We start from the raw sequence: 57,260 nt of genomic DNA on the forward strand, positions 1-57,260 counted from the left end.
AAACAAAAAAACTCATACCATAAAAATAAAAAAGCACCTGAAATTCAGATGCTTTTAAATGAGCCCCTTGCCGGGATCGCCCCGATAGCTATCGGGGCAGCGACCTTCTACTTTTTATTTATATTTCGTCAATAGTTTCTCAGCGATTTCTGGATACTTCCTAAGGTTTTCAATAAAACGTCTAGACTTAGCTTTTTTTATATGAGATTCAATTTTCAATGCCTGGGATCTGCTTTTGCAAGGAAGCAGAATAAAAGTAATCCAATCCCTTGCCACTTTTGTTGAAGAGTTTTTGAAAAAACCAGAATTATGCTCAGATAATCTCCTCTTATAATCCTCAGTCTGCCCAACATAAAATCGGTCTTTACTTGGAGAATAAATTATGTAAACAAAAAAACTCATACCATAAAAATAAAAAAGCACCTGAAATTCAGATGCTTTTAAATGAGCCCCTTGCCGGGATCGAACCAGCGACCTACTGATTACAAGTCAGTTGCTCTACCAGCTGAGCTAAAGAGGCTTTCTTTAAGGTGGTGCAAATATATACTTTCATGTTTTTCGCTCCAAGTACAGCAGAAGGATTTTTTTTTACCTTTTGCTATCTCGCTAATACTGAGGAGAAAAAATTTTAAAATTCTCTAAGTATTGAAAGCTTCTTCTTTAGTTTCTCAATCTCTTCTTCTGCTTTTTGGATTTTAGCATCAAATTGATTCTTCAATTTATCAGCCGTTTTGGATGCAGCGAAGAATTCTAAGTTATTTTTCCAGAGTGTAATATTATTCTCTAGATCTGAAATTTGCTTTCTGATACCGTGCTCTTTCTTGTTGAAGGTCTTGTTGGCATTCGGATCCCCCTGAATTCTGTCCAAGTTCAATCGGAACAAGAAATCATCACGATCAAAGTCCTGCTCCATATGCTCTAGATAGCTATCTACAGCAGCTTTAAACTCAGCCTGGATTTCTTTCATGTTCTTTCGAGGAACAAAGCCCAAATCGTTGAACTCTTTTACAAATTCAGTGATTTGCTCCTCAGTTGGATTGGACTTAGCTGCCTCCAAAATTTTAGCACATATTTCCTTTTTCTTTTTGAGGTTTTCCTCGTACTCGGAATTAGCTTGTTTATTAGCATTTCGTCGCTGATCGAAGAAGAAGTCACAAGCACTTTTAAAACGCTTGTACAGGCCGTCTCTGTTCTTCTCAGGCATCGGTCCGAGCTTCTTCCAGTCCTGTTGAAGCTTGATCATTTCATTTGCCGTAGCCTGCCAATCGGTAGATTCTTTTATGGCATCTGCTTTTTGAATCAATTCCTCAGCCTTTGCCGCATTTGTAGCGCGCACTTCATCCAGTTCTTTAAAGAATTGGTTTTTATGGCTAAAGAACTGCTTAAACGATCCCCAGAAAGCACGATTAATTTCACGAGCAGCTTCGCGAGGCACCTGTCCTATTTTCTCCCATTGCTTTTGGATATCTAGGATTTCTTTGGTTTTCGCATTCCACTCCTTGATTCGATCAGCTTTGAAATCCAAAAAGTCCTTTAGCTTTTCTACTAATTGTTCTTTTTCTTCCTGATTCTTTTTGAATACTTCCTTCTGGCTTTCGTAGAAGGCCTTTCGTCTGTCGTAGACCGCGTCAGAAGCCGCCTTGAATCGCTGCCAAAGGGGCTCTTGTTCCTCTCTTGGCACAGGTCCGATATGCTTAAACTCCTCATGCAATTCATTCAACTCCTTAATAGCCTCTTGAAGGTTTGCATGATCTTTCAAGGCTTCTGCCTTGTCACAAAGCTCAAGCTTTGCCTCTAAATTCTTCTTACGATCTAATTCCTTTAGCTCAAAATAAATGCTTCGATTATCATAGAATCGATCCATCAGCGCATTATAGCTTGCCCAAAGACTTCTATTTTGCGAGGAAGGAACTGGGCCAATAGACTTCCATTCCTCTTGAATGGCTTTTATAGCATTGATGCTTAAAGTCGTTTCTTCACCATCCACTAGCTCACGAAGCCTATCAAGAATTTGATTTTTAGATTCTAGATTCTTCTCTTTCTGGCGTTCTGCTTCTTTTCGGATTGCGTTTACTTTTGCTCTAAATTCAAAAAATACCCGATTGAATTCTTTCTCCTCATCAGAAGGTCTAAAGTCAAAGTCATCTTCCGCACCACCATCGCTTTTGAATTTTTCAAACGCTTCCTCGCGCTCCTTAGATGTATATTCATCAAAAGCGGATTTGATATTGGTGACCAGTTTTTCAATTTTGGAAGGATTCGGCGCATCGCTCGTTTTCTCCTTGAGTAACTTGATCAAAGCTACTTTGCTCAGTCCTTCTAAATCGATCTCTTCTTCATGCTCCTCCTCTTCAGAATCTTCCTCAGATTCATCATCTGAAGAAGCACTTTCAGCCTCGTCTTTAGAATCAACCTCAGTTTCTGACTTTTCTTCCTGATTCTCTTCTTTAGATTCAGCGTTTGCCTCTGCAGTCTGAGTCTCGCCTGAGGAAACCTCTTCAGTAGATGTTTTCTCAGCAACCTCTTCCACCGTATCGGAAACTTCGTCCTCTACTTTTTCAGGAGTCACATGTTCCGCTGGCTTGATCTCTTCAGAAGCTTCAGCAACATTTTCAATTTCTTCATTTTTACCCTTTGCTGGTGAAGTTTCTCCAGCTTGAGTCACCTTGTCCTTTTCGGACGAATCCTTGCTATGATCAGTCATAAAATCGTTACTATTTCAATACTATATGGGCAAATGTATGGATTTTGGCTAATTTAATCTTGGGTCCGGTGGATAATTTGCAATAACCTTGAATTCGCCTCCCATATTTTTCAAAAGACTTCTCCAAAGCTCCTCAGGAGTATTGGCAAGCGTGTCAGGATTAATTTCGGATTGACAGATAATCCAGACATTTTCACTCAACTCTTCCTGCAATTGATCCGGAGCCCAACCGGAATAACCTAAAAAGAACCGAATGGTTTCGACTTGAATAAGACCAAGGCGTAATGCCTCGACTAACTCCTGAAAATCACCTCCCCACCAAAGCTGTTCCCCGATTTTAATGCTTCCTTCTATTTTCTTCTCTCCTACATATACAAAGTGTAGGGTGTTCTGCTCCACAGGCCCACCTACATACACCTCAGCGTCCAAAAAATCCATTCCATCTACGATTTCATTAAGCCTTAGTATGGAAGGTTTGTTCAGCACCAACCCAAAACTTCCTTCTTCATTATGCTCACAAAGAAGTACTACAGATCTAGAAAAATTCTCATCCTGCAAAAAGGGCTCAGAAATCAAAAGATCTCCGGCTTGCGGATTTTGAGTAATTTGGTTTTTCATTCCATTGATTTTTTCAGATTAATGAAAGGAAAAATATAGGTCGAAATTTTATAAATGCAATAGCGATCGTACTTTTATTGATAAATTTAATAGGAGATTAATCAAGTATGGATATTTCATCAATTCGTAAAGACTACACACTCAAATCGCTGGATATCAGCGATGTAAATGATAGCCCATTTGAGCAATTTCACCAATGGCTACGAGAGGCGATAAGTGCTGAAGTACTGGAAGTCAATGCGATGACTCTCTCTACCCTGCATGCAGATGGGTATCCAAATGGACGGGTAGTTCTTTTAAAAGAGTTGGACTATGGTTTCGTGTTTTTCAGTAATTACAAAAGCGAGAAAGGTCAAGAATTAGAAAATCACCCAAAAGCTTCTTTGACCTTCTTTTGGCCTGAGCTAGAAAGACAAGTCAGAGTCATGGGAACTGTAGAAAAAATCAGTGAAAGTCAATCCGATGAGTATTTCCTAAGTCGTCCTAGAGGTTCTCAAATTGGCGCTTGGGCCTCTCCACAAAGCCATAAAATCAATTCTCGAGAAGTGCTAGAAGAGCGACTCAAAGAGATGAACCTACGATTTGAGGATGAGAAATTAGTTCGACCCCCACACTGGGGCGGATACCGTGTACTGCCTCACAAGATTGAATTTTGGCAAGGAAGACCCAGTCGTCTTCATGATCGTATTTTGTACGAAAAAAATGAAGCAGGCGCTTGGACTATCAACAGACTTGCTCCTTGATTATTTCAAATCAAAAAGGTCATTTATCCCAATCATTCGCTCTACGGTGAATCCCTCTCCGTACTTAGCCATAATTTTATGACCCATTTCCCTATTGCGTGCCTCTATAAATGGTAAAAATTCAGGATCAGAAATAAAGCTTTCGGGCTCTTTACTTTTTGGATCATAAAATTGAGATTGATAGGCCAAAATACTGGCTACTTTGGTGTCCCAGTATTCGGTGATGTCTACGACAAAATCCGGCTCGATATAATTATTTTGAATAAAGTGGTAAACAAATTTCGGCCTCCAAGCTTTTTGCTTTTGTCCATCCACTTCTGTTTCAATTTTGCGCAAGCCACTCATGAAACAAGCATTTGTGGCTAAAGAGGAGCCTTTACCATGATCAGGGTGTCTGTCTGTAAAAGCATTTGCCAATACGATGTCTGGCTGATATTTCCGAATCACCTTAATCAACTCAAGCTGGTGGGCAGTATCATCCTGAAAGTAGACATCCTTGAAGCCCATATTTTCTCGGGCAGCTAATCCTAAAATTTTTGAAGCTTTATCGGCCTCTTCCAACCGAAGCTCAGGAGTGCCTCTAGTACCCATTTCACCCTTGGTGAGATCAACGATACCAACTTTATGACCTTTAGCTACATGGGCTGCAATTGTTCCAGAACAACCCAATTCTGCATCATCAGGATGCGCAGCGATCACCAATATATCTAGCTTCAACATTTTATCTTATTCTCAAGTTTTGACCAATTCGCAAAATACTCCGTGTCGATATTCCATTCATTCTAGCAATACTGCTTACTGAAACGCCGTATCGCCTGGCTATGACTCCTAGATTTTCACCACTCCTGACACGGTGATAGACACGCTGTCGGGCTTTCGCGATGTGAGAAAAAGTGGCTGGGGATATAAAAAGTTCCTGACTTAAAATTTTTGGTGCGCTGAAGTCATAGACGATTTCCGGATCAAAAGCTAAGCCTCTATAGCGAAGCTCATAGTGAAGGTGTGAACCTGTACTTCTTCCAGTATTTCCACCTTTAGCAATAATATCCCCTGCTTTGACTTCTTGCCCTATATCAACAAGGAACTTAGAAAGATGCCCATAAAGAGTCTCTAGGCCATTTTTATGTCTTATTACAAGATGGTAGCCGTACCCATATCGATCGTAAGATTTTACCCGCACTATTCCATCAAAGGCTGCATAAACCGGATCACCTGTAATCAAATCTAAATCAGTCCCATAATGCCATCTACGCCATCTATATCCAAACCGGGAAGTAACAGGTGTTTCATCAAGGGGTAGCTTCCAATCGTATCCAAAAAATGTGTCGTACAACCTTACTTTTACGGTGTCCTGAAATTGGTCAACATCGAAGTTGTAGATGTCTACCTTTTTGGAATCCCAAGTTGAAAAGTATTCATAAGCGGTTACCCAAATACTATCAATCAAAATTTGCTCTGATACCTTTGCCAATCGGTTAGTGGGAGCCCAAATCATATAATCCTGATCTTCGGAAACAATAGATCTAACCTTTCCCAAATTGACATTCTTTTGAAAAAGGATAGAATCTGTGATCGATGAGAGGGTTCGTAAATATGACTCTTGGTCAAATCCTCTCAATTCGATATTTGGACGCTCCTTTGCTTCAAATTGGGTTTCTGATTTATCTTTTTTTATGATCTTAGGAAAAATTTGAGCATTGGAATGTTCTATTCCAATGCTCAGTATTGTTCCTAGAATCAGTATCAACCGAAGATACTTCATGCATTTAATTAATGGGTTTCTGACTCTGCCAGATAGCGTTCAGCATCCAAAGCAGCCATACATCCTGTACCAGCTGCTGTGACAGCTTGTCGGTACACATTGTCTTGGGCATCTCCACAGGCAAATACCCCTTCCACGTTTGTTTTTGTCGTCCCTGGAATGGTTTTAATATAGCCTGCTTCATCCATATGGATGAAATCTTTGAATACTTCTGTGTTTGGCTGATGACCAATAGCAACAAAGAAGCCAGAAATTTTCAATTCCCGTTTTTCTCCTGTTATATTATTTAAAACACACACGCCAGTCACCTCATCCTCTCCTAAGATCTCATCCGTTTCGGTATTCCAGAGAACCTCAATTTTTGGATTATTCAAGACACGCTTTTGCATGATTTGAGAAGCACGCATTTCGTCTCTTCTCACCAGCATGTAAACCTTATTGGTGATATTGGCCAAATAGGAAGCTTCTTCGCAGGCTGTATCCCCTGCCCCAACAATTGCCACATCCTGACCTCGGAAGAAAAACCCATCACAAACGGCACAGGCTGAGACACCCTTACCATTCAATCGAGTCTCACTGTCAAGACCGAGCCATTTAGCAGAGGCACCTGTAGAAATGATCACTGTGTCTGCTTGTAGCTGAATTTGATCATCTACAGTAACCACATGTGGTTTTTGGGAGAAATCCACAGCCGTTACAAGTCCATAGCGAACTTTGGTTCCAAAGCGCTCAGCTTGCTTTCGAAAATCTTCCATCATTTCAGGCCCCATGATTCCATCTGGATAGCCGGGGTAATTTTCTACATCTGTAGTAATGGTCAATTGTCCGCCAGGCTGACCACCTGTATAAAGAACAGGGTTCAAACCTGCTCGCGCAGCATAAATAGCTGCTGTGTATCCAGCAGGCCCTGATCCTACGATCAATACTTTAACTTTTTCTATTTCTTGATTCATCTAATTTGAAATTAAATAAGGCAAATTTTTGTAAATCTGTTTGTGTCACAAATATAGAACATGTTAAAGTTCCCAAATGTGACCCAAATCATTTAAGAAAATTGGAAAAAGGCAAAAAAGAAAGGGGCCGAAACCCCTTTTTATGTTAGCCTAAGTATGGTTTGAGCGTCTTACTTCTCGAGGTATGTCTGAGTCTTCGGATCGCTTTCTCCTTTATCTGTCTTACCCGCTCACGAGTAAGATTAAACTTCTCTCCTATCTCTTCAAGAGTCATGGCATGCTGACCATTCAAACCGAAATACAAGGTGATCACGTCTGCTTCACGCTGTGTAAGCGTAGAAAGTGCTCGCTGTACTTCTTTTCGAAGGGAATCAGTCATCAAGCCGTCATCTGGCTTCTCATCACCATCATTCTCCAATACATCCAAAAGGCTATTTTCTTCACCTTGAACGAAAGGAGCATCCATGGATACATGACGCCCGGAGATTTTCATCGTATCGACTACCTCGGAAGCTGTGACTTCCAAAACCTCCGCAAGTTCTTCTGGCGAAGGCTCACGTTCGAATTTCTGCTCCAACTCACTGAAAGTCTTTGAAATTTTATTCAAAGATCCCACCCGGTTTAGAGGAAGACGAACAATACGTGATTGCTCGGCAAGGGCCTGAAGAATGGACTGTCTAATCCACCAAACAGCATAAGAGATGAATTTAAAACCACGGGTTTCGTCAAATCGCTGTGCTGCTTTGATCAAACCAAGATTACCCTCATTGATCAAGTCACCTAAAGAAAGACCCTGATTTTGATATTGCTTGGCTACAGACACTACGAAACGTAGGTTTGCCTTGGTCAATTTCTCTAAAGCTAATTGATCTCCTTCTCGAATTCGCTTAGCAAGAACTACTTCCTCGTCTGCAGTCAAAAGATCCACTTTTCCGATCTCTTGAAGGTACTTATCGAGAGACTGACTCTCCCGATTGGTAATCTGCTTACTAATCTTCAGCTGCCTCATTCAGTATTGTATTGGTTGATTCTTATGAAGTTAATGATAATATTTTAAATCAGGTTTATGAAGGCTGATCTGATTTTGGCTTTTCAGGTTTTGGTAAAAGAGCCTTTCGGGACAACTTAAATTTACCTGTCTTCTTGTCAATATCAATCAACTTAACCATGATTTCCTCTCCTGGCTCAAGTACACCGTCCATGCTTTCTACACGCTCCCACTTGATTTCGGATATATGTAGTAAACCATCTTTACCTGGCATAAATTCCACGAATGCTCCAAAAGGCTGAATATTCTTCACCTTGCCAGTGTAAGTTTCGCCAATTTCGGGCTGAGCTACAATGGATTTTATTCTCGCCAAGGCCTGATTCAAGTTATCTTGGTTCGCAGAGAAAATATTTATTTTACCCTGATTATCAATCTCTTCAATCACAATCGTGGTAGCTGTATCCTTTTGGATTTCCTGAATGACTTTTCCACCAGGACCGATGACAGCACCGATCAATTCCTTAGGAATAAACATCACGTAAGAACGTGGAGTATGTGGCTTAAGATCAGCTTTTGGTGCAGCAAGAGTCTTGGTGATTTCATTCAGAATATGAAGACGACCTTCTTTTGCTTGATAAAGAGCTTCTTTCAATACACTGTAATCCAAGCCTTCTACTTTCAGATCCATTTGGCAAGCAGTGATACCTTTCTCTGTACCGGTAACCTTGAAGTCCATATCGCCAAGATGATCTTCATCTCCAAGAATATCGCTTAAGATGGAATAATTACCAGTCTTAGCATCTGAAATCATCCCCATCGCGATTCCTGTAACGGGAGCTTTGATTTGAATACCTGCATCCATCAAAGCCAATGATCCTGCACAAACTGTCGCCATGGAAGATGAACCATTAGATTCCAGAATATCAGATACGATTCGAATTGTGTATGGATTTTCATTCTCAGAAGGAAGTACTTTCTTCAAAGCCCTCATGGCCAAGTTACCATGACCTACTTCACGTCGACCAGGTCCTCTATTTGGCTTTACTTCTCCGGTAGAAAATCCAGGGAAATTGTAATGAAGGAAAAACTTATTGTATCCAGAAAGCACAGCTCCGTCTACCATTTGCTCATCCATTTTAGTTCCTAGCGTACAAGTGGTCACAGATTGTGTTTCTCCTCGTGTAAATACAGCCGAACCGTGCGCAGAAGGCAAATAATCAACAACAGACCAAATTGGTCTTACTTCATCTAGTTTTCTACCGTCAAGACGCTTCTTTTCATTCAAAGTCAAATTACGGGCAGCTTCCTTGTGAATCTTATGGAAGTATGGACCGATCAAACTTGCTTCAAATTCATGCTCTTCACCCAAGCTTTCGATAAACTCATCTTTGATAGCTTTGACTAATTCAGAGCGCTCGTTTTTATTTGCTATTTGCTTACTGACTACATTGTAGAGCTTGTCATAAAGCTCTTCCTTCATTTTGTCAAAAAGTGCAGGGTCGGTCTTCTCGTGGTTGTATTCACGTTTTTGTTCTTTTCCTACTGCTTTGGTAAGCTCTACTTGAACTTGACAGTGACGAACAATCTCCTCGTGAGCAAACTGAAGAGCTTCAACCATTTCATCTTCTGAAATTTCGTCAGCTTCTCCCTCTACCATTAGGATATAGTCAAGAGATCCTGCTACGATAAACTCTAAAGTGGCTTTTTCGAGATCAGAAGGACTAGGATTGATTACTAATTGGCCATCAATCTTAGCAACTCTGACTTCTGAAATTGGTCCATTGAAAGGAATATCTGAAACTGCCAAAGCCGCGGAAGCTGCTAAACCAGCTAGTGCATCCGGCAATACATCCTCGTCTGAGGACATCAATGTGATTGCTATTTGAGTATCAGCATGATAATCATCCGGAAAAATGGGTCGGATAGCTCTATCAACCAGTCGGCTGATCAAGATTTCATAATCTGAAAGTCTTCCTTCTCTTTTCAAAAATCCTCCAGGTATTTTTCCTGAAGCAGCAAATTTCTCTTGGTAATCTACCGACATCGGTAAAAAATCAACACCTTCTCCAGCCTCTTTTTTTGAAACGACCGTAGCAAGAAGCATTGCCTTTCCCATCCGCACAACAACCGAACCATCTGCCTGCTTGGCAAGGGCACCTGTCTCAATAGAGATCTCACGACCATCCTGTAGGGTGATAGTCTTTGTAATTAAATTTGGTAACATAAATTTTTTTTGATGAATTTTTCTTTGTCTTAAAAGTAAGCGCGTCCAGCTAAAAAAGAAAAAAGTAAGGTTCTCGATGTGGAGAACCTTACTTAGGATTATTTTCTGATTCCTAGCTCGGCGATAATACTTCTATATCGCTCGATGTCTTTCTTTGAAAGGTAGTCTAGCAAGCTTCTTCGCTTACCTACCAACTTCAAAAGACCTAATCTAGATGAGTGATCCTTTTTGTTGCTTTTCAAATGCTCAGTCAAATGCTTGATTCGATGAGTAAAGAGGGCAATCTGAGATTCAGGTGATCCTGTATCAGTTTCAGATTTTAACCGTCCATGATTCTTAAACAACTCTTGTTTTTTCTCTGATGTTAAATACATGTTTAGCTAAATTAATTAAAACAGTCACAAAGGTAAGGGGATTAATTTGAAAATAAAATATCCTTTTGGAATCAATCCTTGCTGATCCACTTAGCTTTTACCCCTTTCCACCATTGAATGTAGAAGTCTGGCTCGAATAGTCTTGCGTCTTTTCTTGCCTGCTTCAAAAAGAAAAGTCCAAAAGGCAATAGCATAACGCAGCTAAACCAAGTCCCGATAATCGGATCGGTTACTCCTTCCTTTGCCCATTTTTCCCCAGTAATGGTCAGCATGTAATAGACGATAAAGAAAATAATCGAGACCAAAACCGGCATTCCCAATCCTCCTTTCTTAATGATCGCACCTAATGGAGCACCTATCAGGAACATGACGAAACATGCAAAGGCTTGTGTATATTTTTGATGCCAGGCAATCTGAAAGCGACGGTACTCCCGCTCATAGTTTTCGATTTGACTTCGCTTGACATTAAAGTTATTTTTAAGGTTGCGTGCATTGTTTAATGCCATCGTCAGAGAATTAGATCGATAACCTCTTTTAAAAACGATCGAATCAATTTTGGATTTTTCCTCTTCAGTAAGTAGTTCTGTTCGGACCACTTTACCCTTTTTCTCTTCTACAATATCCTCTTGAGGATTTTCAACCAACTCTTCCTCATCAAGGACTTCTTGATTTTTAATTCGATTTGCTTTTTTCGCAGAAAAAATTGAATCACTTTTCGAAACAGACTTCACTGATTTAACAGATAGAATTGAGTCCCCTCCTCCTACTTTGATTCTGTTTTCAGGAGATTCAACCACTTTTTCGGTGCTGTCCCTCTTCAATAGGTTTTTCGCCTCAAGGATTGAATCCTGTTCTGCTCTTAACCTTCTTGCCTTCTCGGCCCTTAGCGTATCATCTTGTGCCTTGCGCTCTGCAATAGCAGGAAGAGGCTCCAAAGTCCGCTCTCTAGTAAAAAATGGATAAATACCCGAAGCCGTTTGATAATTTTGAAAGCGCTGATCATTCACAAGTGTATAAATTGAATCCAGGCCTACTTTGATCTGCGAAATATTTTTGATGGCTCGATTAGTAGACCACAGGTCTTCCGGTGTACGACTAAGCTGAAACTCATCCATATCGAAAATGATCACATTTTCATCGAAGGTACTTCTTCGGAATTCAACTGGCTTTTCACTGATACCTCGTGTGGCCCTTGCTTCCCGATAGTTGATACCATTATAAAGTGTAAGCCGCATGTAGTTTTCATTGAAAAACTTCTCCATCCTGCCCGAATCTGCGATAGTCACATCAAGATTGCCTAAAGCATCATTATGGTTGTAAATAATAATATCCCGTAGGTCGTTATCCCCTATTTTTTGATTGACTTTGATACTATATCCCGGAATACCTGCGTAAAAAATTCCTTCCCGAATGTCTAAAGCCGGAGATTTCATTCTGATATCATACAGAAGACTGAAGGTTTTAAGGTTGACCTTTGGAACTAGGAAGTTATTGGATAAAAATGCCAGAATCACCAAGAAAACAGTAAAAACTGCAATAGGTCTCAAGGCTCTCAAAAGGGAAATTCCACTACTTTTTATAGCGGTGAGTTCAAAGTGCTCACCAAGATTGCCAAAGGTCATCAAGCTTGACAGCAAAACTGCCAGCGGCAAAGCCATAGGAGAAATACTGACCACAAAATACCCGATCAACTCAGCATAAATCCAAAAGCTGAGTCCTTTACCAAAAATCTCATCGAAATACTTCAGCATGTTGACGATCAACAAAATGAAGTCAACCACGACAAAAGTCAATAAAAATGGGCCTATAAAAGACCCTATAATCAGTTTATCTAGTTTTTTCATGCCTGTCCTTACTCTTATTCCATAGAATTAGAGGAAAGCAAAATTAATTACGTGTCAAAATTGGTGAATTCCGACAAATTAACCACCAACAATTTCTTTTAGTTTCCCAACGAGCCCTTCCCAAATTGCCTCAAGCTCTTCGTCATCATAGCCATCAGAATAATCAATAACTTTTAGAAATAAAGTTTGAGTCAATTCATTTTCCTCAAGCTTAAACTCGATGTATGAATGGTCTTTTTCTTCTGGATTGTTGGGATCAAAAAACTCAAATTTTACATGAGAATTATTTCTGATAGATGCGATTTTGGCATGATGCTCATCATTATCAAAATCGAAAATAAAAACCTTGTCCTCATTGATCTTTACCTCATCGGCAAACCACTCCTCTAATCCACTAGCCGTGCTGATGTATTGGAAAAGAATTTTTTTGGAGGCATTGATTTGATAATCAGCAACAAATTTATTTTTAACCATGATTTCAGGCTTTTTAGGTCTATTTTTTTTACTTTTTTAAAGAACGTCAGCTTGCATTTAACATTGCAAGACCTCATATTTGCATTCCCATTTGACAGGGAGATCTTCTTGGTTGGAAAACACGTTTTCGACCTCAGTGTTTTAGAATCTGAAGTGCTTTAATATAGGCATTAATTTGAAATATAAACACTAAAAAAAGTTAAGTGATTCTGGCGAGGTATCCCGATAGTTATCGGGAGCAGGATTCAGTTCCGTTACGCCACGGCACAAACAGGCCTGCCTGGCGTTAGACAGGGTCATCTCCCTACATATTGAAATATTGAATTAAGGTAATTATGGCGAGGTATCCCGATAGTTATCGGGAGCAGGATTCATATCCGCCGCGGCGGACACAGGGTCAACTCACTATATATTGAAATATTGAATTAAGGTAATTATGGCGAGGTAGCTCAGTTGGTTAGAGCGCAGGATTCATAACCCTGAGGTCACGGGTTCAACTCCCGTCCTCGCTACAAAGGTCTCTGAATTTTCAGAGGCCTTTTTTTATTTTTAGGATATGGATGAATTCGTAGATACATACTTTACTCGCCCTCAACCGGCAAGACGTATACTGGAATGACTTCTGACCTGATTACACGGTTTCATTTCCATAATCACAAATCAACCAAAGGCTACACCCTTAGGAATAGACCTTGGATTGTCATTCACGTGGAGTTCTTTCAGTTTAAAAAAGATGCGCTTAAAAGAGAAAATGAATTAAAGTCGGGAAAAGGTCGGGATTGGGTGAAAAATTATGTTCTCCCCAATTTTCTTTGATTGCGAAGGATTCATATCCGCTACGCCACGGCGTACAGGCGCGGCGGACACGGGCCTGCCTGTCGCAGACAGGTTCAACTCCTCCCGAAAGCCTTCGGGACTACAAAGGGTTTCGGAAACGGAAGCCTTTTTTTATTTTCCAAGATGGAAGATGAACCAATTAATTAGCGTAAAGATTTCAATGTGCTACGCTATCACGGATGGCGACAACATCAACTTGAGTTCAAAATCAATCAATTCTCGAGAATGCATAAAAAAAGCCCTCCCAAATGGGAAGGCTTTCCGTCAAGTAAGGTGCTAACGCTTACTTTACTTTTTCAACAACTGCTTTAAATGCCTCGGGATGATTCATTGCTAAATCAGCCAAAACCTTACGGTTTAGCTCGATATCAGCTTTTTTCAACATACCCATAAATTGTGAGTAGGAAATGCCATGCTGTCTTGCACCGGCATTGATACGCTGGATCCAAAGTGCACGAAACTCACGTTTCTTCACTTTTCTATCTCTATACGCGTACTGAAGTCCTTTCTCGTACTTGTTTTTGGCTACTGTCCACACATTTTTACCTCTTCCGAAGTAACCTTTCGTGGCTTTAAGCACTTTTTTTCTTCTTGCTCTTGACGCTACCGCGTTTACTGATCTTGGCATAACTTTTTGTTTTTTGACACTCGGTGCCCCGAATTCTCGAGATCTTTTTTACCGAAGCATCTGGTGAATAAATAAACCTTAATTAATTGATAGACAGGCTGATCAGATTCTCAACATGTCACGTACTCGGCCCTCATCAGACTCGTGAACCAAACCAGTTTTGGTCAGATTACGCTTTCTTTTGGTGGCTTTCTTAGTCAGGATGTGGCTTTTGTAAGCGTGCTTCCTTTTGATTTTTCCTGTTCCGGTCAAAGCGAAACGCTTTTTAGCGGAAGATTTGGTTTTTACTTTTGGCATTTTAGCTATTTTTAGTTGGTTGAAATTATTTTTTATTCTTAGGTGCGATGAAAATATTCATTCGCTTTCCTTCGAGCTTTGGAAGCTGCTCTACTGCACCATAATCTTCCAGTGCTTGGGCAAACTTCAAAAGAAGCATTTCACCACGCTCCTTAAATACAATACTTCTACCCACAAAGTGCACATAGGCTTTTACCTTTGCTCCTTCTTTTAGGAAGTTGATTGCATGCTTTAGCTTGAAATTAAAATCATGATCATCGGTGTTAGGACCGAATCGGATTTCTTTCAATACTACCTTCGCAGCATTGGCTTTAATTTCTTTTTGTTTCTTCTTCTGCTCGTACTTAAACTTGGCGTAATCCAAGATTTTACAAACAGGAGGATCCACATTCGGGGATATCTCCACCAAATCCAGGTCATTTTCTCTCGCTAATCTTAAAGCCTTGTCAGTGGCCATCAGGGCGTTTCCACCGTCGACGTATTCTCCTACGACACGTACTTCTCTAGCTCGTATTCTTTCATTTACCTTGTATGGTTCTTCTCTCCGACCTCGGTTTGGTTGTCTGTTGTTTCTCAAATTACTTAGTTTATTTTATTGAAATCGACTGCAAATATCGGAATTATTTCCAATTCAAAAAAGCAGAAGAATATTTTACGAAATTATTATTTGCTTAATGATTCTGCGATGATCCCCTGAAAATACTGGATAAATCCATCTACCGTATGGCTTCCAAGGTCTCCTTCACCATGCTTTCTGACAGATAGCCTTTCTTCAGCAGCTTCTTTTTCGCCCACGATAAGCATAAAAGGCACTTTCTTCACTTCGGCATCCCGAATCTTACGTCCGATTTTCTCATCACGATTGTCTATACTTCCGGAGATACCTGCATCATCAAGCTGAGCTTTGACTTGCTCGGCATATTCCTTGAATTTCTCAGAAATAGGCAAAATGATCAGTTGCTCAGGCGCTAACCATAGGGGGAAATTACCAGCACAATGCTCAATCAAAACAGCAACAAAACGCTCCAAGGAACCAAATGGTGCCCGGTGAATCATCACCGGTCTATGTTTGGAATTGTCCGAACCGATGTATTCAAGCTCAAAACGCTCCGGAAGGTTATAATCCACCTGAATGGTTCCCAACTGCCACTTTCTACCTAAAGCATCTTTCACCATGAAGTCCAGCTTCGGACCGTAGAAAGCGGCCTCTCCTAGTTCGGTAACAGTCTCCAGACCTTTTTCAGATGCAGCCTCGATAATTGCTGATTCCGCCTTTTCCCAAGCTTCATCTGTACCGATGTATTTCTGTTTATTTTCTGGATCACGTAGGGAAACCTGCGCGGTGTAATCTTCAAAACCCAAAGCTTTGAACACATACAATACCAAGTCAATTACCTTTATAAACTCTTCCTTGACCTGCTCAGGGCAACAGAAGATGTGGGCATCGTCCTGAGTAAATCCTCGAACGCGGGTCAAACCGTGTAGCTCTCCACTTTGCTCGTATCTATACACCGTACCGAATTCAGCATAGCGAATAGGCAAATCCTTGTAGGATCTTGGTTTATGCTTGTATATCTCGCAGTGATGCGGACAGTTCATCGGCTTGAGTAAAAACTCCTCTCCTTCATGTGGTGTCGCAATGGGCTGAAAAGAATCCTTCCCGTATTTCTCGTAGTGACCGGAGGTTTCATATAGCGCCTTATGACCAATATGTGGGGTAGTCACTTGCTCGTAACCTGATTTATCCTGAGCTTTTTTCATAAAAGCGACCAAACGCTCACGAAGCAAAGTACCCTTTGGCAACCAAAGCGGAAGCCCCTGCCCTACTTTTTCGGAGAAAGTGAATAGCTCTAACTCACGCCCAATCTTCCGGTGATCTCGCTTTTTGGCCTCTTCAAGCATGGTCAAATATTCCTGAAGTTCTTTTGCCTTCGGGAAAGTCACGCCATAAATACGAGTCAGCATTTTTCGATTCTCGTCCCCTCTCCAGTAAGCTCCAGCAATATTGGTCAGCTTGACAGCTTTGATAAAGCCGGTATTCGGAATATGAGGACCACGGCAAAGATCCGTGAAGTTACCCTGCTCGTAGAAGGTAATCGAACCGTCTTCCAGACCTTCCAAGAGGTCTAATTTATATTCATCGCCTTTTTCCTGATAGTAAGCGATTGCATCTTTTTTTGAAATGGCTTTTCGGATATACTCATTCTTCTCACGGGCCAATTCGATCATTTTTTGCTCGATCTTTTCAAGTTCTGACCCATCAAGCGTATGATCTCCGAAATCCACATCGTAATAAAAACCTGTCTCAATCGGAGGTCCAATTCCAAACTTGATTCCTGGATAGAGGGCTTCCAAAGCTTCGGCCAATAAGTGAGCAGAGGAGTGCCAGAAGGTATTTTTACCCTCTCCATCGTTCCAAGTCAGCAATTGGAGTTGAGAATCTTCTTCGATCGGCCGGGTGGCATCCCATACCTGACCATTGACTTTTGCGGCTAGGACATTCCGGGCTAAACCCTCGCTGATACTGGCAGCAATCTGTAGTCCGTTAGTTCCTTTTTCATACTTCCTTTCCGAACCGTCCGGAAGGGTAATTTTAATTTGTTGAGACATAAAATTTATAAGCCTTTACAAACAGGCGTTTGGTTGAAGGTGCAAATATGCAATAAGTGCATGCAAAGGAAAAATAAACCTGATATAATTAGAAAATCACAAAATAATCTGTGCACTCACTTTCACCACAAAAGGCCTAGCCTCAGGCATATCCAAATAGGTCATGCGGTGAAAAAAATCTACTCTGAAAAATTTGAAGATGTTTTCTATCCCATAGCCCAGTTCGATGTAAGGTCGGGTGGGATCCAATCTTCCAAAGCTTTCCAAAGCTGTCCCATCAGGTCCAAATGCAGGGATATTATTGATGTTTTGATTAGAAACTGAACCCATCAGGAAATTGGCATTGGCTACAGCTCGCCATTTTAGTCTACGCATAAGAGGGATTCGATTGAGCAGAAAGCCCTCGAAAAAATGCCTATATCGTAAGCTGATAAATTGATCAGATGCGAATTCATTGAAATTCATCGTATTGAAAGCCGCTGTCGTGTAGAAAAATGTTTCATTTCCCAAATGGTTTTTCAAGATGGGATATGGCACCTCACCAAAGACTTTCCCAGCATCCAATTCATAGCGTGAAACCCCAAAAAGCCCCATATTCAATCGCTGATAAAGGTAAAAGCTCAGTTTTTGATAATCGATCTCTCCTCCCAGCCAATCAAATCCCCGGGCATAATTCAATTCCAAAATGGGCCATTTGGATGGACCCAAAGAGGATCGTTCATTGTCATTGATCAAAATGATCTCGTCCCGCCCATAGCGCAGACTGGCTCTCCACTCGGTCGTTTGGAAATCAGACTTCAGTTCGCCCGTGCCCTTTTCTATGAAGTAAAAATCAAAAAGCGGATCAAACTGAGCTCTTTTAATTCCTGTGCGAAAAAGAAAGCCCTTGAAAAACTCCCGATCAAAATTTAATTGCTGGGAGGTGCTGATAAAGGGTCTTCTCAATGTCCCAAAACGGCTTGCTGCCAGGAATATGGAATTTCCCTCCAAGGATTCCATCTCCAAACCCACCTGATCAATTTCCCGAGTGGATTTCAATTCGAGCGTCGTCCAATGCTTACGATCTAGGATATTTTTCGCAGAAACCGAGTATTTAAATCGCTGATCTTTGAAGCCATAGGCCAGGTATCCTTGAAAAGCCCATTTTTTGGAAAACTTGTAATTCGTCCGAAGACCAAAACCACCTCTCAGTCCTTCGACATTGTTGTAGTTTCCAAATTCTGTCCAAGGTCCCAAATCGATTTTTCCAACTGGCAAAAAGCCCGTCGCAAAAAACTTCAACCCCTCCGAATAAAAACGAATAACAGGAATCTTCTTCAGCGTATCTACCATTTGCAAAACGGCTAACTCCTCAGAAGAAAGCGGATCCATGCGATTTGCAATCCAAAATTCTTCACTCGCATCGCCAAAATCAGGTTTAAGCTCTACGGCATTATTGAAAAATTTGGTTGCCTTAGGTTCAGTTAGTTTGACGCTGTCAGTTGCGGTATAAAACTTAGCCAAAAGACCTGCGGTATTTGGTGTTACCTGACCGATTTTGATCTGAACCCGTGTTCGTTTTGGAATTAGTGGACCTTTTTCCGTCGGCTCCAGTTCTTGTTGGATTTTAATGCGCTCAATAAAATTGAGATTGGCAGAATTGGGCACGGTCAAATCCACTTGCTTGAGCGAATAATCTTTCTTTTTGATCCAAATAGTACCGGAAAAAGCTAAGTCTTGTTCTCGCCTTGGATAGACCTGAAGCTGATAGCAAGTGTCCTGACCCACCAAAACCGAATCCATCAAATCATAGTCGTAAAAGGTCTTCCAGCCATCAGCAATAGGCGATACAAATTCCTTCTCAAGAATAGTCAGCCAGTTTCTGTAAAAATTATACTCCTGAAAAGCCGAACCGGTAATCTGAGAAGTTGTAGAACCGTCAGTAATACCTACCCCAGTGACTTTGGATTTTTCAACGATTTCCTTTCTCAGTAGTGGATTGTTACGAAAGTAAAATCTACTCACTGTCTCCGAAAAGAAGACCGGCAGAATCTTTTCTCCCTCATCATTGGTTAGTTGGCGAATGCTGTCCAAAACGGAAGTCACCTTTTGAACGGATCTTCGCTGTCTGAATTCCTCGGAAAGGTGATCAATATCAATCTCGATCTTGGTGTAATTCTTGGTCTCGTAAGCTTCAAGGCTTCTTTTATCGAAGTCCTTTCTTCTTACCACCGCTTGTCGGATGATTTCAAAAGCGGGATTTTCTCCAGCCTCAAATACAAAAGCCTCTAACTCAAAATCAGATGGCCGAAGTTGGAAATTGATGGTCTGTTCCGGAGAATTGCTCATCGACTTTACTTGAGTGATATACCCCAAATAGCTGACCTGAATGCTGTCAGCGACTGTTTTAATTTCCAAATCATAGAAGCCCTCGAAATCGGTATTCATCCCGGTTCCAGTACCTTTAATTAATACCGCTGCGAAGGGAATGGGGTCTCCTGTTTCTGCATCAGTAACTTTTCCCTTGATCCGGAACTGTCCGTAGGAAAACTGGGAAATCAAAAACAGTAAAAAGAAAAGTGAAACTCGGTTCATCAAATAGGTTTTCCCTGAAACTTAAGGATGGCAAATTAAATTCATTTTGAGCGGTTTCTCGGAGTAGAAACGTGAATTTTTCGAAAAACGACCAAATCATTCCTAGGATTGTACTGGAAAAGTTAAAAGTTCCTAAGCTATATTTGAGCTTCAAAACAAGAATAAATGCTTTACGACATTGCTATCATAGGAGGAGGAATTGTAGGACTTGCCACAGGATTGAAAATCCTAAACGAGCGGCCGGAGTTGAAAATTGCTTTGTTTGAAAAGGAAGACCAGCTGGCCAAGCATCAGACTGGCAATAATTCTGGGGTGATCCATTCTGGACTTTACTATAAGCCGGGATCGTTGAAAGCCACCAATTGTATCAGAGGCTACCATGAATTGATAGATTTTTGCAAAGAAGAAAAAATCCCCTTCGAAATCACCGGAAAAGTAGTCGTAGCAACCCGAGAAGAACAGAAGCCTTTATTGGATACGCTGCTGGAAAGAGGACTCGCGAATGGCCTTACAGGTACTCGGAAGATCACTCTAGAAGAGCTGAAAGAATATGAGCCTCACTGCGCGGGAGTAGCGGCATTGCACGTGCCTCAAACAGGAATCGTGGATTATTATCAAGTTGCTTTGGCTTACGGAAGAAAAATTCTTCAAAAGGGTGGAGAAATATTTCTTGGCCATAAAGTATTGGAAATCAATTCGAAGGAAACTATCAATCACATTGAAACTTCAAAAGGAAAATTTGAAGCTAAATTAGTCATCAACTGTGCTGGCCTTTACTCAGATAAGGTTGCCAAACTGACTGATGAGCAGATCAAGGATGTGAAAATCATCCCTTTCCGCGGAGAATACTACAAGCTAAAGCAGGATAAAGAATACCTCGTCAAAAATCTAATTTACCCAGTTCCTGATCCTAATTTCCCATTCTTAGGAGTGCATTTTACCCGAATGAAAAAAGGTGGTGTTGAAGCAGGACCCAATGCAGTGCTGGCCTTTAAACGGGAGGGCTATAAAAAGTCCCAGATTTCAATACCAGAGCTCTCGGAAACCTTGGCTTGGCCAGGCTTTCAAAAAGTAGCTGCTAAATACTGGAAAACCGGTTTTGGAGAACTTTATCGGTCTTTTTCAAAATCAGCATTCACAAAAGCCCTGCAGGAATTGATTCCTGAAATCCAAGAATCTGACTTGGTAGGCGGTGGTGCCGGAGTGAGAGCTCAGGCTTGCGACAGAACTGGAGGACTGCTCGATGATTTTGCCATTCGTGAGTCTGCCCATGCCATTAATGTATTGAACGCTCCTTCCCCAGCAGCTACAAGTTCGCTCTCGATCGGTGGAACAGTGGCAGAAATGGCTTTAAAGCGATTTGATTAAACTCGGGTATTAACCGTATCCGGAAAGTATCGGTTGGCAAGTTTGATCATTTCATCACCTTTGACCAAATCATGCACGCTAAGCTCCTCGGTATGATAGTGACCTGCAGCGCCTAAGAGTTCGCTGACTGCCTTGACAGAGTTTTTATGAAAATTGTAGACCCGCTCGGATTTATCTTTGACGACCAGGCCTTTTACTAATCCCCTGCGTTGGGTAGCTACTCCCGTTGGACATTCATTCGTATTGCAGCGCAAGGCTTGGATACATCCCAAGCTGAACATAAATCCACGGGCAGAATTACAAGCATCCGCTCCCAAAGCGATATTCTTGATAATGGAAAAAGCACTCAAAATCTTGCCTGAAGCAATGATTTTGACCTTTTCGCGGAGATTGTACTTTTCGAGCGTTGCTCGTACAAATATCAAGGCCGGCTCCAAGGGCAAACCCACACTATCCGAAAACTCAAGAGGTGCAGCACCTGTCCCGCCTTCAGCACCGTCAATGGTAATAAAATCCGGCCAGCAGTTTTGAGCCACCATTTCCTTACAAATTTCGATGAATTCCTCTGTTCTACCGATGCAGAGTTTAATGCCGATTGGTTTCCCTTCTGATAAATCTCTTAATTTCTCGACAAACTTAATCAGGCTTGCTGGATCCGAAAAAGCAGAATGAGAGGGAGGTGATAAAACAGTGGTTCCTGCTTTTAGGCCTCGGATTGAAGCTATTTCCGGAGTGTTTTTGATACCAGGCAAGACCCCGCCATGCCCTGGTTTGGCACCTTGGGAAATTTTGATTTCTATAAGCTTGACCTCAGGAAGTTTTGCTTTTTCCTGAAACATCTCAAGATTGAAATTTCCCTCTTCATCTCGGCAACCAAAATAACCTGTACCTATTTGCCAACAGATATCTCCTCCTTGTAGATGGTAGGGAGAAATTCCTCCCTCCCCTGTATTGTGAAAGAACTTGCCCTTTTTAGCGCCTAGATTCAAAGCTTTAATCGCATTGGAAGAAAGCGAACCAAAGCTCATGGCAGAAATATTGAAAATAGAAGCTGAATAGGGCTTTTTGCAAAACTCGGAACCGATGGTAACCCGAAGATCTTCTTCCTTTGGGTGAACTGCATAAATGGAATGTCTCAATGCCAGATAATCTTCTCCATCCAAGTCTCGCTGGGTGCCGAATGGATGGGTGTCATTGACACTTTTTGATCTGCGATAGGCAAGAGAGCGGAGATTTCTATTGAATGGCTTCCCGTCAGTGTTGCTTTCAATGAAATATTGCTGAATCTCCGGGCTAATGGATTCCAAGATATACCGAAAATGCCCGACTACAGGAAAATTCTTGAGTATTGCGTGCTTGGATTGAAGAGAATCATAGATACCAAGGGCCGTCAAAACGCCTAAAATACCCAAGACAAAATACCCCAAACTGAAATCCCGAAAGGAATAAAACCACATCAAAAAAAGTGTGAGGAAGAAAAATACTAGAATGGAAAAGAAAAATAATTTTCTCATGACTAAAGCAATTTACTAAGGGATAACTAGAGGCTAACCCTTCTCTAATTCAATTTTGGGTTCTAAATTCCAATTTAAATAAATCGTCTGCTATTCCTCCAAAAAGAATCTTAAAAAGCGATATTCTGCCCAGGTAAATTCATCTTTGGAAAGTATAAAGCCTGTATGCCCGCCCCTTTTAGGCATTTCCAAAATGATTTCTGACTTTCGTTCAGCTAATTTTACCGGGTAGCATTCCTCACCCAAAAGGGGATCATTCAATGCATTGACGATCAATGTCGGGATTGGAATCTTTTCAATCCAAGGACCAGGGCTCGCAGACTGATAAAAATCTCTACCATCTTCAAAACCATGTAATTTGGCTGTGAAAAGGGTGTCAAATGAATCAAAATCTTGGACCTGATCCAGTAAATCCAAGTCAATCAAATTGGGAAATTGAAGCGCTTTACGACGCATTTTATCTTTCAATTTGCCCAAAAAGCGTTTTTTGTAGAAAACATTTCTTCGACTCTTCAATGTCGCTGCACTGGAAGGTAGATCGCAAGGAGTGGAATAAACAGCTGCTTTTTTAATTTGCGCAGGCAAGTCTTCACTATTTTTTCCCAGGTAGTTTAGGGTTTGTGCGCCACCCATACTGATACCTGTAAGGAAGATCTCCTCATAATCATATTTGTCCACCACATAGGAAATCACCGTCTTCAAATCATAATCTGCTCCATGATGATAGAGAACCGGCTGCAAGTTCATTTCTCCACCGCAACTGCGATTATTCCAAGCGAGGACGTCAATTTGATTACTATTGAAAAGCTTTGCTAAGCCTCTTACATAATGTCGCTCAGAGTCTCCTTCCAAGCCATGGGAAATGATTAGAAGTCGTCGGGAACCTACTTTGGACCAATCCAGATTCAGAAAATCATTATCTGGAGTAGGGATTTTTTCCCTCAGGTAGTTCAAACCATCAATCTTTCTATAAAGACTTGGGATAATGGTTTCTAAATGTCCATTAAAGAGATAAAAAGGAGGTCCTTGGTAAGTAGTTGGTTTAATAGGCATGAAAGACATTCAATAAAAAACATCACAAGTTGTTGATATTGAGATCAAATTCAAAACACATTCAAGCGATACTTTTGCGAGTGTAAATGTATTTCATAGGGTTAATAAAAACTGGAGCGCCGAGTGGTTGCTCCATTTTTTGTTGATAACCCCTGAGGCCAATCCATGTAAAAATCTCAAATTACGTGGCATCCTTTAAAGAGGATACTTCTTGTATAACTTCATCAAGTTTGGAGGTAAAATCTTTAAAATGGGATTCAAAATTAACTCCAAACCCCTCGCTTTCTAATATTTGCTTTCCCTCCTGTAAAGACTCCGAAAGTTCATCAAACTCAAACATGGCTAAAGTTGGTTTGAGTTTATGCCGGATTTGCTGAATGATATCCAAGTCAGCTTTTTCCTTTCCTATAGAATATTGCTGTCTGAGTTCCAGTAGGCCGGAATGAATGGCTGAAGTGAGTTCAACTTTGAAATCCTCGTCTCCTTCAGACATTTCTAATATCTTTTGAGATAATACCGCGGAATCTAATTTCATGAGAGGGCTTTAATGGGTGGACTTTCCTGCAAGATATCCTGTTGTCCAAGCAGCCTGAAAATTAAAACCTCCAGTGATGCCGTCTAGATCCAGAACTTCTCCCGCAAAGAAAATATTTGGGTGATAAATACTTTCCATGGTGTGTGGATTAACTTCTTTCAAATCGATTCCTCCAGAGGTGACGAATTCATCCTTAAAAGTAGTCTTTCCTTCGATGTTCAAAATAAAGCAAAAAAGATTTTGAACCAATCGGTTAATCTGTTTTTTGGATAGATTTCCAAAATCAGTTTCCGAATCAATACCAGATTCACTAATTAAAAACTCCCAAAGTCTATTGGGTAATTCATTTAAGGGATAGTTACGGACTTTCCTTGCAGGATGCTTTTCCTTGAAACCTCTAATAATCGCCTCCCATCCCTGCTCGCTCATGTCCACATCCCAGTTTATAATGGCTTCAGCCCGATAATGCTGATCAAAAAGCCATTTAGCCCCAAAGGCTGAAAGTTTGAGTACAGCAGGCCCACTCACTCCCCAATGGGTAATTAAAAGAGGGCCTTGATAAGAAAGTTTTGTCCCAGCAAGACGAATATGCGCCTGAGGCACGGATAAACCCATCAATTCCCGAATGGGATTTCCGGGTGTATTAAAGGTAAAAAGGGAAGGAATTGGCGGATTGATTTTATGATTTAGGTTTGATAGAAAGGAATAACCTGAACTGCTGGGACTTCCTCCTGAGGCAACAATTAATTTATCAGCTGTGATTTCACTTCCACTCACTGTTAAAATATACTTGCCATTTTCTTCCTTGATAGACTCCACAGCTTGTCGGGTTTTAATTTTGACATCTGCATCTTCAGATGCCCTCATCAATGCATCTATAATGCTTTGGCTGCTGTCTGATTGGGGAAATACGCGTCCGTCGGACTCCGTTTTAAGCTTTACTCCCCGACTTTCAAACCAGGTCCAGGTATCGGGAATAGAAAAGTACGTGAAAGCCTTTTTCAAGAATTTTTCACCTCTGGGATAGTTTTTGACCAGTTGGCTATTGGGCATCAGCCGATGAGTCACATTGCATCGACCACCGCCCGAGATTTTCACTTTGGATAAAAGCTTTGCACTCTTTTCCAAAATATAAACCTCACGGCCTTTTGATGCGGCATGGATTGCAGCAAAAAAACCAGCAGCTCCCCCACCGACAATAATTATTTTCAATTTATTCTATTGATTTACAATATTTTAAATACACTACCTTCTTCTAGAGAATGAACCAAGAATTCCTCGAGTCAATTCGCGAAAGATCGTTCGACCGATTTGTCTGACCATGGTATTTTTACTCAATTCTTCTATCAAAGATTCGTCCTGCGTAGTGCGAGTTGTTGTCCTAGGTTTTGGTCCGGGTAAGGTTGCTTTTTCCTGCTCTTTTTCGACTTCATCAAGCTTTGAATTCAACATCTCGAAGGCAGATTCTCGATCTAGATGAACATTGTATTTCGCCGTCAAGCTCGAATTGCTTACTAAATCATCAATCTCGGATGTAGTGAGAATATCCATTCTCGAAATTGGAGCTCTTACCAAGGTATGAGCCAAAGGCGTTGGGATACCTTTTTCGCTCAAAGCGGTAATCAGAGCCTCTCCGATACCCATGGATGTCAAGACTTCAGCCGTATCATAAAACTCAGTAATGGGATAATTTTCAGCGGTCTTTGTAATGGCTTTTCTATCTTTTGCCGTGAAAGCCCGCAGGGCATGTTGGACTTTCAAACCCAATTGACCCAAAACTGAATCCGGAACATCAGTGGGAGTTTGTGTGCAGAAATAAACACCCACCCCTTTGGATCGAATAAGTTTGATGATAGCTTCTATCTTTTCCAAGAGATCCTTGGATGCATTAGAAAAGACCAAATGGGCCTCATCGATGAAAATACATAGTTTGGGCTGATCTGCATCTCCTTGCTCGGGAAAGGTCTCGTAGACTTCTGAAAGAAGACTTAACATAAATGTAGAAAACAGCTTTGGCTTGCTTTGAATATCGGTTAAGCGAATGATTGAAATCACCCCTTTTCCATCTTCAGTTCGTACAAAATCGTTGACTTCAAAGGATCGCTCTCCAAAAAACTTATCCGCACCCTGCTGCTCCAATTCGATGATTTTGCGCATGATGGTATTCACAGAGGCAGATGAAACCTGACCAAATTCAGCTTTAATCTGCTCTTTGCCTTCATTGATGATAAACTGCAGGACGCGCTTCAAATCCTTCAAATCTAAAAGCGGCAAATGATGCAGGTCACAATATCTAAATACAAGTGCCATTACTCCGCGCTGTGTATCGTTCAATTCCAAAATTTGAGACATGAGTACCGGACCAAATTCAGACACGGTTGCCTTGAGCTTTACACCTTTTTCATCCGATATGGACATCAGTTCTACCGGAAGACCTTGGGGATTATAATCCACCCCAATTTTTTCGGACCGGCTAATGATAAAATCCTTGACTTCTCCGGGTTTGGCTAGACCAGATAAGTCTCCCTTGAGGTCCATCAGGACAGAGGGAACACCTTTCAAAGAGAGTTGCTCAGCAATCACTTGAAGCGTTTTGGTCTTTCCTGTGCCAGTAGCTCCAGCAATCAACCCATGCCTATTCATAGTTTTGAGTGGAACCTTGACATTAGCCTCTGTGATGGCTTCTCCGTCTAGAATTCCTGTACCCAGGGTGATAAAATCCTTTTTGTAAGTTTGACCTTTAGTCAAAACATCGATAAAGCTGTCTCTCTTGCTCATTATTTGAATTTTTTAAAAATCTAAAACTACAAAAAAACCTTTTTGCGGTAGCAAAAAGGTCTTTATCCGAATCAAAATAGTATTCGATTAGTGGGTGACTTTAGGCTCCAGAGACTTAGCCTGCTCAATGAAATCGGCTACTTTATCTGCATTGGGAACAACCTTTGTCAATCCTTTTTCTTCCTGGGTTTTTGTCAAAGCTGCATGTAGGTTTTCAGCGTTTCGGTTTCTAAGCTCCTTTACAGTATCAACTCCGGCTGCTTTTAGTAACTCGGCAAACTGTCCCCCAATTCCATTGATTCGGAAAAGATCAGCCATATTTACCCACTTCAAAATTTGACTGGCATCCAAGCCTGTCTGCTCAGCAAGTTTTTGTCTACCAGATTTAGAAGCTCCAGCGTCAAGCAGACCTTCTACAGATTTTACACCTGCTTCAGCCAGCTTGGCCTTGTACGCTGGTCCGATACCTTCGATTGAGTCAATTGGTTTTCCCATGTTGAAATAATTTTGAGATTAAACATATGCCCTTGGGCAACATAATTTTTCCTAAAATAAATACAAATTTTTGTTTGTGAAACGGAAAAAGACAAATGTTCTTAAAACCATTTAGGAAACATTAATTTCAAAATTCGATTTAGAGTGAGATATTTAAAACTCAATTTAAAAAGGCTTCCCTAGGTGAAAATCATCCTTCAATTTCTGATCGTAGTTTCTATTCTCGCTACACCCTCAATTCTCAATGCCCAAGCTCTTCCCAATTTGGGACAAACTGACCGCTGGATGACTGGAGCACTTGCAGCTATGGAGCGTGAGGATTATGAAACTGCAAACTCCATTTTCCGGAACTTGATTGATTCGGGCCTGCCTTTACCAGAGGAAATGCCCTATTTCTTTGCATTGACACTTTTCGAACTAGGGCAGTATGATAATTCTGCTAGTTTTTTGGACAAATATTTTGATCTGAATGGCTTCAAAGGTCAAAATTATGAATTGGCAAAAAACCTTCAGGGGCAACTAAAGGAACCCTTGCAAGCAATCAGAGCGTGTAATCTCTGCGATACGAAGGGTTACAGGTACGAGCTATGCGAAACATGCCAAGGAGCTAAAAATACTGAACAGGACTGTAGCTACTGTAGAGGTGCAGGAGTCGTAGGTTGTAGCCGATGCGCTGCCACCGGCATGATCACCAAAAGAAATATTTTCAACATCATAGAATATTACGAATGTGATAGATGCAATGGAAAAGGAAGGCTAGAATGCCCTACTTGCAAGGGTTCCCTAAAGGAAGTCAGTGAATGCAAAACCTGTTTGGGATTTGGGAAAATTGCTTCCGACGAAATTTGTGATCATCAAGAACATGAGCACGATCATACGGAAGTAAAAAGTGAAAATTAATAATTCACAAAAAAAGCTGATTGAAATCAAATCAGCTTTTTTTCTATCATTTACAATACTTTAAGATTGCCTCCTCAGCAGCTCCATATTCAAGGCTTTTCGCCAACTGGAAGTCTTCACAAGCACTCCGTTTTCTTTTCAAAGCCAATTTTAACATGCCTCTGTTAAAGTAAGCAGGAGCATAATTTTTATCTAATTGGATGGCATTGCCATAAGCCTTCAGGGCATCTTCTGTATAACCCAATTGGTGCATAGCGCGACCTTTCATAAAGGAAGCTGCAGCTGGAGCACCGGAAATTTCCTCGGCTCTAGAAGCAAAAAGCATAGCCTTTTCATAATTGTTTTGGGTATAATGGAAATTTGAAATCGCTAAAAGAACCTGAAAGTTATTCGGATCAATCTGCAATGCAGCTTCAAAATCTGCAAGTGCAGAGTCTAATTGACCTTGTTCTTCATGAGCTCTTCCCCGATTGTAAAGCAAAACCACATTTTTTGGATTATACTTTAAATCTTTGGAATACTCTTGCACAGCCTGATCATAGGCTCCTTGGTTAAAGGCAACATCGCCTTGGTTTCCTGTTTTTCCACCACATGCAAAAATAGCCGAGCTCAAAAGCACGACTATTCCTACTCGATAAATGATATTCATACTAGTTGGTTTACACTGCTACGTTGTTTTCTCTTAACGCATCATTGAGTGAAGTTTTCAAATCAGTAGAAGCTTTTCGCTGACCAATTATCAAGGCACATGGCACTTGATAAGTTCCTGCTGCAAACTCTTTTGGAATGGATCCAGGGATCACTACAGATCTTGGTGGAACATAGCCCTTGTACTCTACTGGCTTATCCCCAGTGACATCAATGATCTTAGAACTAGCGGTAAGTGTCACTCCTGCACCAAGAACAGCTTCTTTGCCAATTCGGACACCTTCTACCACAATAGCTCTAGAGCCAATAAATGCTCCATCTTCTACAATTACTGGAGCAGCCTGTACTGGCTCTAAAACCCCTCCAAGCCCTACTCCACCACTCAAATGAACGTTTTTGCCGACCTGAGCACAGGATCCGACCGTCGCCCAAGTATCAACCATCGTGCCACTATCCACAAAAGCTCCGATATTAACATAACTTGGCATCATTACCACACCAGGAGCTAAATGTGCTCCATAACGGGCCACTGCATGAGGAACTACTCGTACACCCTGCTTGGCGTAATTAGTCTTTAGAGCCATTTTATCGTGGAACTCAAAAGGACCCACTTCTATGGTCTGCATTTTCTGAATTGGGAAATACAAGATGACCGCTTTCTTTACCCAGTCATTTACTTGCCAGTTGCCATCTTCCAGCGGTTCTGCCACTCGAAGACTTCCAGCATCCAAATCTGCGATGACAGTCTTGATAGCAATTTCAGTGTCCTTTTCTTTTAAAAGCTCTCTATTTTCCCAAGCTTTTTCAATGATGGTTTTCAGTTCCATATTTTTGGTTAGTTTCGATTATGTCTAAAGGTTTTTCCCAGAAAATCCCTGTCCTAATCGCTTCTTCGCTCAAACCAGCGAAAGATGCGAGGGCTTTTTGGAGATTGGGTCAAACGCTGCGTGAAACAAATAAATACCATCTAAACTTCATAGGTTTTTCCTCAAAAGCGGTCTTAAATCCTCAAAATGACCGATTTTTTATTTCGATTACTAATACAAAATCTCGATTGGAGCGAATTGTTTCCATATTTAGGTTTTTCAAATACTGCTTAATCGTCAAACCAAAAATCCTGATTTGCTGTACTTGGGAGTATTTGATCCCCGCAAAAATACTCAAATCCTTCTTGGGCTTTCGAATCATTTACGATGTGCAGGAAAACTACCCGGCAAACCTAGACTTGATTCCAAACAGATCAACTTGGAAAGTAAAACTAGCTAAATGGCTAATTGAGAAATCTGAGGGTATTAAAGGAATTGATTATTATCTCTTAGCCGAGAAATGCTATCAAGATGAAATGCCAAATAAAAAACCATTCATCATCTTGGAGAATAAATACAGTGGACCCAAATACCTTCCTAAGCCTCCTGTGGTTTTTAAGGAAAAGGAAGTCTTTGAATTTCTATTGACAGGAACTATCACACCTGCTTATGGTACAGAAGAAGGAATTCAGTTTTTTCTTCAAGTTTTGGAGCGTTTTCCCGAAAGTAAATTGCGAGTTTTTGGACATGTTACCTTGGAATATTTCCAAAAAAATCTCTTCGATCGATACAAGAATCATCCCCAGATTTCTCTTGAATTGTCTCCTGATCCTATCCCTTATACCGAGGTTTTGGATGCTATTTACAAGACTGATTTTTTGCTTTTGCCCTACCCAAATCATAAAGCTTTAGCTCAGAAAATCCCGAGTAAATTTTTTGAAGCGGGAGCATTAAATACGGCCGTTATCATTCAAGAAAATCCTACATGGACTGACTTTGTCTCATCCCATAAAATGGGGCTTTCGGTAGATTTTCAGAATACTCAGGAAGCCATTAAGGATTTTATTTCAGGGCTGGATCAAGACTTTTTTAAAGTCCAAAATCCAGAAGTTTTTCACTGGAAAGCTGAAGGGGAGAAACTCCTTTCAGTTCTAGATTCCCTATCCTCCTAATCCCAAATAAGGTGGAAAACTTTCCACACTTATCCACCTTATACGCCTTTTTGGAAACCGAAAATTTAAAAATGGAAACTTGGCGATAGACCTCATCATAGGAGATCTTTATCTATAAAGGAATTTAAAAATAGCTGTTTTTTAATATTTTATACATTTTTTAAAACAATTCTTAATTTTATTTTAGACACCCCTAAAATCAAACCCACAGCTATTTTGAACTTATCCACAGCGATTTTAGCTGATATAAAATTTATTTTTAGACATTTCTAAAATATTTTTTACCTTTGTATCAAAGCATTGAAATATGAATTTGACTGTAGCCGAGGAAAACTATCTGAAAGCCATCTATCACCTCTCAGAGGAAGGAACCAAATCCGTGTCGACAAATGACATCGCAGCCGAGATGAAAACCAAGCCTGCCTCTGTCTCTGATATGCTCAGGAAGCTGAGCGAAAAAGAAGTCATCAGCTATCGGAAATACTACGGGGTGAACATCACTCCCGAGGGAAAAAAGCTAGCACTCCAAACTGTCCGAAAGCATCGACTCTGGGAAGTCTTCCTGGTTGAAAAATTAAACTTTGCCTGGGATGAAGTTCATGAAGTAGCTGAGGAATTGGAGCACATTCAGTCTCCCCTACTCATTCAGCGTCTCGATGCCTATTTGAACTACCCCAAGTTTGACCCACATGGCGATCCCATTCCAGACGAATTTGGTGATGTCAAAGCAAGACCGAGAGTACCGATCAATGAAATGGAAGTCAATCAAAGTGGACAAATCGTTGCCGTCAAAGACAGCTCTGCTGCTTTCCTCCGCTACATGGATAAGGTGGGTGCCTATATCGGTGCTCGGGTGAAAATCTTGGACAAGGTAGAGTTTGACGGTTCAGTTGAAATTCTGGTTGACCAAAAGAAAAATGTCTTTATGTCCAAAGATGTTGCTGCAAATATTTTGGCTATTCAGTCATGAGAAGGCTCCTATTCCTACTTACGATTAGCTTGCTTCTGCAGGCTTGCAAATGGGATAGCCCCGACACGCGATCCAAACCTTTGATCGTGGCGACTACCAGCATTCTGGCAGATGCTATTTCTGTCATAGTAGGAGATTCTGCTGATGTCCGGGCACTAATGCCTGCAGGGGTCGACCCTCATTTATACAAGGCTTCCGTTCGAGATCTGGATCTACTGACCGAAGCAGATCTGGTGATTTATCATGGTTTGTATCTGGAAGGAAAAATGACCGAAATCTTCGAAAAGCTTGAATTCAGTCAGCGATTAATTAATATTTCCGAAGAACTGCCTGAGGAAAAACTACTTCGAACGGGCCCTGAAGCGCACAGCGTAGATCCGCATATTTGGTTTGATGTGAAGCTGTGGACGCTAGCAATGGACTACAGTGCCAAAGAATTGATTGCCTGGAAGCCTGAATGGAAGGACTATATTCAAGAAAATTGGTCGACTTATCAAAAAGACCTTCTCGCTGCCGATCAGGAAATTCAGGAGAAGGTTTCAGAACTTCATGCTCAAGGAATGGCGCTTGTAACAGCCCATGATGCCTTTGCTTATTTTGGAGTGGCTTATGGGTTTGAAGTGAGAGGTCTTCAAGGTCTTTCCACACTTAGTGAACCAGGGCTTCGGGATTTGGGGGATTTGGCTCAATTCATCATTGATCGAAATATCAAAGCAGTTTTTGCAGAGCAGACGATATCACCGAGAGCATTGAAGGCATTGGTAGAAGCCTGTGAGCAAAAAGGTCATCAGATCGAGTTGGCAGGCCCCCTATTTACAGATAGTCTGGACGCAGCAAATACTCCTGCAGGAACCTATCTCGGCATGATTAAAACAAATTTGGAAATCATTTATCAAGCACTTGTCTCATGATCAAACAAGTAGAAAACCCCATACTGGAAATCCATGATCTGACAGTGAGTTATGATCAAAGCCCCGTGCTTTGGAATGTAGACCTGTCACTTCCTGCCGGTAAATTGATCGGAATTTTAGGCCCAAATGGTGCCGGAAAATCTACTTTGATTAAATCGGTCATGGGCTTGGTGGAGCCAAGCAGTGGTTATGTGAAGCTTTTTGATCAAACGCTAGATGCTGTCCGCAACCGAATCAGCTACGTTCCCCAGCGGGAATCTGTGGACTGGAATTTCCCTGCCTCAGTTCTTGATGTGGTTTTGATGGGAACCTATGGAAAACTGGGGCTTTTCAAAAGACCCGGTAAAAAGGAGAAAGCACTGGCACTGGACTGTCTGGAAAAAGTGGGAATGTCTGCTTTCGTGCATCGACAGATTTCTGAACTTTCAGGTGGGCAGCAGCAACGGGTATTTATTGCAAGGGCGCTTGCACAGGAAGCAGATTTATATTTGATGGACGAACCTTTTGCGGGAGTAGATATGAATACGGAGGCGGCAATTTTCAAGCTTTTGCAAGAAATGAGTGCCGGTGGAAAGACTGTTGTGGTGGTTCACCATGACATTTATTCGGCTGTGAATTACTTCGATTGGTTTATCATGCTGAACCTGCATTTGGTAGCTTCCGGCCCCAAAAATGAAGTAGTGACTGAGGAACTCCTTCGAAAAACCTACGGTGGAAAGCTCAACCTGCTTTCGAAAGTATCTGAATTGATTCGTCAGAAAGAATTTAACCCATTGAAAGGCTGATGAGCGATTTTCTCTACTTCTTTTCTTTTCAGGATTCTTCCATTGCCTTTGTAGTGATGGGAATTACGCTTTTGGGAATAGGGTCTGCTTTTGTTGGAACCTTTTCCTTCTTGGACAATAAAGCCCTTTTAGGAGACGCTATTTCCCATGCTGTATTTCCGGGAATCTGTCTGGGCTTTATGCTTGCAGGAGAGAAAAACCCCTTTTATATCGTCGGAGGAGCTTTCTTGTCCGGGGCTTTGGCAACTTTTCTAAGTTCCTGGCTGAAATCAAACACCAAACTAAGTGACGATACCATCATTGCCGTGATCCTTTCCGTCTTTTTTGGGATCGGAATTGTCTTTTTGACTGTGATTCAAAAATCTGGAAATCCCGAAATGGCAGGCCTCAATCAATTTATTTTCGGGAATGCAATCGGCATAGTAGAGCGAGACCTTTGGGTCTATGGAAGCCTTTCTATATTGATTATCTCAGTCATTGGCTTTATGCTAAAAGAATTTCAAATTCTGGTTTTCAATCCAGAATTCGGAAAGGCGGTTGGACTTCCGATGAATATAATTCGATTCGTATTTGATGTACTGCTGATATTGGCAGTGGTCATTGGGATACAAGCTATTGGAGTGGTTTTGATGGCAGCTTTGCTGATTACTCCGGGCACTGCGGCTAGGTTTTGGACTGATAGGTTGGGAATCTTGCTTGGCTTAGCTTCCCTTTTTGCCATCCTTTCCGGAGTATTTGGTACTTACATTTCTTATCTACTTCCTCAAATGCCTACAGGGCCTTGGGTAGTGGTGATTCTTTCAAGTATTGCCCTGATTTCTTTTCTTTTTGCTCCTAAAAAGGGATTGGTTTCCCGCTATTTCCATCGAAGATCTTACCTACAAAAAACCCAGCGAGACCATGTGCTGAAAAGTATTTTCAAAGCCCGGGAACTAGGACAGGAAGGGCTAACTCGAGCAGAGCTTCTTAGTCTCTACCCGCATCAGCAAAGCTCTATTAAAAATTCAATCAAAGGTTTAGAAAAAGAAGGTTTACTATTTGTAAATCAATCATTAATAAAGCTTACAGATCCTGGAAAATATCAAGCAAGGAGAGTCGTCAGGCTACACAGACTTTGGGAATCTTATCTGAATGAATACATGAATATTGCCCCGGATCATGTACACGAATCTGCTGAAAAACTTGAACATTTATTGACTCCAGATTTGGAAGCTTTGCTGGAAAGCCGCTTAAACTTTCCAAAACTCGACCCCCATCAAGAACAAATCCCAAGAGACCATGATGAGCTTTGACCAAAATGCATTTCTAATCATCTTCACGGCCTCGATGATTGCTATTTCCTGTGGCTTGCTAGGGGTATTTATGATGCTTCGCAAAATGTCCATGACAGGCGATGCAATATCCCATGCAGTTCTTCCCGGAATCGTCATCGGTTTTTTGGTATCCGGAACTCAAAGAGGATTGGAAGTGATCATAGGTGCAGGAATCCTAGGAATTTTGGCAACCCTGATGATCGATTGGTTGCGGAAGAAGGCCCGCGTTCAACTGGATGCTTCCATTGGCATTACCTTTACCCTCCTATTTGCAATCGGAATTATTTTGATTAGCGTTTTTGCCTATCGGGTGGACTTGGACCAGGAATGTGTACTTTATGGGGAGATCGCTTACCTGCCGATCGACCTTTGGATAAGTAGCAGTGGGCAAAGTTTTGGGCCTAGAATCATGTGGCTAGCTATTCTGAATTTACTTTTAGTAGGAGTATTTATTACATTGTTTTACAAGGAGTTAAAGATCACAAGCTTTGATGAAAAATTTGGAATCGTCATCGGCATTCCTGCCTCAGCAATCAACCTGGGATTGATGAGTATGGTATCCTATACTACTGTCAGTAGCTTCGAGGCAGTTGGAGCAATCTTGGTTGTAGCCTTGTTGGTCGTACCTCCGGCAACAGCCTATCTTTGGACCAGAGATTTGCGCCCATTAATCCAATTGACGATCCTTACAGGAATTCTGGTTTCGGTGGTTGGCTATTATCTGGCCTACCTTTTCGATTCATCCATAGCAGGTATGATGGTGACCGTAGCAGGGATAGTATTCTTTTTATCTGTAATTTTGACACATAAAAAGTTTAAATTCAGCTTGGGAACCCAAAAAGAAACACAGCCGTTTAGTTCGTAATATGCAAAAGTTAATTCTCACCATTGGATTGCTGTTTTTTGCTTCCATCGGTTACTCACAAGATCAAATTACTTGGCTCAAATTTGAGGAAGCAGTAGCTGCCAATCAATCTGACCCAAAAATGCTTTTGGTGGATGTCTACACGGATTGGTGCGGTTGGTGTAAAAAAATGGATAAGGAGACTTTCACTGATCCCGAAGTAGTCAAATACGTCAACGAAAATTTTTACGCGGTCAAATTGAATGCAGAAGACAACGAGAGAACCTTTGATTTCATGGGAAAAAAATTCAGTGAGGCTCAAATGGCCGCTTCTATGCGGGTTCGCTCCTATCCAAATTTTGTAATTATTGAACCTACACTACAGAATATTGCTCAGCTTCCGGGTTACAGGCCGGCAGATGCATTTCTAGAAGGAATCAACGAATTGATTGAAAAGGCCTTCCGTCCCAAGCTATGAGTTTTTCACTAGCAGAACGCGATGATACCATCATTGCCTTAGCTACACCACAAGGAGTAGGTGCCATTGCGGTCATTCGCCTTTCGGGCAAAAATGCAATTTCATTGACCAATCAAGTTTTTCACGGTAAAAACCTTGAAAAACAAGCAAGTCATACCATTCACTTTGGTACCATCCGAGACGGAGATCGTATCATAGATGAAGTACTAGTTTCGATTTTCATCGCTCCAAAATCATTTACCAAAGAAAACGTGGTGGAGATTTCCACACATGGCTCCTCCTACATTATCAATCAGGTCATCCGCTTATTTATCAAACTGGGTGCCCGACCAGCCAAACCCGGAGAGTTTACTCAGCGGGCCTTTTTGCATGGGCAATTTGACCTTGCGCAAGCAGAAGCAGTGGCAGATTTGATTCATGCGGATTCGGAGGCTTCCCACGCAGCCGCTCTTAATCAAATGCGTGGTGGTTTTTCATCGGAGATTCAGGAATTACGGGCTCAACTCATCCATTTTGCCTCGATGATCGAATTGGAATTGGACTTTACAGAAGAGGACGTAGAATTTGCCAGTCGGGATGATTTGAGAATGCTGGTTGAGCGACTTCTACGAGTGGTGGAGGAACTGATCCTCAGCTTTGATCTAGGAAATGTGATCAAAAATGGAGTTCCCACCGTGATTGCCGGCAAACCCAACGCAGGAAAGTCTACCCTACTCAATGCGCTTCTAAATGAGGAAAAAGCCATCGTATCAGATATTGCAGGTACCACTCGGGATTTTATCGAGGATGAAATCAATATCGGTGGAGTGATTTTCCGATTTATAGATACTGCTGGACTTCGGGAAACCACAGATACCATTGAAGCCATTGGGGTAAGTCGTACACAGGAAAAAATGAAGTCTGCCTCACTGATTCTTTATTTGTTTGACTTGAGCGATACCGACTTGGTGGAGATCAATCGGGATATAAATAAGCTGGAAAATCTAGGAGTCCCTTTCCTCAAAGTAGCCAATAAAACAGATAAGGCTAAGGAAAATATTATCAATGAGTTAAGGGAAAAGCATCCAGACAGTATTTTTATTTCAGCGGGCAAAAAGGAGAATTTGGAAGGGCTCAAAGCCCGTATTCTGGAACTTGTCAATCTAGATAAATTCAAGACAGGAAATACCGTCGTTACCAATATCCGTCATTACGATAGTTTGACCAAAACAAGGGAATCCCTACTCGATGTATTGGCTGGCTTGGATCAAGAGGTCACCAATGATTTTCTAGCCATGGATATTCGGCGTTCTTTGCATTTCCTAGGTGAGATCACAGGAGAGATTACCACCGACGACCTTTTAGCCAATATTTTCTCGAAGTTTTGTATTGGTAAATAAATTTTAAAAGATGATTTATGGCGAACCTGCCGGTCGGCAGATAGGTATCTTTTCGAAGTTTTGTATCGGGAAGTAATCCATTCCCCTCAACTAGCTCATTTCAACTTATCGCTCCGCCCGATAAAACACATCCTGCAAAGCTTCTCGAATTCCCAAGCTGTACAATTTCCGATGATCTCTTGTAGGATAAACCCGATTGGAGAGAAAAATAAAGGTAAGTTTATGAACCGGGTCAGCCCAGACAAAAGTGCCTGTAAAGCCGGAGTGTCCAAAACTCTCCGGACTAGCCAAAGAGGATGGATAAGCATTTTCAAGAGAAAGCGCTGCATTGTCCAGCAGCGGCTTATCAAAGCCCAGACCGCGGCGGTTATCATTCTCTGGAAATTGCACCTCCGTAAACTCTCGAAGGGTTTCTGCGGAAATGAGCTGCTGTCCATCTACCCTTCCATAATTTTGATAAAAGAGCATGAGTTTAGCCAAGTCATCAGCCGTCCCGAATAAACCAGCATTGCCGGAAACTCCGCCTTTTAAGGCCGCATTTTCATCGTGAACCCATCCTTTTACTACCGATTTCCGAAATAGGGAGTCTATCTCCGTAGGAACAATAGCATTCGTAAATCCCTTTACCTTTGGCAAATATGCTAGCGTTTCACAGCCTAAGGGTTGATAGAAATTTTCTTCCAAATAGCTCTCATAGTCCATTCCCGTCAGCTGCTCAATCAGGCTTGGAAAAATCAAAAAACTGAGTCCAGAATACAGGTATTTCTTATCTGCTGATACATCCGATCGGTTGATGATTCGGTTCATTTTCCGCTCAAAACGATCATTTATATAAAGCCTGTCATAAACTTGGCCTGAAAAGCGATCCCTGGGAAAATCACGTACAAATCTCCTTTTTACCATCCCGTTGTTTTTGATCACCTTTTGCAAGAATACGATGTAAGGCACCAAACCAGCCTGATGAGCCAGAATTTCCCGCAATGTCAAATCCCTTTTGTCTTTTCGCTTTTGCCAGGGCTCCCAATAGGTACTGAATGGTTGGTCCAAATCAAGCTTTCCTTCATCCACTAGCTTCATCAAAGCAGGTAATGGACCCGAAATTTTTGTTACAGATGCCAAATCATAAAGATCATTCAATTTGACAGGTTGGATTTGATCATAGGTGTGATATCCGTAGGCCTGGTGAAAAATTACCGTGTCGTTTTTTGCTACCAAAACTTGAGCTCCGGGAAAGGCTAAACTATCGATCCCCATTTGCATGATGGAGTCTACTTTTTGCTTGATAAAAGCTCCATCCATACCTAGTTGAGACGGGCGAGCATGGATTAAATCATTTTGTGCGAATCCTAGCTGGACCAAGAGACAAATTGAGCAAAAGGCAAACAGTATTTTCTTCATTCTTTAGGGTTTTTTCAAAAGTATAGAAAAAATTCTGGCTAACTAAAGCAAGGTTTTTTTGGCCTGAACTTCAACACTTTAGCAATTCTAAAAAAAATTATACTTCGGGTTAGAAATTCACCCCATGCTTTTTGCTTTTGATATTCATAAAAGTGAATAATATATTGTAAATCAATTTTTTTCAAAATATTATTTTATTTTTCGATCGAACTATGCTAATTTTCAGCAGTTTATATGATTACTAGGAGCAAAATCTCCTTTCACCCTTTTATCAATCATAAACTTATCACCTTATGAAAATTGGAATATTGGGGGGTACATCCCTTGCAAAAACCCTTGGGAAAAAATTTATCGAGGCAGGTCTTGATGTAGTTTTTGGCGTTCGTCCGGACTTTGATACCCAAGAGCCTGAATGGAAAATGCTTAATCGACTCCATCATCGTATCTGTCCTTACGAATCTGCCATCATTCAGTCTGAATTTGTTCTAATCTGCGCAGATACAGGTTACCTTCCTGAAATCTGGATGTCACTCAAAAACACAGATACTCAGGATAAACTAATCATCGACTGTACCAATACGGTTTATGATGATCGGATCAAAAATTCACATATCAGACTATTGAAGAAGGCTGCTCCCAAAGCTCACCTATTTAAGGCATTCAACAACCTAGGAATTGACTATCCAATGTCCGATAACTTGGGGGTGATCAAAGAGACCTACTATTGTGGGGAAGATGTGCCTGAAAAAATCCGTGTCAAGAGGCTAATCGAATTCATTGGATTCAAAGCGATCGATGCCGGTAAGTTTGAAAATGCAGCACTCTTGGAAGCCTTTTATCACCTAGAAAGAGAAATCGCTGTAAACAAAAGCCAAAACAGTCAATATCACTTCAAATTGATATCAGCCTAAATGGGCATTCGCCCGTTTAGGTTATCATTTTAACCAAAATCGACTTGGTCGTATCGTCTTTTCCCTGATTTTTCATAGTTTCGGGCTATACAATCTATAATCTAAACTTAGCCATTCCAAAGGGAAAGGAAGTTCAAGAAATGAAGAAACCAAAAAAGAAAATTCTGGTAATCGACATCGGAGGTTCCAATGTCAAAATCTTGGCCACAGGCCAAAAAGACCGTATCAAAATCCCATCTGGAGCTGATTTTTCGCCAGAGCAACTAGTACCACTTGTAAGAGAGCATGCTGCCAATTGGGAATATGATCACATTACCATGGGTTTTCCCGGAGTGGTTAAGCATAATCAAATCATCAGTGACCCTGTAAATATGGGTTCCGGATGGACTGAGTTTGACTTTCATTCAGCCTTCGATTTACCTATCAAAATACTAAATGATGCAGCTATGCAGGCATTGGGTAGCTATGCAGGCAAAAAGCTTTTGTTTCTAGGTCTGGGAACGGGATTGGGTACTGCCATGGTCATGAATGGGACCATTATCCCGATTGAAGGGGGGCACTTGCCTTACAAAAAATCCACCTTTGAGAATTACGTTGGTAAGGCATACCTTTTTAAAAGCGGTCAAAAGCGTTGGGAAAAGCATGTTAGAAATACAGTTTCCATTCTTTCTGATGCTTTGCAGCCTGATGATATCGTATTAGGAGGAGGAAATTCCAAGCTGCTGACAGAAGTACCTGAAGGATGCCGTCTTGGAACCAATCAAAACGCTTTTTTGGGCGGATTTAGAATGTGGGAAGAAGATTTCTGGATTTGATCAATCCTTGATCAGACGCTTGAGATAAGCGCCATATCCACTCTTTCCTAGTTTTTCAGCTGCATGAAGGAGCTGTTCTTTTCCAATAAAACCACTTCTAAAAGCTATCTCTTCGATACAGCCGATCTTCAGTCCTTGCCTTTCTTCGATCACCTCTACAAACTGAGCGGCTTGGAGCAGAGACTGATGTGTTCCGGTATCTAGCCAGGCTGTTCCCCGATTGAGTATTGCCACCTGCAACTCATCCATTTTCAGATACTCATTATTGATATCGGTAATTTCCAGTTCACCTCTTGGACTAGGCTTGATGTTTTTGGCAATATCCACCACCCGATTGTCATAAAAATAAAGTCCGGGAACGGCAAAACTTGATTTTGGGTTTTTTGGCTTTTCCTCAATGCTGATGGCTTTCTGCTCCTCATTAAACTCCACCACACCATATCGCTCCGGATCAGTCACATGATAGGCAAAAACAACTCCCCCGGTAGGATTTGTATTTTCTTGCAAAGTCTTGGCTAGTCCCGAACCATAGAAGATATTATCCCCAAGAATCAAGGCAACCTTATCATCTCCGATAAATTCTTCTCCGATGATAAAAGCCTGCGCCAATCCATCCGGTGATGGTTGCACAGCATATTCAAACTGACAGCCGACCTGAGAACCATCACCCAACAACTTTTGAAATGATTCAGAATCCTCAGGAGTAGTAATAATCAAAATCTCCCGAATCCCAGCCATCATCAAAACGGACAATGGATAGTAGATCATGGGTTTATCATAGACGGGCATCAGCTGCTTGCTGACTGCAATGGTAAGTGGATAAAGTCTAGTACCGGAGCCTCCGGCCAAAATGATGCCTTTCATACAGAGAAGTAAATGTGTGCTATTAAATAAAAAACCAAAATTAATGTAAATGCCTATTTAAAGAAATAATTATATACGTTAGGTGCGCAAAAACACAAAACAAGTTGAGCAGTTTTTCATGCCAAGTAAAAGTGTCATTTTTTGACTTTTTTCAAAAAATACCAAGACATGGAATTTTAACACCTTTTAAAACCTTTTCAGTTATGATTTGCGTAATTCTCTAAAACTAACTACCACAAATACGCAATCATAAAATTGAAACGACATGAACCAACAATTTACTTTACTAAAAAAGGCTGCAGAAGTATTCCACTCCTATGGAATCATGCTGAATGGTGCTCGAAAAAACGATCACTTTATCCAAAACTTGAATATGGACCCAGTTTTCGTAAACGGTCTGATTTTCGAGTTGGAGTTCCAACTGAAAGTTTACCTGCAGGAAGAAATGCTCCAAAGAGCTTGTACTCCAAAAGAATTGATTGCGCTTTTTCTGGAAATGCCCCAAAGCAATTAATTTCTGTTCATCCATACTAAATAGGTCTATTCCAGCGTAAAAATTTCAGTACGATTGAAATTGGACAATGTGTAGACCTATTCTTGTATTCCTCCTATTGTGTATTCATCTAGAAGTAAAAGCTCAAAATTGGTCCTTGGCTGATTATGAGGATTTTACTTGGGATTCATTTTATAGATATGAGCCAGCCTACCAGGTTTTGGATCCTTCAGATATTGATTATCCGCTACTCCATGCGGCGATTTTTTATGTAAGCAATGAATATCGGACCAAACAAGGTCTACCTGCTTTTCGGTATTCCTACAAAATAGAGAAACTTGCAGCCGATCATGCTGGAGACATGGTCAAGCATAATTTTTACGGACATCAAAGCAAAATCAGAAACAAGCGGAAACTCAGGGATCGTTTTCAAATTGTAGGATTAAATCCACCACTGATAGCTGAAAATATCAGTGCAACCGCAGGGATAGATTATGAATATGGAAAAAGAATTTATCCTCCTACCAGCCCCGGAGAGTTTATTTATCAAGGCAAAGAGTCTGAACCGGTCCCCTACCATAGCTATATTTCCTATGCACGTGAGATAGTACAACTTTGGATTGACTCCCCTGGCCATCGAGCCAACCTAGTCAATCCAGGCTTAAATCAGATGGCAGCAGGATGTGCCATTTATCCGGAAAAGAGTTTTTACAACATGCCCTATTTTATTAATGTGCAATGCTTTAGCAATGAATAAATAGGTAAAATGCCGTATTGAGTCCTAGTCAGTAAACCATGAGCTTTGGAGAAACAAAAAACTTTCAATGCCATGAAAATTTCAAACTTTTATCGAGTTCTATCTTTTGTCATTCTGCTAGGAATTTCTGCTTCATGCGATTCAGATTCGGAGGATCCGCAACAAACCACACAGACAAATCCTTTACCGAGTCCGGGGGATGCAGATGGCGTACTAGCTGCTATTAAAGCAAAATCAAACCTTCCCGAAGGTACGCCTACCGTGCCCGGAATGCCTGATATTTTGATTGATGTGGCCAATGCCAACTTCTATTCTTCTGGCATCAATAGCAGCCTGGTCAATGCCGGAGATGTCAGTATCAATGCCTTTGCCATGCAAAATGTCAATGGAACTTATGTCAACAATTTCACAGATATCACCCTTGGAATCAACGAGGGGCAAGCTAATGATTGGGTTGTCTCTGGAGGAAATGAATTCGATGGGTTTTCTCATACCACCAATAAGCCAATGCCAGGAGTAGTCAGATTTCAAACCAGCGTAGGAGATCAAATCGCCTTGGGTGGTGACGTCACACTAAGCATTCAAAATGTACCTTCCAACGTTGATAATATTCTTTGGGTAATTTCTGATGGGCGTGAAGTGGTCACTAAAGAAGCTAGGTCTACAAGCATGACTTTCTCAGCCTCAGAAATCAGTGGACTTCGAGCTACTTCTCAGGGAATTGTCCAAGTAGCTGCTTACAATAGCGAAAGCCAAACCTTTGGCGGTAAGAAAATATACTTCATCAATGAAACAGTTGACAGTAAGTTTGTTTCATTGAATTAAGGGTGAATACTCTCTTATAAAGATATCCGCTTTCTTACCAGTGTTGACAAAAAGTCGGCTTATTGTCTGCTGAAAGGATCAGAATCCGGAAGCTTCGCCTGCCAGCCGTGGCTGGGTCTTCGTTCTTCCAACCAGTCAAGCAAAGTAAATAAGGTAGCTGACATGATTGCGGATATTCATATTCTTTTGATTGAAGATCAGCAAGCTGAACATCGGCTTGCTGATTTTTTTATACAGCTATTCGCTTCCAATTACCTTTCTTGAAAAATACATAAGCTACCACAGCATGAAGTGAATGTGCGATGGCTATGGCTATAAAGATCCCAAGATATTTCAAGTCAAAGGTAAATGCTAAGACCCAGGCAAGTGGAATTTCAAATGCCAATAATACAGCTACATTGATCCAGGCGGGAGTCTTGGTATCCCCTGCTCCATTAAATGCCTGAGTTAAGACCATGCCGATGGCAAAAAAAACATAACCTAAAGCAATCACCCAAAGTCCCTGAGCTGCAATATCCCGTACCTCTAGATTATCAGTAAAAATTCCCGCCAATTCATCTGAATAGAAAAGATAAATCCCTGTGACAGATGCCATAAAAATCATGCAGTATTTGGCAGTGAGCCATACAGATTCTTCAGCTCTTCCTACTTCCTTTGCACCCAGATTCTGTCCAACCAAAGTGGCAGCAGCACCGGATATACCCCAAGCCGGTAAGATGGTAAAAATCAATACCCTCATTGCAATCGTATAGCCGGCAAGTGCAGTGGATCCAAACTCTGCATTCATTCGGGTCAAAGCAACCCAAGATACAGAGTCAATTAAGAATTGGCCCATCCCTCCAAGGGCGATATCCATGATCTTACGGATAGTCTTCCACTTGACAATCAGATTAGCAGCGGTGATCTGCAATCGGTGTTTTCCATTAAAAAGATGGTAGAGTTGATATAAAACCCCGGTTCCACGGCCAACTGTAGTAGCCCAAGCAGCTCCTTCCAGCCCGAATCCATCAAAACTTCCCAATCCAAAAATCAACAAAGGATCCAGAATGATATTAAAGCCATTGGCAATCCAAAGTGATCGCATTGCATGATGAGCCTGGCCCGCTCCTCGGAAAGCACCATTGATCAAAAAGAGCAGTAGAATGGCTGCATTCCCTGCAAAGATAATCTGGGTAAATCTTGAACCCGTAATAATCACTTCTTCCTCAGCTCCCATGAGCAGGAGGATGTCAGAAGCGAAAAATATCCCCAAAACACTGAAAATAAGTGATATTGCTCCTCCCACCAATAGCAATTGGAAGGCTAAAGATCCTGCTTGATGATAGTCCTTTTCTCCAAACCTTCTAGAAATCAAAGCTGTTGCTGCCATGCTTATCCCGAATCCAACCGCATAAACAAGCACGATCACGGACTCAGTCAAACCCACTGTAGCAATGGCCTTTTCTCCCAATTTGGCTACAAAGAAGATATCCACTACCGCAAATAGAGATTCCATCATCATCTCCAAAATCATCGGTACCGCCAATACAAAAATTGCAGTCTTCAGAGAAAGCTTGGTAAAATCCTGCTCCTTACCTGCGATGGCATCTTTTAATAGTTGGAAGTTCATGGTCTCAATCCAAAAAAGGTCTGACAAAATTAGAGATTCTTGGACCTTAAGCGCACAAAGAGATAAATATCTTTTGGATGGTGATGCCATTCATTTTACCGAACTTTGGCTAAAATTGAACCCCTTGAAAAAAATGGGGGTTTACAAGTGAAATTCAATGGACCTTTAATCCATCTCTGAATCATGGCAAATAGAAAACCAAGAGTTGTAGTCGGGCTATCCGGTGGTGTGGATAGCTCTGTAGCCGCCCATCTTTTATTGGAACAAGGCTACGAAGTCATCGGTATGTTTATGAAAAACTGGCACGATGAATCTGTCACCATCTCCAATGAATGTCCTTGGATGGAGGATTCTACCGATGCCATGTTGGTGGCCGAGAAACTCGGAATTCCTTTCCAAGCCATCGATCTCAGCGAGGAATACCGCGAACGCATCGTTGATTACATGTTTGCTGAATATGAAGCTGGCAGAACACCCAATCCGGATATTCTTTGTAACCGAGAAATCAAGTTTGATATCTTCCTAAAAGCAGCCCAAAAGCTCAAAGCTGATTTTGTAGCTACAGGCCACTATTGCCAAAAAGGTGAAATAGAAGTTGATGGAAAATCCGTTTACCAACTCCTCGCCGGAGCTGATCCCAATAAAGACCAAAGCTATTTCTTATGTCAATTGACCCAAAGTCAATTATCAAAAGCACTATTTCCCATCGGCCATCTGAAAAAGTCTGAGGTCAGAGCCATTGCCAAAAAACTAGACTTGATTACGGCAGAAAAGAAAGATTCTCAGGGACTTTGCTTTATCGGAAAAGTGAGACTTCCAGACTTTCTCCAGCAGCAGTTGAAGCCGAAAACAGGCCCCATCATAGAGATTCCTTCAGAATTGGGCAAACTTAAAAAATACCAAGTACCTGCCAATCTGGACCCGGAAGATTACGATGAAGAAACACTAAGGGATCTAGCCTTTCCCCTAACCTATCAAGTAGATGAAGGGAAAAAAGTCGGCGAACATCGAGGTGCCCATTATTTTACAGTCGGTCAGCGAAAAGGATTGAACGTAGGGGGAACCGGTAAACCGCTTTTTGTGATCGCTACGGATACCAAAGAAAATGTCATCTATGTAGGACTTGGAGAAGATCATCCAGGTCTCTTAAGGTATGCTCTTTTTGTAAAAAATGATCAAATTCATTGGATTCGAGAGGATTTGAAGCTTCTTCCCGGAGAAACTGCCAGATATGAAGCAAGAATACGATACAGACAAGCCCTTTCTGGAGCCACTCTTTTGCAACGCGAAAATGGTCTGTACATCATCTTTGATCAAGCCCAAAAAGGAATCGCCTCCGGTCAGTTTGTAGCATGGTATCAAGGTGAAGAGTGCATCGGTTCAGGTACCATCTATTGAACTCGAATCGAATGTTGGAGATTATCTACGAAGACGCTGGACTGATTGCTATAAATAAGCCGGCAGGCCTTTTGGTTCACCGAACGAAACTAGCGGCAGAAGAGCAGCATGAGCTTGCCATTCAAATGCTTCGGGATCAAGTTGGAGTCCACGTCCATCCCGTTCACCGATTAGACAGGGCTACTTCAGGAGTTTTACTTTTCACTAAGAATCGAGACTTGATTCCTCTTGTAGAAAAGGAATTTGCTGAGCGAAGGGTGAAAAAAACTTACTTGGCGCTAGTTCGGGGGGTACCGAGAGAAGCTCAAGGTACTTTTGATCGTCCGTTAGAAAGTGAGCGAAGTAAAAAACTTCAGGAGGCAATTACCCGCTTTAAAGTCCTTTTCTCAGCAGAAATTCCTTTTGATACCACCGGTCGATACCCCAGCAGTCGCTATGCTTTACTGGAGCTTTCTCCTGAAACCGGCCGAACACATCAGATTAGAAGGCATTTAGCACAAGCCAGACATTACATCATCGGAGATAAGAAACATGGAGACAATAAACAGAATAAGTTTTTTGAAGCTCAATTCAAGCTCCATAAAATGCTGCTTCATGCCCATACTTTGGAGTTCACCCACCCGATTGAAAATAAGCTCATCCGAATTCAGGCAGCACTACCTGTACACTTTCGGGCAATTTTAGTGGATCTGGGGATTAAAGCAGAAGAAGTTTTGAATTTGAGTTAATCCCTATTTCTATTTCTCGTATTTTAAGGCAATTAAACCCAATCAGATGAATAAAAAGATTTTAAGCTTGGCACTGCTAGTCTCACTTTCAGGCCTTGCGACTGCCCAGCAGGAAACAATCGAAAAGCGATTTAAAGAAAAAGAAGCAATTAGTCATTTTACCTATTTAGCCTCAGATGAATTGATGGGAAGGGATCCCGCCCGTCCTGAGATGGCTTTAGCTTACAATTACATTGCAAAATTTCTAAAAAAGTACAAAGCTCAGCCAATCCCGGGAGCGGATGGCTATTTCCAAAATATCCCTTTTAATCTTTCTGCTCCACCAAAAACCGGAGAATTGATGATAGGGAATACCAAATATTCACAAGGCGAAGAACTCCTAGTCTTAGATGGAGAGGCGGCTTCGGGTGACTATGAAGTAGTGGATTTGGGATTTGGTCTAGAAGAGGACTTTGCTGGCAAAGATGTCAAAGGTAAGGTAGTCATTACTAACGTGGGCGCACCAGATCAAATGAGCCCTGCTGCCCTTTTTGCCCTTGGAAGATTAAAGACTGCTAGAGCTCAAAAAGCCGGAGCAGTAGCCTTGGTAGAGCGATTCAATATTCCTTCCGTTCCGTGGCAATTGGTTGCCAACTTTCTAAACCGACCTACGCTTGGAATCGATCAGGGTGAGAGCTCCAGCCTACCCTATCTTTGGGTGAAGGATGCAGAGAATTCCCTCAGCGATGGAAAAGTAAAAAACATTCAACTGAATGTGGCAGGTAAAAACAATACCAAAATTGAGGGAAAAAATGTGGTGGCTTGGATCGAGGGAACTGACCCTGAGCTGAAAGACGAGTATCTATTGCTATCAGCTCATTATGATCATGTGGGAGTGGGTACACCTGATGCGGAAGGAGACTCCATTTACAATGGAGCAAGAGACAATGCTGTCGGAACGGTAGCCGTGATGAATGCAGCAAAATACTTTGCAAAAAATCCACCGAAACGATCCATTATCCTAGCGCTTTGGACAGCAGAGGAAAAAGGACTTTTGGGTTCGGCCTATTTCGCTGAAAACCCACTGATTCCTCTAGATAAGATCATCTATAATCTGAATATTGACAATGGTGGGTACAATGATACCGAGATAATTACCGTCATTGGTTTGGGAAGGACTAGCAGTGATCCACTGATTAGTCAGGCAGTATCAGAGTTTGGGCTGGAAGCAATCGCAGACCCTTCTCCTGAGCAAGGACTTTACGATCGCTCTGATAATGTGAATTTTGCTAGAAAGGGAATTCCTGCACCTACCTTCTCTTTGGGTTTTAGAGCCTTTGATGATGAGATCAGCAAATACTACCACAAGCCAGGTGATCATGTGGACAACTTTGATTTGGACTATGCGGTGAAATATTGGAAATCCTATATCCGAGCAGCCGAACTTATCGCTAATGATGCTGCAAAGCCAAAATGGGTTGCCGGTGACAAGTACGAGCAGGCAAGCAAAGAGCTTTACGGAGATCGATAATTGATTGACTCTTAAAAATTCAAACCCGGGGATATGAATCATCCCCGGGTTTTTTGTTTTATAAGTTTTAAAACTTTATCAAGGTGAAGATTTTTCGAGCTAGCTTCTACTGATTACTTGCTTCTTGAGACCTGCTACTCGCTACTTAAAACAACATTCCCGCAATTGTCGCTGTCATCATACAAGCAAGTGAAGCAGCAAAAAGCGAAATCAAACCAAGTTTACTCAGCGTTCCCTGTTTATTAGGAGCGATGATACTGATTCCACCTAGCTGAATGGCAATTGAACTGAAATTAGAAAAACCACACAGCGCATAGGTTGCGATGACGATGGACTTGGGAGAAAGAGAACCTACCTCTTTCATTTCGGAAAGACTCAAGTAGGCTACAAATTCATTGATCACTGTCTTTTGACCCAAGAGACTTCCTACCTGCAAAGTATCCGTCCACTCTACCCCTATCACCCAAGCGAAAATTCGGAATACCTGCCCAAAAATATATTCCAGAGAAAAGCCATCAAACTGTCCTCCTGTGGTACTTACCACAAAGCCATTGATTCCTGTCACTTCACCAAACAAATCACTCAAAAAGTAATTGACAGCTGCAATGACCGCTATAAAAGCCAAAAGCATGGCCCCTACGTTGAGAGCAAGCTTTAATCCTTCGGAAGCACCAATAGACATGGCGTCGATCAGGTTGACTCCCATACTTTCCTTACTCACTTCCAGCTTTTCTTGGACGCGCTCTTTTTCCACTTCAGGGATGAAAATCTTCGATAGCACTATCGCAGCCGGTGCATTCATAATACTCGCTCCCAAAAGATAGGCAGCAAATTTACTTTGCTCTTCTAGACTATCTCCTCCCAAAAAGGCTACGTAGCCTGCAAGAACACCTCCTGCTATTGTCGCCATACCACCCGTCATCAAGCACATAAGTTCTGACTTGGTCATATTGGGAATAAAGGGGCGAACAAGTAGTGGAGCTTCAGTTTGTCCCAAGAAAATATTTCCCGCTGCAGAGAGACTTTCCGGACCGGACAATCGCATCGTGCGTGCCATTATCCAGGCGATTCCAAAGACCACTTTTTGAAGAACCCCTAAGTAATATAGCCCAGCAGAAACGGTAGAAAAGAAAATAATCGTCGGTAAAACCTTAAAAGCGAATATGAATCCGAAACTATCACCTGCCAGATCGCCGAAAATAAACCTTGCCCCTGCCTCACTAAAACTCAGAAACTTGACAAATGCACTGGATAAAGCCGAAAAGCCGGAAGCAACAATCGGAACCTTAGTGATCAGAATTCCAAAAACCAATTGGAGAGCAATTCCTATAAGCACCAGTCTCCAATCTACTTTTCGTCGGTTTGCTGAAAAAATGTAAGCAATTGCCACGATGACAAGCAAACCAATGATACCTCTGATATAATCCATAGAATTCCTGTTGAAGCAGAAGCCTCAAAATTAGAGAATAGGGAGCAATAAAAAAGCCTGATCTCTCAGGCTTTTTTCGAAGTCCTAGTTTCGTTTATTTATTTCATCCCTGATTCGCGCAGCTTTTTCATAGTCCTCATCAGCGATTGCCTTATCCAGCAATTGATTGAGTTTATCCAAGCTAAAATCCTTCAAGGATGGTTCTTTCTTTGCAGTAAATTTTTGTGAAGAAGTTGACTTGGTACTTTTGGTTTGGGGCTCTTCTACATCGAAATGCTCCACGCCACCTTCCGACATCACCTTTTCGCTACAGAATATCGGACAACCGAAGCGAATTGCAATGGCAATAGCATCAGATGGCCTGGAATCAATTTCTGCATCGACCTGATCACTTCGACATTGAATTTTGGCGTAATACACACCTTCTTTCATATCAGTAATCACCACCCGATCGATATCATAATTGAATCCTGTAGCGAATGATTTAAATAAGTCATGCGTCATCGGACGATTAGGAATTATTTTTTCTATCTCCAAGGCAATTGCCTGAGCTTCAAACATCCCAATGACGATGGGTAGACGGCGGACTCCTCCAACCTCTCCCAGTACCAAAGTAAAAGATCCTGACTGAGAATGGTTAGAAGAAAGACCTAAAATTTCCAGTTCAATAACTTTTTCCACAAAAATTAGAGTTCAGCTTTAAGCGCTTCGTTCAACTTAGGAACAACTTCAAAAGCATCTCCTACGATCCCATAATCCGCAGCTTTGAAAAATGGAGCTTCCGGATCTTTATTGATCACGACGATATATTTTGAAGAGTTTACGCCCGCAAGATGCTGAATAGCGCCTGAAATTCCTATTGCTACGTATAAAGTTGGTGCAACTTTTACACCAGTTTGGCCTACGTGCTCGTGATGAGGTCTCCAACCGATGTCAGAAACTGGCTTTGAACAGCCGGTTGCTGCTCCCAAGGTTTTGGCCAAGTCTTCTATCATTCCCCAATTCTCAGGGCCTTTCATTCCGCGTCCGCCTGAAACTACGATGTCAGCTTCAGGAAGTAGTATTTCACCTGTAGCCTGCTCAATAGATGTGATTTTCGAAGCAAAATCAGAATCAGCCAAGCTAACTTCAAAGGATTCTACACTTGCTGGAGCACCATCCGTTTTCAAGTCAACAGCATTCTTTTTGATCGCCAAGATTTTATTTTCAGTTTCTACTGCCGTCATGGCAAAAGCCTTTCCGGTGTAAATACTTCTTTTCACTTGGTATCCTGAACTTGTATCGGGCAATTCGACTACGTTTGAAACAAGTCCTGCTTTAATTTTAATTGCCAGTCGGGCAGCTACAGCATCACCAAGGGATGATTTTGCTAAAACTACAGTCTTTGCTCCTACCTTCTCGAATGCTTGAGCAACAGCTGATGCATGCGCCTGAATTACTCCTGCAGAAAGCCTGTCATCTGAGGCATGCAATACTTTTGCAGCACCGGCAGAACCCACAGAAGCTAACTCATCATCTCCGATAGCACCTAAAGCTACAGCGACTACTTCTCCTTCGTTGGTTTTAGCTGCCAAAGCATTTGCAAACGATACTGCCTCAAGACTTGTCTTTTTTACCTTACCTCCTGCGTGTTCTATATATACTAAAATTGCCATATTATCTTGATTTTAAATTCTCTATTTTATTGAATTAAAGGACTTTAGCTTCGTTTTTCAAAAGCTTCACTAGCTCTCCAACATTGTCCTTATCGATGAGCTTCACAGCACCTTTTGCAGGAGGAAGCTGATATTGTGTAGCTTCTGCTTGTGTTTCTTCAGAAACGGCTTCCAAGACATTCAAAGGCTTTGTTCGAGCAGACATGATTCCACGCATGTTAGGAATTTTCCATTCTGCGATGGGCTCCTGACATCCAGCGATCAAAGGAAGGGTAGCCTCAAGCATTTCCTTACCCCCTTCAATCTCACGGGCCATTTTCACCGTGCTTCCTTCCACATCCAGCTTCATTACTGGAGAAAAGGATGGCATGCCAAGGATTTCTCCGACCATTCCATGGACCATTCCTCCATTGAAATCAATAGATTCTCTTCCCATCAAAATCAAGTCATAGCCTCCCTCTTTGGCATAATGAGCGATTTGAGAAGCTACGAAAAATGAATCTTTTGGCTCAGCATTCACTCGGATAGCTTCGTCAGCCCCGATGGCCAATGCCTTTCGCAGCGTAGGGTCACTTTCTGCAAGTCCTACATTTAATACGGTCAATTTACCTCCAGTCTGATCTCTTAGCTCAACTGCTCGAGCCAATGCATAGTCATCGTAGGGACCGATGATAAACTGAACCCCTGTGGTGTCAAACTTTGTATTATTGTCAGTGAATTGAATCTTTGACGTCGTATCTGGCACGTGGGTGATACATACAAGAATCTTCATTGGTTTAGAATTTGATTATTTTAGATTTATTTGTCGTGAAAATAACAGTAAGACCTTAATTAAAAAAACAATTCATGGCCAATTTAGAGCGACTTAGACTTTTAGAAGAGTTTGCAAAAGAAGAACCTAACAACCCCTTTAACTGGTACGCATTAGCACTGGAAACTGAAATAAGTCAACCTGATAAAGCTCTATTTTACTTTAGAAAAGTCCTAAAGGATTTTCCTGAATATTTACCGGTGTATTTCCCATCAGCACACTTTTTCGCAGAAAACGAACTGATCCAAGAAGCCAAAGAAACTTTCGAATCAGGAATTGAACTGGCTAAGCAACTCAAGGAATCAAAAGCACTACGGGAACTGCAAAATGCCTATCAAAACTTCCTGTTCGAATATGACCTAGACTAGGTCAAACTTTGAAATTTGTAGGAAAATGCTCTTGCTTGATCTCCTGTCCTCCCGCCATGTGGCCTAAATCATATAATTTTCGACAGTTTTTTGCATTATCCATCGCAGCTAGGCTATCCACCTGCTTTTGAGTATATGGTTTCGAGGGCTTAAATCGCTCATTCAGATCTTCCACGTCAAGCATCACATTGTAGCGTAGGTAGTGAATCAATCCCTTTTTTCTTCCTGGTTCATCCGTAAGAATATCATCTTCCAAAGCTGTCACTTCACTATCAATCTCAACCGCTGTAGGCGAGCGCGATAGCCATTGCATGATCTGTTGATTTTGCCAACTGGCATCTTGCATAAACATTTCTGGAAGATTGGAAGCCCAATTCAGCAGGTGACTTTTACTGATTCGTCGAGGTAGCTTTTTCCAGCGAGTCATTCCTGTCCCTACAGACACGACCATTAATTTATCCTCACCCATTTCCCAATGGTAAGGGAATCCTTTGAGCGTTGCGACCATCAACATCTGAAGCGCAGGATTATTGGCCATGCTGACTCCACCGTCTACAAATGCGGCATAGCTGTCCTTTCCTCCCACATGAATGCTTTGTGGAAGAAAATAAGTGGGAGCTGCTGCACTCGCGCGTACACATTCCCAAACGGGTATGGCCTTATTATTCCCATGCTCTGTGTCATAAAACTTTCCTTTGGGATGGTTATTCAAAGGCCAAACGGAATTGGTATCTGCACGCTTGGCTACGATGACAAGAGCCGTTTTAATTTCCTTCTGATCCCCAAGCAAAGTATCCCCGAATACGTTTTTCAGTTCAGAAATCAAGGCCTTATCGTCATATTTGGCCTTCAGAAGATCATCAATCTCGAAAATTCGATACCAGCGGTATTTTTTTCCAAAGATTTTGGTGCCTAGCTCAAAGTATTTATCCCGAATTTCATCCACAGACATTCCTTTGGCCAAGGCCGCGGCAATGATAGACCCGGTACTTGTCCCTCCTATCATGTCAAAGTACTCACAAAGCAACATGTCTGGTTTCGAGTGCTGTTTTCGAATGAGTTCTTCAATGTGTTTCAAATACCCAAGCGTCAATGCACCTCGAATCCCCCCACCATCCAGGGCAAGGATTCGTTTGTTTCCAGTCTTCGCATCAAATTTTTCGGCTAAAGTCTTCATAAAAGTGATTTTGGATTTTTGGAGAAAAACATTTTTATACAATTTAGTAAATTGAAATTCAGCTAGTTAAAAAATCAGAAATTTTTATGGCAGTCACACAGAAAGAAATGCTCGAATACTTCATTCCGAGAATTGAAGAAAAGGGTAAAACCTACGAAAAGAAAACGCTGGTGACGGCTAAAAAAGCAAAGCCGGGGGAAAAAGTAATTACCCGAACATCAGATGGTGTAGAAACCCAAAACACGGCGAAGGAAGGTGATTTTTTGGTTGAAAATCAAACCAGTTCAGGTGAGCAATATCTGGTTGGAAAGGAGATCTTCGAAAGTAAATACCGAATCCATCAAAGCTTGTCAAAAGGCTGGGCCAGCTACCATCCGATCGGGAAAATCAATGCAATTGAAGTCAATGCTCAAGACCTAGAGCACTTCAAAAGTGATGAGGAGCTTACTTTTACAGCTCCTTGGGGTGAAAGCATGGTAGTCAAAGAAGGTGACTTCCTGGTATGCCCACTGGATTTTTCAGAAATTTACCGAATTGCCAAGAAGGAATTTGGTGAGACTTATAAAGCTATTAAGGCTTAAGAACAATTTTCCCCAACTGTTTTCCATCCCGCATTCTGTCAAATGCAGCCACGGCATTCTCAAAAGAAAAGACTTGATCCACTAAGGGTTTGATTTCCTTTTCTTCCACTAATTCCAGCATTTCAGAGAAATCATTATCCGAACCCATCGTGCTGCCCATAATTTTTAATTGATTCCAGAAAATTCGACGCGCTTCCAATTTACCGGGGTTTCCCTGCGTTGCTCCGTAAATGACTATCCTAGCTCCCGGCCGAGAAACTTTGATCAAGTCATTCAACCCATCGCCTGAAGCCCCATCAATAATTAAATCAAACCCTCCTGTTTCGTTTTGGGCTTTCTTAGTCCAATCTTCATCTCTATAATTAAAGCCTCCATCTAGCCCAATTTCGATGGCTTTTTGAATTTTAGACTCTTGACTACTAGATACATATATCTTAGCACCTAAAGCTTTTGAGAATTGTGCAGCAAACTGTGCAACTCCCCCTCCAAAGCCTGTAATCAGGACTTGATCGCTTGGTTTGACTTTTCCCTGATATACCAATGCTCTAAAAGCGGTCAAACCTGCCAAAGGCAGCGCTGCGGCTTCCTCCCAATTCAAATGAGAAGGCTTCAGATGAAGTCGGTCAGCTGGTACAATGACATATTCTGAAAGGGTCCCATGCTCTGGCATCCCCAAAATTTGAAAATCATTAGATTGGGCCTTTTGATCCTCACCCCAATGAAGAGCCGGATTTATGATGACTTCTTGACCTACTTTCCAAGAGGTAACTTCTGACCCAATTTCTTCAATAATTCCAGCTCCATCAGAACCCAAAATCACTCCATCGGAAATATTTGGGTAGAGCCCTTGTCGACACCATTCATCCCGATGATTTAGCGCAGCGGCCTTGATTTTTACTTTCACCTGATTTGACATGAGTGAAGGGATGCTCACCTCTCTCAATTGAATTTTATCAGCGAGATTTCTATCTAAAACAATTCCTAGCATGATTAAAATGGGCTTTCTGTGTCACTATTTAAGAGGTCATCCGAATCATCATTTGCCCGGCTAGGAAGATTGATAGTTTGAGAGGAATCGAAATTGGACGCTCCGCTGGATTGAGAGGAGAATTTATTTCCGTAAAGAGGCTCGGTCGATTGATTCTGCTGATATCCACCCAAACTATCCAAATCTGTAAACTTGGTGTATTTGCCGATAAATCGAAGCTTGACAGTGCCTAAGGATCCATTTCGGTGCTTCGCAATAATTACCTCTCCTACTCCTTGGGTACTCATTCCTTCATCTTCCGTAATTCCATAGTATTCTGGACGATAAAGGAACATAACCATATCAGCATCCTGCTCGATAGCACCGGATTCCCGAAGGTCAGAAAGTTGTGGTCTTTTATCTCCTCCACGGGTTTCCACCGCTCGGGAAAGCTGGGAAAGGGCAATCACCGGGATCTCAAGCTCTTTTGCGATCTTTTTCAAAGCACGGGAAATACTTGCAATCTCCTGCTCTCGGTTTCCTCCTCCCCCGCCTTTGGTATCGCCGGACATCAGCTGCAGGTAATCGATTACGATCATTTGAATATTGTGCTGAGCCTTTAGCTTTCTAGCTTTTGCCCGAAGCTCCAAAATCGACAAGGCTGGCGTATCATCGACGAAAAGCGATGCCTTGGAAAGCTTGGCTGTTTTGTGAACTAGCTGCGCCCATTCATGCTCAAGCAAACTTCCCTTTTTGATTTTTTCTGAATCAAGTTCAGCTTCTGAGGAAATCAATCGATTCACCAACTGAACGGAAGACATTTCAAGAGAAAAAATCGCAACAGGACGCTCATGATCCACAGCTGCGTTTCGAAGTACAGAAAGCACGAAAGCCGTTTTACCCATCGCAGGACGGGCCGCAATGATAACCAAATCTGATTTTTGCCAACCTGAAGTGACCCGGTCCAAATCGGTAAATCCTGAAGGAACTCCCGTCAAACCGTCTTTTTGATCCTTTTTTGCCTCCATCTCTGCGATAGCTTCACGCATGATGGATCGCATATCTGCGTAATTTTTCCGAATGTTTTTCTCAGATATCTCAAAAAGTGACTGCTCCATCTCATCCAGCAACTCGAAAACATCGGTAGTTTCCTCAAATGCATTCTTTTGGATCTCTGAGGAAATTCTGATCAACTCTCGCTTGATAGCCTGCTCCGTGATAATTCGAGCGTGAAATTCGATATTGGCAGCAGAAGAGACTTTGGAAGTCAGTTCTGTGATATAAAAAGCCCCTCCAGCTATCTCCAGCTTTCCATTTTTCCGGAGTTGAGAGGTTACCGTGAGTAGATCAATTGGTTGCGATTCGGAAAACAGATCAAGAATCGC

At 41.6% G+C, this 57,260-nt stretch carries 56 protein-coding genes and 2 tRNA genes (1 of these 58 running past the window's edge); 23 read left to right on the forward strand and 35 right to left on the reverse strand.

Features of this window, described 5'->3' with window-relative positions; all coding sequences use genetic code 11:
- Positions 1–114 precede the first annotated feature (114 nt).
- The 4 genes from G457_RS0110445 to G457_RS0110465 form a co-directional block, all read right to left on the reverse strand.
- Positions 115–402 carry a GIY-YIG nuclease family protein gene (locus tag G457_RS0110445; RefSeq protein ID WP_026946435.1) on the reverse strand — a complete coding sequence of 96 codons (288 nt, stop codon included), beginning with the start codon at positions 400–402 and terminating at the stop codon, positions 115–117.
- A gap of 45 nt (positions 403–447) precedes the next feature.
- Positions 448–520 (reverse strand) — tRNA-Thr (locus tag G457_RS0110450).
- A gap of 108 nt (positions 521–628) precedes the next feature.
- Positions 629–2,704, reverse strand: coding sequence for a DUF349 domain-containing protein (locus tag G457_RS0110460; protein WP_026946436.1), 2,076 nt, complete (start codon positions 2,702–2,704; stop codon positions 629–631).
- A 48-nt stretch (positions 2,705–2,752) separates the two neighbouring features.
- Entirely contained in the window at positions 2,753–3,322 is a 570-nt protein-coding gene (locus tag G457_RS0110465) for a YqgE/AlgH family protein (RefSeq protein WP_026946437.1), read from the reverse strand.
- 107 nt (positions 3,323–3,429) lie between these two features.
- On the opposite strand from G457_RS0110465, the gene pdxH reads away from it, so the two are divergent.
- Entirely contained in the window at positions 3,430–4,065 is a 636-nt protein-coding gene (pdxH, locus tag G457_RS0110470) for a pyridoxamine 5'-phosphate oxidase (protein ID WP_026946438.1), read from the forward strand.
- On the opposite strand, the gene bshB1 is transcribed toward pdxH, so the two are convergent.
- From bshB1 to G457_RS0110510, 8 genes are all read right to left on the reverse strand, one after another.
- A complete protein-coding gene (gene bshB1 / locus G457_RS0110475) occupies positions 4,066–4,782 on the reverse strand; it encodes a bacillithiol biosynthesis deacetylase BshB1 (RefSeq protein ID WP_026946439.1) in 717 nt (238 codons plus the stop codon).
- Between the two features lie 4 nt (positions 4,783–4,786).
- A complete protein-coding gene (locus G457_RS0110480) occupies positions 4,787–5,827 on the reverse strand; it encodes a peptidoglycan DD-metalloendopeptidase family protein (RefSeq protein ID WP_026946440.1) in 1,041 nt (346 codons plus the stop codon).
- Positions 5,828–5,835: 8 nt separating this feature from the next.
- Entirely contained in the window at positions 5,836–6,780 is a 945-nt protein-coding gene (trxB, locus tag G457_RS0110485) for a thioredoxin-disulfide reductase (RefSeq protein WP_026946441.1), read from the reverse strand.
- Between the two features lie 145 nt (positions 6,781–6,925).
- Positions 6,926–7,789 carry a sigma-70 family RNA polymerase sigma factor gene (locus G457_RS0110490; RefSeq protein WP_024282485.1) on the reverse strand — a complete coding sequence of 288 codons (864 nt, stop codon included), beginning with the start codon at positions 7,787–7,789 and terminating at the stop codon, positions 6,926–6,928.
- Positions 7,790–7,844: 55 nt separating this feature from the next.
- A complete protein-coding gene (gene pnp, locus G457_RS0110495) occupies positions 7,845–9,992 on the reverse strand; it encodes a polyribonucleotide nucleotidyltransferase (protein WP_026946442.1) in 2,148 nt (715 codons plus the stop codon).
- A 98-nt stretch (positions 9,993–10,090) separates the two neighbouring features.
- The gene (gene rpsO / locus G457_RS0110500) at positions 10,091–10,366 is read right to left on the reverse strand and encodes a 30S ribosomal protein S15 (protein WP_024282487.1); all 276 of its coding nucleotides are present in this window, start codon (positions 10,364–10,366) and stop codon (positions 10,091–10,093) included.
- Positions 10,367–10,437: 71 nt separating this feature from the next.
- Positions 10,438–12,210 carry an LptF/LptG family permease gene (locus tag G457_RS0110505; RefSeq protein WP_026946443.1) on the reverse strand — a complete coding sequence of 591 codons (1,773 nt, stop codon included), beginning with the start codon at positions 12,208–12,210 and terminating at the stop codon, positions 10,438–10,440.
- Between the two features lie 78 nt (positions 12,211–12,288).
- Complete coding sequence (locus G457_RS0110510) at positions 12,289–12,684, reverse strand: START-like domain-containing protein (protein WP_026946444.1); 396 nt, start codon at positions 12,682–12,684, stop codon at positions 12,289–12,291.
- Between the two features lie 438 nt (positions 12,685–13,122).
- On the opposite strand from G457_RS0110510, the gene G457_RS0110515 reads away from it, so the two are divergent.
- Positions 13,123–13,196, forward strand: a tRNA-Met gene (locus G457_RS0110515).
- Between the two features lie 103 nt (positions 13,197–13,299).
- A complete protein-coding gene (locus G457_RS0110520; RefSeq protein ID WP_211230227.1) occupies positions 13,300–13,500 on the forward strand; it encodes a GIY-YIG nuclease family protein in 201 nt (66 codons plus the stop codon).
- Positions 13,501–13,804: 304 nt separating this feature from the next.
- Here the strand turns inward: G457_RS0110520 and rplT are convergent, their stop codons facing one another.
- The 5 genes from rplT to G457_RS0110545 all read right to left on the reverse strand — a co-directional run bounded on the left by rplT (position 13,805) and on the right by G457_RS0110545 (position 19,630).
- Positions 13,805–14,149: a 50S ribosomal protein L20 gene (gene rplT, locus G457_RS0110525; protein WP_024282491.1), complete on the reverse strand. Its 345-nt coding sequence runs from the start codon at positions 14,147–14,149 to the stop codon at positions 13,805–13,807.
- Between the two features lie 102 nt (positions 14,150–14,251).
- Entirely contained in the window at positions 14,252–14,446 is a 195-nt protein-coding gene (gene rpmI / locus G457_RS0110530; protein WP_024282492.1) for a 50S ribosomal protein L35, read from the reverse strand.
- A gap of 25 nt (positions 14,447–14,471) precedes the next feature.
- Complete coding sequence (gene infC, locus G457_RS0110535; RefSeq protein WP_026946446.1) at positions 14,472–15,023, reverse strand: translation initiation factor IF-3; 552 nt, start codon at positions 15,021–15,023, stop codon at positions 14,472–14,474.
- 86 nt (positions 15,024–15,109) lie between these two features.
- Positions 15,110–17,056 carry a threonine--tRNA ligase gene (gene thrS, locus G457_RS0110540; protein WP_026946447.1) on the reverse strand — a complete coding sequence of 649 codons (1,947 nt, stop codon included), beginning with the start codon at positions 17,054–17,056 and terminating at the stop codon, positions 15,110–15,112.
- Positions 17,057–17,152: 96 nt separating this feature from the next.
- Positions 17,153–19,630: a DUF5686 and carboxypeptidase-like regulatory domain-containing protein gene (locus G457_RS0110545; protein WP_026946448.1), complete on the reverse strand. Its 2,478-nt coding sequence runs from the start codon at positions 19,628–19,630 to the stop codon at positions 17,153–17,155.
- Between the two features lie 165 nt (positions 19,631–19,795).
- Here G457_RS0110545 and lhgO point away from each other — a divergent pair, with 165 nt between their 5' ends.
- On the forward strand, positions 19,796–20,998 hold the full coding sequence (lhgO, locus tag G457_RS0110550; RefSeq protein WP_026946449.1) for an L-2-hydroxyglutarate oxidase: 1,203 nt from the start codon (positions 19,796–19,798) through the stop codon (positions 20,996–20,998).
- Here the strand turns inward: lhgO and G457_RS0110555 are convergent.
- From G457_RS0110555 to G457_RS0110580, 6 genes are all read right to left on the reverse strand, one after another.
- On the reverse strand, positions 20,995–22,512 hold the full coding sequence (locus G457_RS0110555; protein ID WP_026946450.1) for an FMN-binding glutamate synthase family protein: 1,518 nt from the start codon (positions 22,510–22,512) through the stop codon (positions 20,995–20,997). The genes lhgO and G457_RS0110555 overlap by 4 nt on opposite strands.
- 90 nt (positions 22,513–22,602) lie before the next feature.
- Positions 22,603–23,565 (reverse strand): YheT family hydrolase, encoded by a 963-nt coding sequence (locus G457_RS0110560; RefSeq protein WP_026946451.1) that lies wholly within the window; start codon positions 23,563–23,565, stop codon positions 22,603–22,605.
- Between the two features lie 181 nt (positions 23,566–23,746).
- Positions 23,747–24,100 (reverse strand): hypothetical protein, encoded by a 354-nt coding sequence (locus G457_RS0110565; RefSeq protein ID WP_026946452.1) that lies wholly within the window; start codon positions 24,098–24,100, stop codon positions 23,747–23,749.
- Between the two features lie 9 nt (positions 24,101–24,109).
- The gene (locus tag G457_RS0110570; RefSeq protein ID WP_026946453.1) at positions 24,110–25,312 is read right to left on the reverse strand and encodes a BaiN/RdsA family NAD(P)/FAD-dependent oxidoreductase; all 1,203 of its coding nucleotides are present in this window, start codon (positions 25,310–25,312) and stop codon (positions 24,110–24,112) included.
- Between the two features lie 33 nt (positions 25,313–25,345).
- On the reverse strand, positions 25,346–26,878 hold the full coding sequence (locus G457_RS0110575) for a helicase HerA-like domain-containing protein (protein WP_026946454.1): 1,533 nt from the start codon (positions 26,876–26,878) through the stop codon (positions 25,346–25,348).
- Between the two features lie 87 nt (positions 26,879–26,965).
- Positions 26,966–27,373, reverse strand: coding sequence for a DUF4332 domain-containing protein (locus G457_RS0110580; protein WP_026946455.1), 408 nt, complete (start codon positions 27,371–27,373; stop codon positions 26,966–26,968).
- 183 nt (positions 27,374–27,556) lie between these two features.
- On the opposite strand from G457_RS0110580, the gene G457_RS0110585 reads away from it, so the two are divergent.
- A complete protein-coding gene (locus tag G457_RS0110585; RefSeq protein WP_026946456.1) occupies positions 27,557–28,273 on the forward strand; it encodes an outer membrane protein assembly factor BamD in 717 nt (238 codons plus the stop codon).
- Positions 28,274–28,319: 46 nt separating this feature from the next.
- On the opposite strand, the gene G457_RS0110590 is transcribed toward G457_RS0110585, so the two are convergent.
- Together G457_RS0110590 and G457_RS0110595 are read right to left on the reverse strand one after the other, a co-directional pair.
- Positions 28,320–28,922 carry a tetratricopeptide repeat protein gene (locus tag G457_RS0110590; RefSeq protein ID WP_026946457.1) on the reverse strand — a complete coding sequence of 201 codons (603 nt, stop codon included), beginning with the start codon at positions 28,920–28,922 and terminating at the stop codon, positions 28,320–28,322.
- A gap of 10 nt (positions 28,923–28,932) precedes the next feature.
- A complete protein-coding gene (locus G457_RS0110595) occupies positions 28,933–29,748 on the reverse strand; it encodes a 2,3,4,5-tetrahydropyridine-2,6-dicarboxylate N-succinyltransferase (RefSeq protein WP_026946458.1) in 816 nt (271 codons plus the stop codon).
- A 20-nt stretch (positions 29,749–29,768) separates the two neighbouring features.
- On the opposite strand from G457_RS0110595, the gene G457_RS0110600 reads away from it, so the two are divergent.
- The 8 genes from G457_RS0110600 to mnmE all read left to right on the forward strand — a co-directional run bounded on the left by G457_RS0110600 (position 29,769) and on the right by mnmE (position 37,579).
- Entirely contained in the window at positions 29,769–30,899 is a 1,131-nt protein-coding gene (locus G457_RS0110600) for a glycosyltransferase family protein (RefSeq protein WP_026946459.1), read from the forward strand.
- A gap of 307 nt (positions 30,900–31,206) precedes the next feature.
- Complete coding sequence (locus G457_RS0110605) at positions 31,207–31,869, forward strand: metal-dependent transcriptional regulator (RefSeq protein WP_026946460.1); 663 nt, start codon at positions 31,207–31,209, stop codon at positions 31,867–31,869.
- Entirely contained in the window at positions 31,866–32,780 is a 915-nt protein-coding gene (locus tag G457_RS0110610) for a metal ABC transporter solute-binding protein, Zn/Mn family (protein ID WP_026946461.1), read from the forward strand. The genes G457_RS0110605 and G457_RS0110610 overlap by 4 nt, the downstream gene beginning before the upstream one ends.
- Positions 32,777–33,565, forward strand: a complete 789-nt coding sequence (locus tag G457_RS0110615) for a metal ABC transporter ATP-binding protein (RefSeq protein WP_026946462.1) — start codon at positions 32,777–32,779, stop codon at positions 33,563–33,565. The genes G457_RS0110610 and G457_RS0110615 overlap by 4 nt, the downstream gene beginning before the upstream one ends.
- Positions 33,565–34,857: a metal ABC transporter permease gene (locus tag G457_RS0110620; protein WP_026946463.1), complete on the forward strand. Its 1,293-nt coding sequence runs from the start codon at positions 33,565–33,567 to the stop codon at positions 34,855–34,857. Before G457_RS0110615 ends, G457_RS0110620 begins: the two co-directional genes overlap by 1 nt.
- Positions 34,844–35,743 carry a metal ABC transporter permease gene (locus G457_RS21335; RefSeq protein WP_322786338.1) on the forward strand — a complete coding sequence of 300 codons (900 nt, stop codon included), beginning with the start codon at positions 34,844–34,846 and terminating at the stop codon, positions 35,741–35,743. The genes G457_RS0110620 and G457_RS21335 overlap by 14 nt, the downstream gene beginning before the upstream one ends.
- A 1-nt stretch (position 35,744) precedes the next feature.
- Entirely contained in the window at positions 35,745–36,200 is a 456-nt protein-coding gene (locus G457_RS0110630; RefSeq protein WP_026946464.1) for a thioredoxin family protein, read from the forward strand.
- The gene (gene mnmE, locus G457_RS0110635; protein ID WP_026946465.1) at positions 36,197–37,579 is read left to right on the forward strand and encodes a tRNA uridine-5-carboxymethylaminomethyl(34) synthesis GTPase MnmE; all 1,383 of its coding nucleotides are present in this window, start codon (positions 36,197–36,199) and stop codon (positions 37,577–37,579) included. Before G457_RS0110630 ends, mnmE begins: the two co-directional genes overlap by 4 nt.
- A 105-nt stretch (positions 37,580–37,684) precedes the next feature.
- Here mnmE and G457_RS0110640 read toward each other — a convergent pair whose 3' ends face one another.
- On the reverse strand, positions 37,685–38,977 hold the full coding sequence (locus G457_RS0110640) for a serine hydrolase domain-containing protein (protein WP_026946466.1): 1,293 nt from the start codon (positions 38,975–38,977) through the stop codon (positions 37,685–37,687).
- Between the two features lie 293 nt (positions 38,978–39,270).
- Between G457_RS0110640 and G457_RS0110645 the strand changes: the two genes are divergently transcribed.
- Both G457_RS0110645 and G457_RS0110650 read left to right on the forward strand, forming a co-directional pair.
- Positions 39,271–39,888 (forward strand): NADPH-dependent F420 reductase, encoded by a 618-nt coding sequence (locus tag G457_RS0110645; RefSeq protein ID WP_026946467.1) that lies wholly within the window; start codon positions 39,271–39,273, stop codon positions 39,886–39,888.
- A 140-nt stretch (positions 39,889–40,028) separates the two neighbouring features.
- Positions 40,029–40,703: an ROK family protein gene (locus tag G457_RS0110650; RefSeq protein ID WP_026946468.1), complete on the forward strand. Its 675-nt coding sequence runs from the start codon at positions 40,029–40,031 to the stop codon at positions 40,701–40,703.
- Here the strand turns inward: G457_RS0110650 and rfbA are convergent, their stop codons facing one another.
- Positions 40,704–41,567, reverse strand: coding sequence for a glucose-1-phosphate thymidylyltransferase RfbA (rfbA, locus tag G457_RS0110655; protein WP_026946469.1), 864 nt, complete (start codon positions 41,565–41,567; stop codon positions 40,704–40,706).
- A gap of 265 nt (positions 41,568–41,832) precedes the next feature.
- Between rfbA and G457_RS22535 the strand changes: the two genes are divergently transcribed.
- The 3 genes from G457_RS22535 to G457_RS0110670 all read left to right on the forward strand — a co-directional run bounded on the left by G457_RS22535 (position 41,833) and on the right by G457_RS0110670 (position 43,642).
- The gene (locus G457_RS22535; protein ID WP_081701424.1) at positions 41,833–42,081 is read left to right on the forward strand and encodes an acyl carrier protein; all 249 of its coding nucleotides are present in this window, start codon (positions 41,833–41,835) and stop codon (positions 42,079–42,081) included.
- A gap of 67 nt (positions 42,082–42,148) precedes the next feature.
- On the forward strand, positions 42,149–42,817 hold the full coding sequence (locus G457_RS21340; RefSeq protein ID WP_051260787.1) for a CAP domain-containing protein: 669 nt from the start codon (positions 42,149–42,151) through the stop codon (positions 42,815–42,817).
- Positions 42,818–42,889: 72 nt separating this feature from the next.
- Positions 42,890–43,642, forward strand: coding sequence for a hypothetical protein (locus G457_RS0110670; RefSeq protein ID WP_026946471.1), 753 nt, complete (start codon positions 42,890–42,892; stop codon positions 43,640–43,642).
- Positions 43,643–43,871: 229 nt separating this feature from the next.
- Here the strand turns inward: G457_RS0110670 and G457_RS0110675 are convergent, their stop codons facing one another.
- Positions 43,872–45,251: an MATE family efflux transporter gene (locus tag G457_RS0110675; RefSeq protein WP_035483664.1), complete on the reverse strand. Its 1,380-nt coding sequence runs from the start codon at positions 45,249–45,251 to the stop codon at positions 43,872–43,874.
- Positions 45,252–45,434: 183 nt separating this feature from the next.
- Between G457_RS0110675 and mnmA the strand changes: the two genes are divergently transcribed.
- The 3 genes from mnmA to G457_RS0110695 are packed head-to-tail and all read left to right on the forward strand — an operon-like array spanning position 45,435 to position 48,887.
- Positions 45,435–46,649: a tRNA 2-thiouridine(34) synthase MnmA gene (gene mnmA, locus G457_RS0110685; RefSeq protein ID WP_026946473.1), complete on the forward strand. Its 1,215-nt coding sequence runs from the start codon at positions 45,435–45,437 to the stop codon at positions 46,647–46,649.
- Between the two features lie 11 nt (positions 46,650–46,660).
- Positions 46,661–47,377: a pseudouridine synthase gene (locus tag G457_RS0110690; protein ID WP_026946474.1), complete on the forward strand. Its 717-nt coding sequence runs from the start codon at positions 46,661–46,663 to the stop codon at positions 47,375–47,377.
- Positions 47,378–47,423: 46 nt separating this feature from the next.
- Complete coding sequence (locus tag G457_RS0110695) at positions 47,424–48,887, forward strand: M28 family peptidase (RefSeq protein ID WP_026946475.1); 1,464 nt, start codon at positions 47,424–47,426, stop codon at positions 48,885–48,887.
- A 145-nt stretch (positions 48,888–49,032) separates the two neighbouring features.
- Here G457_RS0110695 and G457_RS0110700 read toward each other — a convergent pair whose 3' ends face one another.
- From G457_RS0110700 to G457_RS0110715, 4 genes are all read right to left on the reverse strand, one after another.
- Positions 49,033–50,316, reverse strand: a complete 1,284-nt coding sequence (locus G457_RS0110700; RefSeq protein WP_026946476.1) for a NupC/NupG family nucleoside CNT transporter — start codon at positions 50,314–50,316, stop codon at positions 49,033–49,035.
- Between the two features lie 84 nt (positions 50,317–50,400).
- Positions 50,401–50,997, reverse strand: coding sequence for a bifunctional nuclease family protein (locus tag G457_RS0110705; RefSeq protein WP_026946477.1), 597 nt, complete (start codon positions 50,995–50,997; stop codon positions 50,401–50,403).
- A 5-nt stretch (positions 50,998–51,002) separates the two neighbouring features.
- Positions 51,003–51,971 carry an electron transfer flavoprotein subunit alpha/FixB family protein gene (locus tag G457_RS0110710; RefSeq protein WP_026946478.1) on the reverse strand — a complete coding sequence of 323 codons (969 nt, stop codon included), beginning with the start codon at positions 51,969–51,971 and terminating at the stop codon, positions 51,003–51,005.
- A 34-nt stretch (positions 51,972–52,005) separates the two neighbouring features.
- Positions 52,006–52,743 carry an electron transfer flavoprotein subunit beta/FixA family protein gene (locus G457_RS0110715; RefSeq protein ID WP_026946479.1) on the reverse strand — a complete coding sequence of 246 codons (738 nt, stop codon included), beginning with the start codon at positions 52,741–52,743 and terminating at the stop codon, positions 52,006–52,008.
- 74 nt (positions 52,744–52,817) lie between these two features.
- Here G457_RS0110715 and G457_RS0110720 point away from each other — a divergent pair, with 74 nt between their 5' ends.
- A complete protein-coding gene (locus tag G457_RS0110720; RefSeq protein ID WP_026946480.1) occupies positions 52,818–53,150 on the forward strand; it encodes a hypothetical protein in 333 nt (110 codons plus the stop codon).
- Position 53,151: 1 nt separating this feature from the next.
- Here the strand turns inward: G457_RS0110720 and G457_RS21345 are convergent, their stop codons facing one another.
- Positions 53,152–54,327, reverse strand: a complete 1,176-nt coding sequence (locus G457_RS21345; RefSeq protein WP_051260809.1) for a patatin-like phospholipase family protein — start codon at positions 54,325–54,327, stop codon at positions 53,152–53,154.
- Between the two features lie 86 nt (positions 54,328–54,413).
- Between G457_RS21345 and G457_RS21350 the strand changes: the two genes are divergently transcribed.
- A complete protein-coding gene (locus tag G457_RS21350; RefSeq protein WP_051260788.1) occupies positions 54,414–54,908 on the forward strand; it encodes a hypothetical protein in 495 nt (164 codons plus the stop codon).
- Here G457_RS21350 and G457_RS0110735 read toward each other — a convergent pair.
- Positions 54,898–55,896 (reverse strand): zinc-binding dehydrogenase, encoded by a 999-nt coding sequence (locus tag G457_RS0110735; protein ID WP_026946481.1) that lies wholly within the window; start codon positions 55,894–55,896, stop codon positions 54,898–54,900. The genes G457_RS21350 and G457_RS0110735 overlap by 11 nt on opposite strands.
- 2 nt (positions 55,897–55,898) lie before the next feature.
- Positions 55,899–57,260, reverse strand: partial view of a replicative DNA helicase gene (gene dnaB / locus G457_RS0110740; protein ID WP_026946482.1) — the 3' portion only. 210 nt of this gene lie beyond the right edge of the window; 1,362 of the gene's 1,572 nt are visible here — the last part of the coding sequence; its start codon lies beyond the right edge, outside the window; it ends in the stop codon at positions 55,899–55,901.

Origin of the sequence: Algoriphagus marincola DSM 16067 (genome assembly GCF_000429405.1) — a bacterium.
GTDB lineage: Bacteria > Bacteroidota > Bacteroidia > Cytophagales > Cyclobacteriaceae > Algoriphagus > Algoriphagus marincola.

What these genes read in the sequence shown, in the direction of transcription:
- G457_RS0110445 (WP_026946435.1), bottom strand. Translation starts at nt 402, where the DNA reads ATGAGTTTTTTTGTTTACATAATTTATTCTCCAAGTAAAGACCGATTT.
- G457_RS0110460 (WP_026946436.1), bottom strand. Translation starts at nt 2,704, where the DNA reads ATGACTGATCATAGCAAGGATTCGTCCGAAAAGGACAAGGTGACTCAA.
- G457_RS0110465 (WP_026946437.1), bottom strand. Translation starts at nt 3,322, where the DNA reads ATGAAAAACCAAATTACTCAAAATCCGCAAGCCGGAGATCTTTTGATT.
- pdxH (WP_026946438.1), top strand. Translation starts at nt 3,430, where the DNA reads ATGGATATTTCATCAATTCGTAAAGACTACACACTCAAATCGCTGGAT.
- G457_RS0110480 (WP_026946440.1), bottom strand. Translation starts at nt 5,827, where the DNA reads ATGAAGTATCTTCGGTTGATACTGATTCTAGGAACAATACTGAGCATT.
- trxB (WP_026946441.1), bottom strand. Translation starts at nt 6,780, where the DNA reads ATGAATCAAGAAATAGAAAAAGTTAAAGTATTGATCGTAGGATCAGGG.
- G457_RS0110490 (WP_024282485.1), bottom strand. Translation starts at nt 7,789, where the DNA reads ATGAGGCAGCTGAAGATTAGTAAGCAGATTACCAATCGGGAGAGTCAG.
- pnp (WP_026946442.1), bottom strand. Translation starts at nt 9,992, where the DNA reads ATGTTACCAAATTTAATTACAAAGACTATCACCCTACAGGATGGTCGT.
- rpsO (WP_024282487.1), bottom strand. Translation starts at nt 10,366, where the DNA reads ATGTATTTAACATCAGAGAAAAAACAAGAGTTGTTTAAGAATCATGGA.
- G457_RS0110505 (WP_026946443.1), bottom strand. Translation starts at nt 12,210, where the DNA reads ATGAAAAAACTAGATAAACTGATTATAGGGTCTTTTATAGGCCCATTT.
- G457_RS0110510 (WP_026946444.1), bottom strand. Translation starts at nt 12,684, where the DNA reads ATGGTTAAAAATAAATTTGTTGCTGATTATCAAATCAATGCCTCCAAA.
- G457_RS0110520 (WP_211230227.1), top strand. Translation starts at nt 13,300, where the DNA reads ATGACTTCTGACCTGATTACACGGTTTCATTTCCATAATCACAAATCA.
- rplT (WP_024282491.1), bottom strand. Translation starts at nt 14,149, where the DNA reads ATGCCAAGATCAGTAAACGCGGTAGCGTCAAGAGCAAGAAGAAAAAAA.
- rpmI (WP_024282492.1), bottom strand. Translation starts at nt 14,446, where the DNA reads ATGCCAAAAGTAAAAACCAAATCTTCCGCTAAAAAGCGTTTCGCTTTG.
- thrS (WP_026946447.1), bottom strand. Translation starts at nt 17,056, where the DNA reads ATGTCTCAACAAATTAAAATTACCCTTCCGGACGGTTCGGAAAGGAAG.
- G457_RS0110545 (WP_026946448.1), bottom strand. Translation starts at nt 19,630, where the DNA reads ATGAACCGAGTTTCACTTTTCTTTTTACTGTTTTTGATTTCCCAGTTT.
- lhgO (WP_026946449.1), top strand. Translation starts at nt 19,796, where the DNA reads ATGCTTTACGACATTGCTATCATAGGAGGAGGAATTGTAGGACTTGCC.
- G457_RS0110555 (WP_026946450.1), bottom strand. Translation starts at nt 22,512, where the DNA reads ATGAGAAAATTATTTTTCTTTTCCATTCTAGTATTTTTCTTCCTCACA.
- G457_RS0110560 (WP_026946451.1), bottom strand. Translation starts at nt 23,565, where the DNA reads ATGCCTATTAAACCAACTACTTACCAAGGACCTCCTTTTTATCTCTTT.
- G457_RS0110565 (WP_026946452.1), bottom strand. Translation starts at nt 24,100, where the DNA reads ATGAAATTAGATTCCGCGGTATTATCTCAAAAGATATTAGAAATGTCT.
- G457_RS0110575 (WP_026946454.1), bottom strand. Translation starts at nt 26,878, where the DNA reads ATGAGCAAGAGAGACAGCTTTATCGATGTTTTGACTAAAGGTCAAACT.
- G457_RS0110580 (WP_026946455.1), bottom strand. Translation starts at nt 27,373, where the DNA reads ATGGGAAAACCAATTGACTCAATCGAAGGTATCGGACCAGCGTACAAG.
- G457_RS0110590 (WP_026946457.1), bottom strand. Translation starts at nt 28,922, where the DNA reads ATGAATATCATTTATCGAGTAGGAATAGTCGTGCTTTTGAGCTCGGCT.
- G457_RS0110595 (WP_026946458.1), bottom strand. Translation starts at nt 29,748, where the DNA reads ATGGAACTGAAAACCATCATTGAAAAAGCTTGGGAAAATAGAGAGCTT.
- G457_RS0110600 (WP_026946459.1), top strand. Translation starts at nt 29,769, where the DNA reads ATGTCTAAAGGTTTTTCCCAGAAAATCCCTGTCCTAATCGCTTCTTCG.
- G457_RS0110605 (WP_026946460.1), top strand. Translation starts at nt 31,207, where the DNA reads ATGAATTTGACTGTAGCCGAGGAAAACTATCTGAAAGCCATCTATCAC.
- G457_RS0110610 (WP_026946461.1), top strand. Translation starts at nt 31,866, where the DNA reads ATGAGAAGGCTCCTATTCCTACTTACGATTAGCTTGCTTCTGCAGGCT.
- G457_RS0110615 (WP_026946462.1), top strand. Translation starts at nt 32,777, where the DNA reads ATGATCAAACAAGTAGAAAACCCCATACTGGAAATCCATGATCTGACA.
- G457_RS0110620 (WP_026946463.1), top strand. Translation starts at nt 33,565, where the DNA reads ATGAGCGATTTTCTCTACTTCTTTTCTTTTCAGGATTCTTCCATTGCC.
- G457_RS21335 (WP_322786338.1), top strand. Translation starts at nt 34,844, where the DNA reads ATGATGAGCTTTGACCAAAATGCATTTCTAATCATCTTCACGGCCTCG.
- G457_RS0110630 (WP_026946464.1), top strand. Translation starts at nt 35,745, where the DNA reads ATGCAAAAGTTAATTCTCACCATTGGATTGCTGTTTTTTGCTTCCATC.
- mnmE (WP_026946465.1), top strand. Translation starts at nt 36,197, where the DNA reads ATGAGTTTTTCACTAGCAGAACGCGATGATACCATCATTGCCTTAGCT.
- G457_RS0110640 (WP_026946466.1), bottom strand. Translation starts at nt 38,977, where the DNA reads ATGAAGAAAATACTGTTTGCCTTTTGCTCAATTTGTCTCTTGGTCCAG.
- G457_RS0110645 (WP_026946467.1), top strand. Translation starts at nt 39,271, where the DNA reads ATGAAAATTGGAATATTGGGGGGTACATCCCTTGCAAAAACCCTTGGG.
- G457_RS0110650 (WP_026946468.1), top strand. Translation starts at nt 40,029, where the DNA reads ATGAAGAAACCAAAAAAGAAAATTCTGGTAATCGACATCGGAGGTTCC.
- rfbA (WP_026946469.1), bottom strand. Translation starts at nt 41,567, where the DNA reads ATGAAAGGCATCATTTTGGCCGGAGGCTCCGGTACTAGACTTTATCCA.
- G457_RS22535 (WP_081701424.1), top strand. Translation starts at nt 41,833, where the DNA reads ATGAACCAACAATTTACTTTACTAAAAAAGGCTGCAGAAGTATTCCAC.
- G457_RS21340 (WP_051260787.1), top strand. Translation starts at nt 42,149, where the DNA reads ATGTGTAGACCTATTCTTGTATTCCTCCTATTGTGTATTCATCTAGAA.
- G457_RS0110670 (WP_026946471.1), top strand. Translation starts at nt 42,890, where the DNA reads ATGAAAATTTCAAACTTTTATCGAGTTCTATCTTTTGTCATTCTGCTA.
- G457_RS0110675 (WP_035483664.1), bottom strand. Translation starts at nt 45,251, where the DNA reads ATGAACTTCCAACTATTAAAAGATGCCATCGCAGGTAAGGAGCAGGAT.
- mnmA (WP_026946473.1), top strand. Translation starts at nt 45,435, where the DNA reads ATGGCAAATAGAAAACCAAGAGTTGTAGTCGGGCTATCCGGTGGTGTG.
- G457_RS0110690 (WP_026946474.1), top strand. Translation starts at nt 46,661, where the DNA reads ATGTTGGAGATTATCTACGAAGACGCTGGACTGATTGCTATAAATAAG.
- G457_RS0110695 (WP_026946475.1), top strand. Translation starts at nt 47,424, where the DNA reads ATGAATAAAAAGATTTTAAGCTTGGCACTGCTAGTCTCACTTTCAGGC.
- G457_RS0110700 (WP_026946476.1), bottom strand. Translation starts at nt 50,316, where the DNA reads ATGGATTATATCAGAGGTATCATTGGTTTGCTTGTCATCGTGGCAATT.
- G457_RS0110710 (WP_026946478.1), bottom strand. Translation starts at nt 51,971, where the DNA reads ATGGCAATTTTAGTATATATAGAACACGCAGGAGGTAAGGTAAAAAAG.
- G457_RS0110715 (WP_026946479.1), bottom strand. Translation starts at nt 52,743, where the DNA reads ATGAAGATTCTTGTATGTATCACCCACGTGCCAGATACGACGTCAAAG.
- G457_RS0110720 (WP_026946480.1), top strand. Translation starts at nt 52,818, where the DNA reads ATGGCCAATTTAGAGCGACTTAGACTTTTAGAAGAGTTTGCAAAAGAA.
- G457_RS21345 (WP_051260809.1), bottom strand. Translation starts at nt 54,327, where the DNA reads ATGAAGACTTTAGCCGAAAAATTTGATGCGAAGACTGGAAACAAACGA.
- G457_RS21350 (WP_051260788.1), top strand. Translation starts at nt 54,414, where the DNA reads ATGGCAGTCACACAGAAAGAAATGCTCGAATACTTCATTCCGAGAATT.
- G457_RS0110735 (WP_026946481.1), bottom strand. Translation starts at nt 55,896, where the DNA reads ATGCTAGGAATTGTTTTAGATAGAAATCTCGCTGATAAAATTCAATTG.